Source organism: Arthrobacter sp. PM3 (genome assembly GCF_003352915.1).
Lineage (GTDB): Bacteria > Actinomycetota > Actinomycetes > Actinomycetales > Micrococcaceae > Arthrobacter.
The window spans coordinates 1549342-1595636 of record NZ_CP022314.1; the positions used below are offsets into that span (position 1 = coordinate 1549342).

45 protein-coding genes, 4 tRNA genes, 1 other RNA gene and 1 pseudogene (1 of these 51 running past the window's edge) are annotated in these 46295 nt (G+C 68.0%); 22 read left to right on the forward strand and 29 right to left on the reverse strand.

Features of this window, described 5'->3' with window-relative positions:
* The 5 genes from clpX to CFN17_RS07150 form a co-directional block, all read right to left on the reverse strand.
* A protein-coding gene (gene clpX / locus CFN17_RS07130) for an ATP-dependent Clp protease ATP-binding subunit ClpX (RefSeq protein ID WP_208750736.1) crosses the window boundary here: on the reverse strand, positions 1-819 show its 5' portion. The gene continues 471 nt to the left of window position 1, outside the view; the window shows 819 of its 1290 coding nt (coding positions 1-819); it begins with the start codon at positions 817-819; the stop codon falls past the left edge of the window.
* A gap of 131 nt (positions 820-950) precedes the next feature.
* Positions 951-1610 (reverse strand): ATP-dependent Clp protease proteolytic subunit, encoded by a 660-nt coding sequence (locus CFN17_RS07135; RefSeq protein WP_208751384.1) that lies wholly within the window; start codon positions 1608-1610, stop codon positions 951-953.
* A 38-nt stretch (positions 1611-1648) separates the two neighbouring features.
* Positions 1649-2263: an ATP-dependent Clp protease proteolytic subunit gene (locus tag CFN17_RS07140; protein WP_208751385.1), complete on the reverse strand. Its 615-nt coding sequence runs from the start codon at positions 2261-2263 to the stop codon at positions 1649-1651.
* A gap of 266 nt (positions 2264-2529) precedes the next feature.
* Positions 2530-3924 carry a trigger factor gene (tig, locus tag CFN17_RS07145; RefSeq protein WP_208750737.1) on the reverse strand — a complete coding sequence of 465 codons (1395 nt, stop codon included), beginning with the start codon at positions 3922-3924 and terminating at the stop codon, positions 2530-2532.
* A 68-nt stretch (positions 3925-3992) separates the two neighbouring features.
* A tRNA-Pro gene (locus tag CFN17_RS07150) sits at positions 3993-4067 on the reverse strand.
* Between the two features lie 157 nt (positions 4068-4224).
* Between CFN17_RS07150 and CFN17_RS07155 the strand changes: the two genes are divergently transcribed.
* Positions 4225-4298, forward strand: a tRNA-Gly gene (locus tag CFN17_RS07155).
* 92 nt (positions 4299-4390) lie between these two features.
* Here the strand turns inward: CFN17_RS07155 and CFN17_RS07160 are convergent.
* The 3 genes from CFN17_RS07160 to CFN17_RS07170 all read right to left on the reverse strand — a co-directional run bounded on the left by CFN17_RS07160 (position 4391) and on the right by CFN17_RS07170 (position 6982).
* Positions 4391-5344 (reverse strand): Fpg/Nei family DNA glycosylase, encoded by a 954-nt coding sequence (locus tag CFN17_RS07160; RefSeq protein WP_208750738.1) that lies wholly within the window; start codon positions 5342-5344, stop codon positions 4391-4393.
* Positions 5344-5835 (reverse strand): ribose-5-phosphate isomerase, encoded by a 492-nt coding sequence (locus tag CFN17_RS07165; RefSeq protein WP_208750739.1) that lies wholly within the window; start codon positions 5833-5835, stop codon positions 5344-5346. Before CFN17_RS07165 ends, CFN17_RS07160 begins: the two co-directional genes overlap by 1 nt.
* A 148-nt stretch (positions 5836-5983) precedes the next feature.
* Positions 5984-6982: a hypothetical protein gene (locus tag CFN17_RS07170; RefSeq protein WP_208750740.1), complete on the reverse strand. Its 999-nt coding sequence runs from the start codon at positions 6980-6982 to the stop codon at positions 5984-5986.
* Positions 6983-7178: 196 nt separating this feature from the next.
* On the opposite strand from CFN17_RS07170, the gene pepN reads away from it, so the two are divergent.
* Entirely contained in the window at positions 7179-9731 is a 2553-nt protein-coding gene (pepN, locus tag CFN17_RS07175) for an aminopeptidase N (RefSeq protein WP_208750741.1), read from the forward strand.
* A 92-nt stretch (positions 9732-9823) separates the two neighbouring features.
* Complete coding sequence (locus tag CFN17_RS07180; RefSeq protein WP_208750742.1) at positions 9824-10327, forward strand: OsmC family protein; 504 nt, start codon at positions 9824-9826, stop codon at positions 10325-10327.
* A 44-nt stretch (positions 10328-10371) separates the two neighbouring features.
* Here CFN17_RS07180 and CFN17_RS07185 read toward each other — a convergent pair whose 3' ends face one another.
* The gene (locus CFN17_RS07185) at positions 10372-11385 is read right to left on the reverse strand and encodes an epimerase (protein WP_208750743.1); all 1014 of its coding nucleotides are present in this window, start codon (positions 11383-11385) and stop codon (positions 10372-10374) included.
* A gap of 137 nt (positions 11386-11522) precedes the next feature.
* On the opposite strand from CFN17_RS07185, the gene CFN17_RS07190 reads away from it, so the two are divergent.
* From CFN17_RS07190 to CFN17_RS07200, 3 genes are all read left to right on the forward strand, one after another.
* Positions 11523-12182 carry a mechanosensitive ion channel family protein gene (locus CFN17_RS07190; RefSeq protein ID WP_208750744.1) on the forward strand — a complete coding sequence of 220 codons (660 nt, stop codon included), beginning with the start codon at positions 11523-11525 and terminating at the stop codon, positions 12180-12182.
* Positions 12183-12186: 4 nt separating this feature from the next.
* The gene (locus CFN17_RS07195; RefSeq protein WP_261792399.1) at positions 12187-12645 is read left to right on the forward strand and encodes a globin; all 459 of its coding nucleotides are present in this window, start codon (positions 12187-12189) and stop codon (positions 12643-12645) included.
* A gap of 246 nt (positions 12646-12891) precedes the next feature.
* Positions 12892-13518 (forward strand): CG0192-related protein, encoded by a 627-nt coding sequence (locus tag CFN17_RS07200; RefSeq protein WP_208750745.1) that lies wholly within the window; start codon positions 12892-12894, stop codon positions 13516-13518.
* A 27-nt stretch (positions 13519-13545) separates the two neighbouring features.
* On the opposite strand, the gene CFN17_RS07205 is transcribed toward CFN17_RS07200, so the two are convergent.
* Positions 13546-14205 (reverse strand): hypothetical protein, encoded by a 660-nt coding sequence (locus CFN17_RS07205; protein WP_208750746.1) that lies wholly within the window; start codon positions 14203-14205, stop codon positions 13546-13548.
* Between the two features lie 139 nt (positions 14206-14344).
* On the opposite strand from CFN17_RS07205, the gene CFN17_RS07210 reads away from it, so the two are divergent.
* Entirely contained in the window at positions 14345-15295 is a 951-nt protein-coding gene (locus CFN17_RS07210) for an acyl-CoA thioesterase II (RefSeq protein WP_208750747.1), read from the forward strand.
* A gap of 121 nt (positions 15296-15416) precedes the next feature.
* On the opposite strand, the gene ettA is transcribed toward CFN17_RS07210, so the two are convergent.
* The 4 genes from ettA to CFN17_RS07230 all read right to left on the reverse strand — a co-directional run bounded on the left by ettA (position 15417) and on the right by CFN17_RS07230 (position 19611).
* Positions 15417-17099 (reverse strand): energy-dependent translational throttle protein EttA, encoded by a 1683-nt coding sequence (gene ettA / locus CFN17_RS07215; protein WP_208750748.1) that lies wholly within the window; start codon positions 17097-17099, stop codon positions 15417-15419.
* Positions 17100-17252: 153 nt separating this feature from the next.
* Entirely contained in the window at positions 17253-17534 is a 282-nt protein-coding gene (locus tag CFN17_RS07220; protein ID WP_261792400.1) for a DUF6993 domain-containing protein, read from the reverse strand.
* A gap of 418 nt (positions 17535-17952) precedes the next feature.
* Entirely contained in the window at positions 17953-18501 is a 549-nt protein-coding gene (locus CFN17_RS07225; protein ID WP_208750749.1) for a single-stranded DNA-binding protein, read from the reverse strand.
* A 207-nt stretch (positions 18502-18708) separates the two neighbouring features.
* Positions 18709-19611, reverse strand: a complete 903-nt coding sequence (locus tag CFN17_RS07230; RefSeq protein WP_208750750.1) for a LysR family transcriptional regulator — start codon at positions 19609-19611, stop codon at positions 18709-18711.
* Between the two features lie 83 nt (positions 19612-19694).
* Here CFN17_RS07230 and CFN17_RS07235 point away from each other — a divergent pair, with 83 nt between their 5' ends.
* Positions 19695-20606 (forward strand): DMT family transporter, encoded by a 912-nt coding sequence (locus tag CFN17_RS07235; RefSeq protein ID WP_208750751.1) that lies wholly within the window; start codon positions 19695-19697, stop codon positions 20604-20606.
* A 69-nt stretch (positions 20607-20675) separates the two neighbouring features.
* A tRNA-Arg gene (locus CFN17_RS07240) sits at positions 20676-20748 on the forward strand.
* Between the two features lie 47 nt (positions 20749-20795).
* Here CFN17_RS07240 and CFN17_RS07245 read toward each other — a convergent pair.
* Positions 20796-21812 (reverse strand): magnesium and cobalt transport protein CorA, encoded by a 1017-nt coding sequence (locus tag CFN17_RS07245; RefSeq protein WP_208750752.1) that lies wholly within the window; start codon positions 21810-21812, stop codon positions 20796-20798.
* Positions 21813-21911: 99 nt separating this feature from the next.
* Between CFN17_RS07245 and CFN17_RS07250 the strand changes: the two genes are divergently transcribed.
* Positions 21912-22559: a GNAT family N-acetyltransferase gene (locus tag CFN17_RS07250; protein ID WP_208750753.1), complete on the forward strand. Its 648-nt coding sequence runs from the start codon at positions 21912-21914 to the stop codon at positions 22557-22559.
* On the opposite strand, the gene map is transcribed toward CFN17_RS07250, so the two are convergent.
* A complete protein-coding gene (map, locus tag CFN17_RS07255) occupies positions 22522-23289 on the reverse strand; it encodes a type I methionyl aminopeptidase (protein ID WP_208750754.1) in 768 nt (255 codons plus the stop codon). The genes CFN17_RS07250 and map overlap by 38 nt on opposite strands.
* A 77-nt stretch (positions 23290-23366) precedes the next feature.
* On the opposite strand from map, the gene CFN17_RS07260 reads away from it, so the two are divergent.
* Positions 23367-24053: a DNA alkylation repair protein gene (locus tag CFN17_RS07260; RefSeq protein ID WP_208750755.1), complete on the forward strand. Its 687-nt coding sequence runs from the start codon at positions 23367-23369 to the stop codon at positions 24051-24053.
* Between the two features lie 6 nt (positions 24054-24059).
* Here the strand turns inward: CFN17_RS07260 and mptB are convergent, their stop codons facing one another.
* Positions 24060-25715 carry a polyprenol phosphomannose-dependent alpha 1,6 mannosyltransferase MptB gene (mptB, locus tag CFN17_RS07265; protein WP_208750756.1) on the reverse strand — a complete coding sequence of 552 codons (1656 nt, stop codon included), beginning with the start codon at positions 25713-25715 and terminating at the stop codon, positions 24060-24062.
* Positions 25716-25884: 169 nt separating this feature from the next.
* Between mptB and orn the strand changes: the two genes are divergently transcribed.
* From orn to def, 4 genes are all read left to right on the forward strand, one after another.
* On the forward strand, positions 25885-26517 hold the full coding sequence (gene orn / locus CFN17_RS07270; RefSeq protein ID WP_208750757.1) for an oligoribonuclease: 633 nt from the start codon (positions 25885-25887) through the stop codon (positions 26515-26517).
* Between the two features lie 154 nt (positions 26518-26671).
* Positions 26672-26744: transfer RNA gene (locus CFN17_RS07275), tRNA-His, on the forward strand.
* 166 nt (positions 26745-26910) lie between these two features.
* Complete coding sequence (locus tag CFN17_RS07280) at positions 26911-28065, forward strand: acyl-CoA dehydrogenase family protein (protein WP_208750758.1); 1155 nt, start codon at positions 26911-26913, stop codon at positions 28063-28065.
* Between the two features lie 38 nt (positions 28066-28103).
* The gene (def, locus tag CFN17_RS07285) at positions 28104-28676 is read left to right on the forward strand and encodes a peptide deformylase (RefSeq protein ID WP_208750759.1); all 573 of its coding nucleotides are present in this window, start codon (positions 28104-28106) and stop codon (positions 28674-28676) included.
* A gap of 9 nt (positions 28677-28685) precedes the next feature.
* On the opposite strand, the gene CFN17_RS07290 is transcribed toward def, so the two are convergent.
* Positions 28686-29390, reverse strand: coding sequence for an alpha/beta fold hydrolase (locus CFN17_RS07290; protein WP_208750760.1), 705 nt, complete (start codon positions 29388-29390; stop codon positions 28686-28688).
* Positions 29391-29447: 57 nt separating this feature from the next.
* Complete coding sequence (ppk2, locus tag CFN17_RS07295; RefSeq protein WP_208750761.1) at positions 29448-30341, reverse strand: polyphosphate kinase 2; 894 nt, start codon at positions 30339-30341, stop codon at positions 29448-29450.
* Positions 30342-30468: 127 nt separating this feature from the next.
* Here ppk2 and CFN17_RS07300 point away from each other — a divergent pair, with 127 nt between their 5' ends.
* The gene (locus CFN17_RS07300; RefSeq protein WP_222612664.1) at positions 30469-31437 is read left to right on the forward strand and encodes a 1-phosphofructokinase family hexose kinase; all 969 of its coding nucleotides are present in this window, start codon (positions 30469-30471) and stop codon (positions 31435-31437) included.
* 38 nt (positions 31438-31475) lie between these two features.
* Here the strand turns inward: CFN17_RS07300 and CFN17_RS07305 are convergent, their stop codons facing one another.
* The 5 genes from CFN17_RS07305 to rnpB form a co-directional block, all read right to left on the reverse strand.
* Positions 31476-32273: an HNH endonuclease family protein gene (locus CFN17_RS07305; protein ID WP_208750762.1), complete on the reverse strand. Its 798-nt coding sequence runs from the start codon at positions 32271-32273 to the stop codon at positions 31476-31478.
* Between the two features lie 109 nt (positions 32274-32382).
* Complete coding sequence (locus CFN17_RS07310; RefSeq protein WP_208750763.1) at positions 32383-32595, reverse strand: hypothetical protein; 213 nt, start codon at positions 32593-32595, stop codon at positions 32383-32385.
* 65 nt (positions 32596-32660) lie between these two features.
* Positions 32661-34151: a glyceraldehyde-3-phosphate dehydrogenase gene (locus CFN17_RS07315; RefSeq protein WP_208750764.1), complete on the reverse strand. Its 1491-nt coding sequence runs from the start codon at positions 34149-34151 to the stop codon at positions 32661-32663.
* A gap of 230 nt (positions 34152-34381) precedes the next feature.
* Entirely contained in the window at positions 34382-36052 is a 1671-nt protein-coding gene (locus CFN17_RS07320) for a GMC family oxidoreductase (protein ID WP_208750765.1), read from the reverse strand.
* 128 nt (positions 36053-36180) lie between these two features.
* Positions 36181-36574: RNase P RNA component class A (rnpB, locus tag CFN17_RS07325), an RNA gene on the reverse strand.
* 111 nt (positions 36575-36685) lie between these two features.
* Between rnpB and CFN17_RS07330 the strand changes: the two genes are divergently transcribed.
* Positions 36686-37609 carry a slipin family protein gene (locus tag CFN17_RS07330; protein WP_208750766.1) on the forward strand — a complete coding sequence of 308 codons (924 nt, stop codon included), beginning with the start codon at positions 36686-36688 and terminating at the stop codon, positions 37607-37609.
* 51 nt (positions 37610-37660) lie between these two features.
* Positions 37661-38425 (forward strand): YaaA family protein, encoded by a 765-nt coding sequence (locus CFN17_RS07335; RefSeq protein ID WP_208750767.1) that lies wholly within the window; start codon positions 37661-37663, stop codon positions 38423-38425.
* A gap of 15 nt (positions 38426-38440) precedes the next feature.
* On the opposite strand, the gene CFN17_RS07340 is transcribed toward CFN17_RS07335, so the two are convergent.
* Positions 38441-39178, reverse strand: coding sequence for a zinc ribbon domain-containing protein (locus tag CFN17_RS07340; RefSeq protein ID WP_208750768.1), 738 nt, complete (start codon positions 39176-39178; stop codon positions 38441-38443).
* A gap of 61 nt (positions 39179-39239) precedes the next feature.
* On the reverse strand, positions 39240-40187 hold the full coding sequence (locus tag CFN17_RS07345) for a Nif3-like dinuclear metal center hexameric protein (RefSeq protein ID WP_208750769.1): 948 nt from the start codon (positions 40185-40187) through the stop codon (positions 39240-39242).
* Positions 40188-40287: 100 nt separating this feature from the next.
* On the opposite strand from CFN17_RS07345, the gene msrA reads away from it, so the two are divergent.
* From msrA to epsC, 3 genes are all read left to right on the forward strand, one after another.
* Positions 40288-40812 (forward strand): peptide-methionine (S)-S-oxide reductase MsrA, encoded by a 525-nt coding sequence (gene msrA / locus CFN17_RS07350; protein ID WP_208750770.1) that lies wholly within the window; start codon positions 40288-40290, stop codon positions 40810-40812.
* A gap of 65 nt (positions 40813-40877) precedes the next feature.
* On the forward strand, positions 40878-41813 hold the full coding sequence (gene cysK, locus CFN17_RS07355; RefSeq protein WP_208750771.1) for a cysteine synthase A: 936 nt from the start codon (positions 40878-40880) through the stop codon (positions 41811-41813).
* Between the two features lie 37 nt (positions 41814-41850).
* Complete coding sequence (gene epsC / locus CFN17_RS07360; RefSeq protein ID WP_208750772.1) at positions 41851-42435, forward strand: serine O-acetyltransferase EpsC; 585 nt, start codon at positions 41851-41853, stop codon at positions 42433-42435.
* A gap of 195 nt (positions 42436-42630) precedes the next feature.
* Here epsC and gndA read toward each other — a convergent pair whose 3' ends face one another.
* Complete coding sequence (gndA, locus tag CFN17_RS07365; protein ID WP_208750773.1) at positions 42631-44067, reverse strand: NADP-dependent phosphogluconate dehydrogenase; 1437 nt, start codon at positions 44065-44067, stop codon at positions 42631-42633.
* Positions 44068-44331: 264 nt separating this feature from the next.
* On the opposite strand from gndA, the gene CFN17_RS07370 reads away from it, so the two are divergent.
* Complete coding sequence (locus CFN17_RS07370; RefSeq protein WP_208750774.1) at positions 44332-45060, forward strand: FadR/GntR family transcriptional regulator; 729 nt, start codon at positions 44332-44334, stop codon at positions 45058-45060.
* Between the two features lie 58 nt (positions 45061-45118).
* Here the strand turns inward: CFN17_RS07370 and CFN17_RS07375 are convergent, their stop codons facing one another.
* Positions 45119-46195, reverse strand: coding sequence for an L-idonate 5-dehydrogenase (locus CFN17_RS07375; protein WP_208750775.1), 1077 nt, complete (start codon positions 46193-46195; stop codon positions 45119-45121).
* A pseudogene (locus CFN17_RS19910) lies at positions 46195-46295 on the reverse strand (gluconate 5-dehydrogenase); the annotation flags it as partial. The pseudogene CFN17_RS19910 and the gene CFN17_RS07375, both read right to left, overlap by 1 nt.

Sequence of the window (46295 nt, forward strand, 5' to 3'; positions counted from 1 at the left end):
CTTGCGCCCGGACCGTGAACCGATGATTTCCTCGAGGCCGGCGAAAGCACCGGCGACGATGAACAGCACGTTCGTGGTGTCGATCTGGATGAATTCCTGGTGCGGGTGCTTGCGTCCGCCCTGCGGCGGGACGGAGGCGACCGTGCCCTCGAGAATCTTCAGGAGCGCCTGCTGCACGCCCTCGCCCGAGACGTCGCGGGTGATCGACGGGTTCTCGCTCTTGCGCGAGATCTTGTCGATCTCATCGATGTAGATGATGCCCTGCTCGGCCTTCTTGACGTCATAGTCCGCGGCCTGGATGAGTTTCAGGAGGATGTTTTCGACGTCCTCGCCGACGTAGCCGGCCTCGGTCAGGGCCGTGGCGTCGGCGACCGCGAACGGGACGTTCAGACGGCGCGCCAGGGTCTGGGCCAGGTAGGTCTTGCCGCAGCCGGTGGGGCCGATCAGGAGGATGTTGGACTTGGCGATCTCGACGTCGTCGTGGTGAACGCCGTCGGCGAGGCTGCCGCTCTTGGGCGCGTGCCCGGCCTGGATCCGCTTGTAGTGGTTGTAGACGGCGACGGCGAGCGAGCGCTTGGCCGGTTCCTGCCCGATCACGTATTCCTGCAGGAAGTCGAAAATCTCGCGGGGCTTGGGCAGTTCGAAACTGCCGAGGTCGGCTACTTCGGCGAGTTCCTCTTCGATGATCTCGTTGCAGAGTTCGATGCACTCGTCGCAGATGTAGACGCCGGGCCCGGCAATGAGCTTGCGGACCTGCTTCTGGCTCTTTCCACAGAAAGAACACTTCAGCAGATCCGTGCTCTCGCCAATCCGAGCCATGTGTGAACCCCTTTAGTAGCTTGCTGCTGGCTGTGACATGTTCCACTCTAGGTCACTTTGGGCCCGATGGGTGGAAAGCGGACGCCGGTGCGGCCATGTGAAGGTGCCGCACCGGCGTCGCCTGGTGCTGGTTAGCGGGTGATGGCCTGGGGCTTGATCTTGCGGGAATCCAGGACCTGGTCGATGAGGCCGTAGTTCATGGCCTCGGCGGCGGTGAGGATCTTGTCCCGCTCGATGTCGTTGTTGACCTGCTCCGGCGTCCGGCCGGAGTGGCGGGCCAGCGTGTCTTCGAGCCAGGAGCGCATCCGCATGACTTCGGCGGCCTGGATCTCGAGGTCCGAGGCCTGGCCGCCCTGGCCGCCCGAGAGCGAGGGCTGGTGGATCAGGACCCGCGCGTTCGGCAGGGCCAGGCGCTTGCCCGGGGTGCCGGCGGCCAGGAGCACAGCGGCGGCGCTGGCCGCCTGGCCCAGGCAGACGGTCTGGATCTCGGGCCGGATGTACGTCATGGTGTCGTAGATCGCGGTCATGGCGGTGAAGGAGCCGCCCGGGGAGTTGATGTAGAGGGTGATGTCGCGGTCCGGGTCGGTGGACTCGAGCACCAGCAACTGCGCCATGATGTCATCGGCCGAGGCGTCGTCGACCTGGACGCCGAGGAAGATGATGCGGTCCTCGAACAGCTTGGTGTACGGGTCCTGGCGCTTGAAGCCGTAGGGCGTGCGCTCTTCGAACTGCGGCAGGACGTAGCGGCTGCTCGGCATGTGGCCGGCGGTCGATCCGAAGTTGTAGTTCATGTTCATTGCTCCTGAAGTCATTTCTCGCTACCTGCCCGTCAGTTCCCGGCCGTGGAACCGTTGGCGTTCGTTCCGCCGCCGCCGGCCACGGATCCGGCGTGCGCGGCGATCTTGTCAAAGAAGCCGTATTCCAGGGCTTCCGTTGCTGTGAACCACTTGTCGCGGTCGTTGTCCTTGAGGATGGTTTCCACGGTCTGTCCGGTCTGGTCCGCGGTCAGCTCGGCCATGACCTTCTTCATGTGCAGGATCAGCTCGGCCTGGATCTTGATGTCCGAGGCCGTGCCGCCGATGCCCCCGGAGGGCTGGTGCATGAGGATGCGGGCATTGGGGGTGGCGTAGCGCTTGCCCTTGGTGCCGGAGGAGAGCAGGAACTGGCCCATGGACGCGGCCAGGCCGGTTGCCACGGTGACCACATCGTTAGGGATGAACTGCATGGTGTCGTAGATGGCCATGCCCGCGGTTACGGAGCCGCCGGGCGAGTTGATGTAGAGGTAAATGTCCTTCTCGGGGTTTTCCGCCGAGAGCAGCAGCAGCTGTGAGCAGATCGCGTTGGCGTTGTCGTCGCGGACCTCGGAGCCGAGCCAGATGATGCGCTCTTTCAGCAGGCGGTTGTAAATGTAGTTATCCTGGGCTGCCGGGTCGACCGTGGCCATCCGGGGTGCCCCTGCTTGCTGTGACATATGTACTTACCTCTCACTGGCGACGGTGATCTCACTGAACGACATCACTGAACTTTCCTACATGGACACTAACGGTTTTCCGGGCCCGTTTGTGCGCGGGCGCGGGGCTGTTCGCTGTCGGCGCACGATTGCCGGAACGCCCCTGGCGGCGAAGACAGAAGCCGGGACAGAAGGCCAGGACACGTGGTTTAAAACAAGCGGCCCCCGGATCGGTGATCCAGGGGCCGTTCGCGATATTGCTAGAACTTCACTGCTGCCGGGTCATCGCTCGGCGTGGCGTCGGCAGCTGCTTCCTCGGAAGCTTCGTCCTCGACGGCCTCGGCGGGGGCCGGAGCGGCCTCGTCGCCGGGGCGGACGAACTCGCTCAGGTCAACCTTGTTGCCCTCGGAGTCGGTGACCTCAGCCTGGCCCAGGACGACGGCCAGTGCCTTGCGGCGGCGGACCTCGGAGACCATCATGGGCACCTGGCCGCTCTGGTCGATGATCTGCGCGAACTGGTTGGGGTCCATGCCGTACTGGCTGGCGGTGGTGACGATGTAGTCGATCAGCTCGTTCTGGCTGACATTGACTTCTTCCTTTTCGGCGATGGCGTCAAGGATGATCTCGTTCTGGAAGGCACGCTCGGTGTTGGCCTTGACCTCGGCGCGGTGCTCCTCGGTGTCGTGCTCGCCTTCACCGTGGGCGTTCTCGGCGCTGAAGTGCTGCTCGAGCTGCTCTTCGACGATCGATGCCGGAACGGGAACCTCGACGAGCTCAACGAGCTTGTCCAGGACCTTGTCGCGGGCCTCGACGCCCTGCTCCACCACCTTGGACTCGGCGGCCTGCTTGGCGAGGTCCTCGCGGAGCTCGGCCAGGGTGTCGAACTCGCTGGCGAGCTGGGCGAAGTCGTCGTCGGCGACGGGGAGCTCGCGCTCCTTGACGGCCTTGACGGTGACCTTCACCTGGGCGGATTCGCCGGCGTGCTCGCCGCCCACCAGGGTGGTGTCGAAGATGGCGTCTTCGTCGGCGCTGAGGCCGGTAACGGCCTCGTCGAGGCCTTCGAGCATGGTGCCCGCGCCCACCTGGTAGGACAGGCCGGCGGCGGAGTCGACCTCGGCGCCGTCGATCGAGGCGGCGATATCGATGGTCAGGAAGTCCTTGTCGGCGGCCGGGCGGTCCACGGTCTTCAGGGTGCCGAAGCGGCCGCGGAGCTCGTCCAGGGCCTTGTCGACGTCGGCGTCGGAAGACTCGGCCGCGGCAACCTCGACCTTGATGCCGGCGTAGTCGGGCAGCTCGATCTCGGGACGGATGTCCACCTCGGCGTGGAACTTGAGCTCGCCGTCGGTGGCGGACGGGTCCGGAACCTCGGTGATTTCAACCTCGGGACGGCTCAGCGGGCGGATGCCCGTTTCCTGCACGGCAGCCTGGTACCAGCCGTTGAGCCCTTCGTTGATGGCCGTCTCCAGGACGTAGCCGCGGCCGACGCGCTGGTCAATGAGCTTGGAGGGAACCTTGCCCTTGCGGAAACCGGGGACCTGGATCTGCGAAGCAACGCTCTTGTATGCCTCTGCGATGCTGGGCTTCAATTCCTCAAAGGGGACCTCAACATTGAGCTTGACCCGCGTGGGGGTGAGGTTCTCGACAGCGCTCTTCACAGTCTAAGTACTCCTGGTGTGGGGGGAATAGGGTTCTGCAGTGCCACGGGCTGGCAGTGCTTGCAGAGTCGGGGTGACAGGATTTGAACCTGCGACTTCCTGCTCCCAAAGCAGGCGCTCTAGCCAAGCTGAGCTACACCCCGTAAGTGCACAGAACAGTCTACGGTCATACCGCGCTGATTTGCACATTTGACACCGGGGCCCTGCATTAGGTTTAGTTGTATCCGGCTTGAACAGCCGACCGGAAGTTTTGCTCGAATTCAGCTTGCTAAATTCACGTTGAAATCAGGCACATCTCCTGGGGACGTAGCTTAATGGTAAAGCCTCAGTCTTCCAAACTGATTACGCGGGTTCGATTCCCGTCGTCCCCTCCACGCACGCCGTGAGGCATGTAAAGAATGTGAAGAAAAAAGCCCCTCCCCGGAGGGGCTTTTTTCGTCCTCATCCTGGACTGCTTCTCCGCCGGTCAGGCCTGCTGGCATTGCGGGCACCAGTACAGCTTCCGGGCGCCCAGCTCCGTAAGCGCCACCGCGGTTCCGCAATCGCGGCAGTCCTGGCCGTGCCGGCGGTAGACGAAGTGGGACCTGCCGGGGTCCGGCAGGCCTGCCGCCGGTCCGTCGGCGGGCGTCACCGCGGGTTCGTCGCGGACGGCACCCCAGTACTGCGGGGGCGTCGTAATGATCCGGCCGTCCCGGACGCCGTCGGACATCAGGGCCGCGGTATCGTCCCAAAGCCGGCGGGCAGCGTCCGATGACAGTGCCGTCCCGGGCAGCCACGGGTTGATGCGCTGCCTGAACAGCAGTTCGGCCCGGTAGACATTCCCGACGCCGGCAATCACCTTCTGGTCCATGAGCAGGGCAGCGACGGGTGTGCGTTTGCCGGTGACGACGGCGGCGAAGGTGTCCCGGTCGCCCGGCAGGTTGCGCAGCGGGTCCGGGCCCAGCCGGGCCAGGACGCCCGCGGCCTCCGGCCCGGTAATGGCCTCGCACGTCGTGGCGCCGCGCAGGTCCGCCCAGCCGTGCGCGCCAACGAGCCGGACGCGGACGGCGCCGACCGGCGCCGGCGGCCCTGCGTACGCAGGCGATGCAGCGGCGTCGGCCCCGGCGTCCGCGCCGGCGTCGTAAACCTCCCGCTCCCCCACTTTCCGGGGCGCCCCGATGCTGGAGGCGCCGCGGAACGCGGCATCCCCGCCGAAATCCCAGGCGCCGTAGAGGCCCAGATGGACGTGCAGGACCACGCCGTGGTCGAACTCAAGGAAGAGATGCTTCCCGTGAGCTGTCGCGGCCGTCATGACGTGGCCGTCCAACAAGGCGGCGCCGGGCGCGAACCGCCCCTGCGGACTTGAGACGCTCAGCCTCTCCGCCGCAAAAACGTCACCGAACTGGCGTGCCAGCCGGTGGACGGAGTGCCCTTCCGGCACTAGACGACAACCTCGCCGGTGCGCTCGTAGGTGGCGATTTTGCCGATCCGGCGGACGTGGCGCTCGTCGTTGCTGAACGGCTCGGCCAGGAAGGCCTCGATGATGGCGGTAGCCTCCTCCACACTGTGCTGGCGGCCTCCGACAGCCACCACGTTGGCGTCGTTGTGTTCGCGGGCGAGCTGCGCAGTGGACAGGTTCCAGGCCAGGGCGGCGCGCACGCCCTTGACCTTGTTGGCTGCGATCTGTTCGCCGTTGCCGGAGCCGCCCAGAACGATGCCCAGGGCGTGGGTTCCCGCTTCCTGGTCGGCGACGACGGCGAGTGCGGCGTTGATGCAGAACGAGGGGTAGTCGTCGAGGGCGTCGTAGACCTTGGGCCCGTGGTCCACCACCTCGTAGCCCTTGGCGCTGAGGTGGCTGACGAGGTGGGCGCTGAGCTCCATTCCGGCGTGGTCGGTGGCAATGTGCACGCGGGGGAAGTCAGAAGTGGTCACGGCGGGTCCGTTCGGTTGCGGCGCCGGGCGGCGGCCGGGGGCGGGTGGGGGCTGGTCCAAGCCTACTAGGCCGGGCCCCCGGGGGCCGTGCCGCGGGGCGTCCGTGTGACGTGCGGGTCCGGCGTGTTACTACGGTGTCCGGCCGCTCTTACTGCTGTGTTCCGCCGTTCCGGCGGGCCCGGGCCGCCACCCGGGACAGTGTGCGGGCAATATTGTCTGCCGAGACGGCGCTGCCGCCGCTGACCGCGAGCCGGCGCCCGTCCGAGCGGTCGACCACCACCGCGGGGCCGCTGCTGACCAGCAGCGTCGTGGTGTTCCCGTGGATCCGGTAGCCCCAACCGCCGAAGTCCGCCGCCCTGACCTCCCGGGGAGTGGCGGCGTCGATGGCCGCGGCCGGGACGTCCATGACGCGGACAAATCCTGCGGCGAAGACCCGCAGCCCGGTGCGGTCAACCCGGATCCGGGCGAAGAGGAACGCCGCCGCCACGAGCGCCGCGGCCACCAGCAGCCCGGCCAGCCAGGGGACGGAAATACTCAGGAGCGCGGCGGGCAAGAGAGTGGCGATGCCCAGCATGACGAAGATTGAACTGCGGGCGTGGACCCAGAGGCCGACGCGGTCCCTGGCCAGTTCCGGGTCCTGTTCGCGTTCCAGTGCCTGTTGCATGGCGAGGTCGTCGTCAACGGACCAGCGCTCGTCAGCCTTGAAGACAAATCCCATCACGACGCCCAGGCCAACGGCCAGGCCGCTTCCCAGGGCCAGGACAGAGACGTCCACGTGGGACGCCCGCGCGTCGGGCAGTCCGATCTGGCCGACCAGGACGGCGGCGAGGACCGTGGTGATGAACAGGCTCAGGGAGAACCCGGCACCCATCATGATGCGGCGCATCATCGCGGGACGGGACAGCGGCACGGCCTGCAGCAGCACGGCCCAGCCGATCACCACGATCAGGGCTGCCCCGGCGCCCGTCACGGCGGCGAACGGCGCGAAGTCCGCGGCCCCGGCGTCGGTCCAACGGACGGCCAGCGGTTCGGGCAGTTCCGGGCGGACCAGCAGGGCGCACACCACGAATCCGGCCGCCAGCATGAGCGGGAACCCGATGGCGAAGCGCAACGCCCTGGTGTCGGCTGAGTCCCTGAACTTTCCCATACTCCCAACGCTACCCCCGACGCGCCCGCACCTTCGGCGGGCCGGGATCCGCGCCTCCGGCGGGGTTGCCGCGGGAAACTCTGTGGCCGGCTCCCTTGCCTCAGCGCGCTGACGTGAAAGAATAATTTCACAGTATCGCCGGCGGCTGCGGCCGGACGGCAGTATCCATCGTCTTCTGGAGGCCCCTTTGCCCGGTATGAACCTGACCCGCACCGAAGCCCGCGAGCGCGCCGCCCTGATCGACGTCGAGTCCTATGAGGTCAGCCTCGACCTGACCCGCGGCGAGAACGTCTTCGGGTCCACCACGGCCGTGAAGTTCTCGGCCAAGCCGGGGTCGTCGACCTTCATCGACGCTGTCACCCACGCCGTGCACAGCGTGAGCCTCAACGGGCGTGAACTGGATCCGGCGGAGGTTTCCGACGGTGTCCGGATCCAGCTCCCGGACCTGGCGGCCGAGAACCACCTGCTCGTGGTCGCGGAGGCCCCCTACATGAACACCGGAGAAGGCCTGCACCGGTTCGTGGACCCGGTGGACAACGAGGTCTATCTCTACACACAGTTCGAGGTGCCCGATTCGCGCCGCATGTTTGCCGTGTTCGAACAGCCCGACCTGAAGGCGAGCTTCACGTTCACCGTGACGGCGCCCTCGCACTGGGACGTCGTCTCCAACTCCCCCACCCCGGTGCCGGTGGAGACCATTCCCGGTGAAGACGGCGGCGCCCGCTCGGTCTGGGAGTTCACGCCCACCCCGCGGCTGTCCTCTTATGTCACGGCCTTGATCGCCGGGCCGTACCAGTCGGTCCGCAGCGAGGTCACCTCCGCGCAGGGCCGCGTGACCCCGCTGGGCATCTTCGCCCGCAAGTCCCTCATGCAGTACCTGGACGCGGACAACATCTTCGAACTCACCAGGCAGGGCTTCGAGTTCTTCGAGGCTCAGTTCGGCTGCCCGTACCCGTTCGAGAAGTACGACCAGCTGTTCGTGCCGGAGTTCAACGCCGGCGCCATGGAGAACGCCGGGGCCGTCACAATCCTGGAAGGCTATGTCTTCCGCGGCAAGGTCACCGACGCCCAGGTGGAGCGGCGCGCCATCACCGTGCTGCACGAACTCGCGCACATGTGGTTCGGCGACCTCGTCACGATGCGCTGGTGGAATGACCTCTGGCTCAACGAGTCCTTCGCCGAGTACATGTCCCACCTGGCCGCAGTGGAGAACACCGAGTTCGACCACGCCTGGACCACCTTCGCCTCCGTGGAGAAATCCTGGGCCTACCGGCAGGACCAGCTGCCCACCACGCACCCGATCTTCGCCGAGATCAACGACCTCCAGGACGTCGAGGTGAACTTCGACGGCATCACCTACGCCAAGGGCGCGTCGGTGCTGCGCCAGCTCGTCGCCTGGGTGGGTCCGGAGGAATTCATGTCCGGGGTCCGGGAGTACTTCAGCAAGCACGCCTGGCAGAACACCGAGCTCAGCGACCTCATGGCCGAACTGGAGAAGGCCAGCGGCCGTGACCTGGGCCAGTGGGGCCGGTTGTGGCTGGAGACCGCCGGCGTCAACACCCTGACCCCGGACATCGCCGCGGCCGCTGACGGCACCATCGGCTCCTTCGCGATCGTGCAGTCGGCCACCGGGAGTGAACCGACGCTCCGGCCGCACCGGCTCGCCGTTGGCTTCTACAACCTCAATGACGCCGGCAAGCTCGAGCGCGTGCACCGCGAGGAGCTCGATGTCGACGGCGAACGCACCGAGGTTCCGGCCCTCGCCGGCCTGGCCCGGCCGGACCTCGTCCTGCTCAACGACGACGACCTCGCCTACGCGAAGGTCCGGCTCGACCCGACGTCCCTCGCCACGGCGACGGCCCACCTGAAGGACTTCAGCCGGAGCCTGCCGCGCACGCTGGTCTGGGGCTCGGCCTGGGATGCGGCGCGCGACGGCGACAGCCCGGCCCGCGGCTATGTCGACCTGATCCTGGCCAACATTGCCGAGGAATCCGACTCCTCCGTGATCCTGGTCCAGTTGCGCCAGCTGGCCACCACCCTGACCTTCTACGTGGCCGAAGAGCACAAGGAGGCCACCGCCGTGGCCGCGGCCGACACCCTCTGGGACCTCGCCTCGGCCGTGCCGCCCGGCTCGGACGCGCAGCTGCAGTTCGTGAAGTCCTACGCCCTGCTGGCCCGCAGCGCCGGGCAGCTGGATACAATTTCCGGCCTGCTGGACGGCTCGCTCACCCTCGACGGGCTGAGCGTGGACCAGGACCTGCGGTGGGAGCTGCTGGCCTCCCTCGTCGTAGGCGGACGCGCCGGGCAGGAGCGGATCGACGAGGAGCTGGCACAGGACAACACGGCCAACGGACAAAACGCGGCAGCCCTGGCGAAGGCGGCCATCCCCACCCCCGAGGCGAAGGCCGAGGCCTGGGAATCCATTGTGGTCAAGGGCGAGCTCTCCAACGCCCTGCAGGGCTCCGCGGTGACCGGCTTCACCCGGGTCCTGGACACGTCCCTGCTGGAACCGTACGCCGAGAAGTACTTCGAAGCCGTCCCGGGGATCGTGGCCAGCCGCACCCACGCCCTGGCCCAGCAGATCGTCGTCGGGCTCTACCCGGCCCAGCTGACCACGCAGGCCACCGTGGACCGGACCGACGCGTTCCTGGCCGCCCTGCCGGAGGACAGCGCGGCGCTGCGCCGCATGATGCTGGAAAACCGCGACGGCGTGGTCCGCGCCCTGCGCGCCCGCCAGGCCGACATCTAGGGCCGGCGGACCACAGGCGAGCCCTGCGCAGGACCCCGGCACCGCGCGGCGGTGCCGGGGTCCTGCCGATTCCGCGCTACTAGACTGGCCGCATGAGCCTCGATGAGCACCGCTACGCGCTGACTGTCCGGTGGACCGGGAACCTTGGGGACGGGACGGCGTCGTACCGAGGCTATTCACGGGACCACGACGTCGAAATCCCCGGCCTTCCGGTGCTGCCGGGCTCGGCCGATCCGACGTTCCGCGGGGACCGGAGCCGGTACAACCCCGAGCAGCTGCTCCTGGCGGCGCTGTCCCAGTGCCACATGCTCTCCTTCCTGCACGTGGCCGTGAAGCACGGCGTGGTGGTGACGGCGTACGAGGACCAGGCCGAGGGGCTCATGCGGACCAACCGGGACGGCAGCGGCCAGTTCGAATCCGTCACACTCAAGCCGCGGGTGTCCCTGGCCGCACCGGCCGCTCCTGACCTACTCGAGGAGCTTCACGCCGAGGCCAACAAGGTCTGCTTCATCGCCCGCAGCGTCAACTTTCCGGTGCTGCACGAGCCCACGGCCGTGGTCGCGCCCGGGACGGCCGACCCTGCCCCGTCGGACTGACGCTGCCCTCTTGGATTGATGCTGCCCTCTTGGATTGATGCTGCTCAGGCGGACTGCGCCCGGTAGGCAGCCAGGGTCGACCGTTCCTTCTCCGGGCTCAGTCCCGCCTTGCGTTCCCGGGCCAGGCCGCGCTTGCGCTCGTCACTGAGGGTGTCGCGCAGCGTCTGTGCCCAGGGCCGGAGCCGGAGGCCGGCCGCCAGCGCTGCATCGTTGCTCCGGGCCGCGAAGCCCTCGTGGCCCGGCGGCAGCCACAGCGGCAGCGAGTCGGGGCCGGCCCAGTAGTTCACGCCCTGCCCTGCCAGCCAGCCACCCGGGGCCGCGGTCACCTCCGCCGTCCGGCCCGTGAGGCGCAGGCATTCGTCCAGGTACGCGGCAAACGGCACGGCCTCGCCGACGGCGTTCAGGGCGCCCGTGACGCCCTTCTCCGCCGCGGCCACGATCCAGGCCGCGAGGTCCCGCACGTCGATGACCTGGGTGGAGTCCCCGGGGATGTCCGGGACCAGGACCGGATCATCGTCCCGGGCGAATCGGGCAGGCCAATAGCCGTACCGGTCCGAGCCGTCACCCGGCCCGCCGATCAGCCCCGCGCGGCAAAGGTGCGCCTTGTCCGGCGCGAGTCCCGTCGCCCACTGTTCGATCGCGGACTTGGCCTCGCCGTAGTTCTCCGGCGTCAGGGCGGTGCCCGGTGCCAGTGGAGGCAGGACCGGAGCGTCCTCCCCGGCGCCGGGAACCGAGTGATCCGCATAGACCGAGCAACTGGACACGACAGTCCAGTGCCTGGCCGTTGGCGCAAGGACATCGAGTGCCTCGCGGCCCTGTTCCGGATCCCGGGTGACGTCGATGACGGCGTCCCAGCCGCCCGGGCCCCGGCTGCCTGCCGCCACGGCCGCATAGGCGGCGTGTCCCCTGGTCCGGTCCGACTGCACCCATGTGGCTCCGCGGGGCGGGGCGGCAACGCTTCCGCGGGCCAGGCAGGTGACGTCGTGCCCGGCGGCCAGGGCTTGCCCGGCGATTTCGGAAGACAGGAAGGCCGTACCGCCAAGAACCAGGATGCGCATGGGTGCCACGGTACGGCGCTAATGTTGAAAGGGAACAGAGCGTTATGCGGCCGGCGAACGCCAACGCGCAGGCCGAACAGCAGCCCGGCAGCGATTAACAACCCGCAGGGACCAGGAGCAAGGAGCCAGCCCCACCGATGTACAGCATGACAACAGCCGATCCCATCACTCTTTCGGAAATTTCGACGGTCAATTTCCCGGGGGTCCTTATCAGCATCGGCGTCGGCGTTGCGGTGTGGCTCGTGGCGTCCTTCGTGATTTCCGGGATCACCAAGCGTGTCGCCCAGGGCAGCACCTTCTTCAAGAAGCGGCACTTCCGCTGGGTGACCCCGGCGCTCCGGGCGCTGGACCACGAGCGCCGGGTCCAGCGGGCCAACACGATCGGTGCCCTCCTCAGGAGCGTGGTGGGCGTCCTGGTGGCCGCACTGACCATCATGTATGTGCTCAAGAACCTGAATGTGGACATCGCACCGCTGCTGACCAGCGTGGGTATTCTCGGTATCGCCATCGGCTTCGGCGCCCAGCAGCTGATCCGCGACTTCCTGGCCGGCATCTTCATCACCCTCGAGGACCAGTACGGGATCGGCGACGTGATCGAGACCTCCGAGGTGGTGGGCGTCGTCGAGTCCATGAACCTGCGGATCACCCGGGTCCGCGCCGAGGACGGCGCCATCTGGTACTTGCGCAACGGCGAAATCCTGCGCGTGGGCAACCGGTCGCAGGGCACCTACATCCCGCCGGAGGAGCCGCCGGCGGATGAGCCCGACACCGCACCCCAGCAGCAGGCCGGAGAATAGAGCCATGACCATTCCCAGCGCCGGCGAACCCCGGCAGCCCCGCCAGCTCCTGCAGAACGATCCGTTCAGCCAGCCAGGCTACACCGACAACTTCTACGACGCCGTCGGCGGACACGAGACTTTCGTGAAGCTCATCGACGTGTTTTACGACGGCGTGGCGACTGACCCGCTGCTGCGTCCCATGTATCCGGAGGAGGATCTCGGCCCGGCCAAGCGGCGCTTCCTGATGTTCCTGGAACAGTACTGGGGCGGCCCGACGACGTACGGCGAGGAGCGCGGGCACCCCCGGCTGCGGATGCGCCACATGCCGTTCCGTGTGACGCCGGAGGCGAAGGACCGGTGGCTGCACCACATGCGCGCCGCCGTGGACGCCCTGGACCTGCCGCCGTTGTACGAGGGAACGCTCTGGGACTACATGGAACGGGCCGCGCTCTCGATGGTCAACAGCCCGTCGGACGCCTAGGCCCGGACAGGGAAAGACCCCGGAGGCACTTGGGGGAATGTCTCCGGGGTCTTTCTGCCTAAATAATACCCAGCCGGGTATGGGGGTGCAAGTTCGGTTTTGCGCCCAGGCTGGAGGCCAACCGGCGCACCTTTTTCGTCGCCGGGACGACGGCGGGGCGGTGGGCATCCTGAAGCTCGTGGTCCTTGAACGGATGGCTTTCCGGGGCCCACAGTGGGCACTTCGGGCGGGTCTAAGCTGGCGGTCATGGCGATCATTCATCAGGCGACCCTCACCCCGACGAAAATGGAACTCCTCGAACGCTGGCTGCCCGGCCGGCCTTGGCTCCCGGACTCGGGATCGGCGCCGGAGAAGGTGGGCCACTTCCGCTTCGACGATCCCGGCGGCGAGGTCGGCTTGGAGACGATCCTGGTGCGCTCCGGCGGCGCCGTCTTCCAGGTCCCGCTAAGCTACCGCGGCGCTCCCCTGGTCGGCGCCGACGGCTTCCTTGTCGGGACGTTGGAACATTCGGTGCTGGGAACGCGCTGGGTCTACGACGCCTGCGCGGACCCCTGCTACGTCCGTGCCCTGGCCGGGGCGGTCCTGGCCGGCCAGCCCCAGGCGAAGCACTATCTGCAGGTCGACGGCGCCGAGAAGGTGCTTCCCGAATCCGTACTCGTACACAGCACGGAAGCGGCAGCGGCGGCCGTGCCCGACGTCGAGGACGTCACGGTCGAGGAGACCCGGGAGGGATCGGTGATCCGGTCCGGGGAACTGAGAATCGTGGTGCGGCGGCGGCTTGACGCGGCGGAGGAACCGGCCGCGCGGGCCCTCATCGGGACCTGGGAGGGCCAGGAAACGCCGGTCACGCTCGCCGTCGTGACCGCCGCCTGAGCGCGGCGGGCGGGGAAACCCGTTCTGCTAGAGTCCGGAGCCGGTCCGGACTAGCACGTGGCCGCGGTCGCCGCTGAGGCGGAACCAGCGCCCGGCCCGGAATAGCCGCTGCTCGCCGTCGGCCAGGAAACCCAGGGTGAGCCCGGCGAAAGCGGCGCCGGCCGGGAGCCCGCCGGCCTCGGGCAGTTCACGGCCCCATACCGTCGCCCGGGCGTTGTTGACGATCAGGGCGCCGGGCTTGTCCGGGATGATCGCGGAGATCTCGCGGATGCCGGCTTCCGCAGCGGCGCGCAGGACAGTGTCATGGAGGGCGCCAAGCGGTTCCCAGCCTGTCCGCGGTGCCCCGATTCCGGCCCAGGACTCACTGACGGTCATCGGCGGGACGGGAAGTTCGACGTCGTGCTCGCCCGCCCGGGCCAGGCGGTCCAGCACGGCGGAGAGCGGCACGGTCACGTCGGTGTCCGCCGGCTGCGCCAGCGCCATGGTGCGCAGCCCCAGAATGGTGGGCGTCGATTCGCCGAGGAGCCGCGGGCGCAGGACACAAACATAGGCCGCCAGCACCGGCCCCGTGGCCTGGAGCCGGATGGCACCGTCCTCAACGGACTTGGCCCGTGTGGCGAAGGTACGCAGATCGGCGAGGTCGCGGGGATCGGTGAAGTGCAGGGGCTGGGTTAGGACATCAGACACACCACCGACTTTACCGGCTGCGCTTCTATGGAGCCGCGCCCGCCTCCACGGAGCCCGGCTTTTTGACGTCGCGGTTTTGGCGCCGCCTTTGCCAGTGTTGCCTTTTTGACAGAGTCACGGCGCCGTCTAGAGTCAGACCATGACTGAAGCCGACGCCGGACTGCAGGGCCTGCCGGCCCAGGACCCCACTGCACTGCTCATCCAACTCCTCAACCTTGGCGAGCTCGAAGGCGCGCGCACGGACGAGGACATCTTCATGGGCCCCTCGCAGCGGCAGCCGCGGCAGCGCGTCTTCGGCGGTCAGGTGCTGGCGCAGTCCCTGATTGCCGGCAGCCGCACGGTCGAACCGGAGCGCAGCGTGCACTCCATGCACGGCTATTTCCTCCGGCCGGGCGACGCCAACAAACCGATCACCTTTGGCGTGCAGCGTCTGCGCGATGGCCGGTCCTTCTCGGCGCGCCGGGTCCACGCCTACCAGGAGGGCATGCCCATCCTGTCGATGATCGCCTCGTTCCAGGCCGAGGACAAAGGCATCGACCACCAGTCGGAAATGCCCGCCGGGATCCCGGACCCCGAGTCGCTGCCCAGCACCGCGGACCTGCTGGGCAAAATCGACCACCCTGTGGCCCGGCACTGGGCCTATGAACGGCCCTTCGACATCCGCCATGTCGACCCCGCCCTGTACGTTTCGGCCGAGGGACGCAAGGAAGCCCGCAACGCGGTCTGGATGAAGACCTTCGGCCCGATGCCCGACGACGCCGGCCTGCACCGGGCCGCCCTGGCCTATGCGAGCGACTACACCCTGCTGGAGTCGATCCTCCGCAGGCACGGGATGAGCTGGATTACGCCCGGAATGTCCGTGGCGAGCCTGGATCACGCCATGTGGTGGCACCGGCCGGTCCGGGTGGACGAATGGCTCCTGTACGTCCAGGAATCCCCCAGCGCCCAGGGTGCCCGGGGCCTGGCCACCGGCAGGATCTTCAGCCGCGACGGCCGGCACGTGGCCACGGTGGCGCAGGAAGGCATGATCCGCGTCCCCAGCGACCAGGCGGACAAGTCCGCAGGGGCCGTCCAGTCCGCTGTCCTGTAGAGGACCGTCCTGCAGCACCCCGCCGCCATTCCTGCCGGGCCGGGAAATGCGCTGGATATGCAAAAAGCCGGCCCCCTCGGGGGCCGGCTTTTTGCCGTGCGGACTTAGTCGCGGGTCTGTCCTAGTCGCGGGTGAGGCGGCGGTGCGTCACGCGGTGCGGCTTGGCCGCGTCCGGGCCCAGTCGCTCCACCTTGTTCTCTTCGTAGGACTCGAAGTTGCCTTCGAACCAGTACCACTTGGACGGGTTTTCCTCGTCGCCTTCGTAGGCCAGGATGTGCGTGGCCACCCGGTCAAGGAACCAGCGGTCGTGCGAGACGACGACGGCGCAGCCCGGGAACTCGAGCAGCGCGTTTTCGAGGCTGCTGAGGGTTTCGACGTCGAGGTCGTTGGTGGGCTCGTCGAGGAGCAGCAGGTTGCCGCCCTGCTTGAGGGTCAGCGCCAGGTTGAGGCGGTTGCGTTCACCACCGGAGAGGACGCCGGCCTTCTTCTGCTGGTCCGGGCCCTTGAAGCCGAATGCGGCCACGTAGGCGCGGGACGGCATTTCGACGTGGCCGACCTGGATGTAGTCGAGCCCGTCGGACACAACCTCCCACAGCGTCTTGTTGGGGTCGATCCCGCCGCGGCTCTGGTCGGCGTAGGAGATCTTGACGGAATCGCCGATCTTCAGCTCGCCGCCGTCGAGCGGTTCCAGGCCCACGATGGTCTTGAACAGAGTGGACTTGCCGACGCCGTTCGGGCCGATGACGCCAACGATGCCGTTACGGGGCAGCGAGAAGGACAGGCCGTCGATCAGCGTGCGGTCGTCGAAGCCCTTCTGGAGGTCCTTGGCTTCGAGCACGAGTCCGCCAAGACGCGGTCCCGGCGGGATCTGGATCTCCTCGAAGTCGAGCTTGCGGGTGCGGTCTGCCTCAGCGGCCATTTCCTCGTAGCGGGCCAGGCGGGCCTTGGACTTGGTCTGGCGGCCCTTGGCGTTGGAGCGGACCCACTCGAGTTCCTCGCTGAGGCGCTTGGCCTGCTTGGCGTCCTTCTTGCCTTGGATTTCCAGCCGGGCGCGCTTCTTCTCCAGGTACGTGGAGTAGTTGCCCTCGTAGGGGTAGAGGTGGCCGCGGTCCACTTCGGCGATCCATTCGGCCACGTGGTCCAGGAAGTAGCGGTCGTGGGTGACGGCGAGGACGGCACCGGCATAGGTGGACAGGTGTTGCTCAAGCCACAGCACGCTCTCGGCGTCGAGGTGGTTGGTGGGCTCGTCGAGCAGGAGCAGGTCCGGCTTCTGGAGCAGGAGCTTGCAGAGGGCGACGCGGCGGCGCTCACCGCCGGAGAGCAGGGTGACATCGGCGTCGGCCGGCGGGCAGCGCAGCGCGTCCATGGCCTGTTCCAGCTGGGAATCGATGTCCCAGGCGTCGGCTGCGTCGATCGCTTCCTGCAGCTGGCCCATTTCCTCGAGGAGGGCATCGTAGTCAGCGTCGGGGCTGGCCATTTCCTCGGAGATTTCGTTGAAGCGCTGGATCTTGCCGTAGATTTCGCCGACGCCTTCCTGGACGTTGCCCAGGACGGTCTTGTCCTCGTTCAGCGGCGGCTCCTGCAGCAGGATGCCCACCGTGTAGCCGGGGCTGAGCCGGGCCTCACCGTTGGAGGGGGTGTCCAGGCCCGCCATGATCTTGAGAATGGTGGACTTACCGGCACCATTCGGGCCGACAACGCCAATCTTGGCCCCCGGGAAGAAGGACATGCTCACGTCATCGAGGATGAGTTTTTCGCCGACAGCCTTACGGGCCTTGGTCATTGTGTAGATAAATTCCGCCATGCCTACAAATCTAGTGGTTCGGCCGGGATAACTCACATTCCGGACGGCCCGGATCCGCCCGTTTACGACGCCGGGCGGCGCCGGTCAGCTCCAGCCGGGGCGTGGCACGGCCGCCCTGTCTCAGTCCCGGTTCAGTCCCCACTCACTCCCCGCTCAGTCCTGGACGCCGACGAGGCAGCCGCCGGAGGCCAGGGCAGGCAGCACACTGACGGCGACACTGCCGCGGCGGATCTGGGCCACGATGCAGCTTCCGCCGTCGCGGACCGCGGCTTCGACGGCGTCGGCGGCCAGACCGGTGGGCGTCCGGGCCGCCGTCACTTCGACGTCGGCTGCGGGTATTCCGGTGCCGGTCAAAGCCGCGCGGACGTCATCGGTGCGGGGCTCGCCGCCGGCTCGCGCGGCACCGTCCAGGACCGCCACGACCTTGGATTTCATGTCCGCGACGGCGGTCCCGGCAGCGCCGGTGCGTCCGGAGTCGTTTCGTGAGGTACCCGTGAGCGGGGCGTCAGTGCGCGGGATCTCAGTGCCCGTGGTGTCAGCCGGCGATGTCGGGGCCGGTAGGGTTTGGGCCGGGTCGGGGACCGAACACGCGGGGACTGCCAGCAGGAGCATCACCGTGGCCAATACCACCGCTGCCCGGCCCGGCGAGCGGCCATGCGGGCGGCCATGCGAGCGACCATCCGAACAACGGAGCGTACGGCGGCCGGGAGGGTTTACCGCGACCGCGACTGCTGCGGCCATACCGGGCTCGTCAAGAGTCGCGGGTCCGTCGGCGTTCCTGGCGTGCTTCACCCGGTCATTGTGCCATCTGGCGGCCCCCGCCTGCCGCCGCTGCCCGCGCAGTGTCAGGGGTTTAGGCTGCGGCGGCTTTGAGTTCGCCTGTTTCCTGGTCCACCTCCGTTTCCTCGCCTGTCTCGTCATCGACATACGTCACAGGGGCGTCGAAGCCGTCGCCGCCGGCCCCCGACTCCGGAGGCGCGTCGCCGCCTTCGCCGTGGCCGGGCGCGTCCGGGGCGCCGGGCGTTGCGGCCCCCTGTTTTCCGGCTCCGGCCGTGCGCGTGAAGTTGGCGGATCCCCACATGAGGTCGTGGCCGACGGAATCGGCGTCGATTTCCGCGTCGTGGTAGACCCTGCCGTCTTTCTCCCAGCTCCGCATCTTCAGCCGGCCGACAACGATGACCCGCTGGCCCTTCTTGACGCTGCAGCCGATGTTGCCGGCCAGCTGCCGGTAGCCCTGGACGGTGAACCAGTTGGTGTTGCCATCGACCCAGGTGCTGGAGGTCCGGTCGTAGCGGCGGTAGGTGGACCCAAGCCGAAAGGACGCCGTGGCCACACCCCCGGGGGTGGTCGAGCTTCTGATCTCCGTGGCGACGAAGCCCCGGACCGTAATGTTGTCGCTCATTCTCATGTCCTGTCTCGAAGTGTCATGCCCTGCCGGGCAGTTCCAGCATCCTGCCCCCGGCGCCGGACCGGGAGGCCCAGTCGGCGCTATGTGGACAACGGCGCTTTGTGGACAACTGGACTATGTGGACGACAGGGATATGTGGACGACAGGGATATGTGAATAATTCGGGGCACTCGGACGCGAGAAGGCGGACTCGTTCGAGGCTCAGGGAGCCATGACCGCGGCCCTGCTCCTGACATGCCGCAGGACCGCGGCGAGGGCCGGCCAGTTGCTGTTACCGTGCCGCGTGCGCGCAAAGGCACGGAGGCGGACGCCGGGCCGGGCGAGCGGGACGAGGGCTACGCCGCGCCGGGGTTGGCGGTCCGAGGGCAGCAGGCCGATCCCCATTCCCGCGAGGATGAGGTCCTCGACCAGCTCGAGGCTGTCCGCCTGGTGCCTGATCCGCGGCTCAAAGTCAGCCATCGACGAGATCAGCCGCAGGACGTCCTCGTCCGCCCGGTTTCGCGAGTTGCCGATCCAGTCATGGTCCCGGAAGGCCGCGAAGACTTCGGGAGCGTCGGCGGGAAGGTGTCCACTGGCGCCCTCCGGGACGCCGAGGCTCCACGCCGTGCTCCACAGCGGGAACGAGTCAAAAGCAGCGCCGGTGCCGTCCGGCGCGAGGTTGTAGTCATACGTCAGGGCCAGGTCCACGGTGTCGGACGCAAGGAGGGCAAGGGCCTCGACCGGTTCGTGCTCCCGAACCTCGACTTTCACGTCCGGATGGCTGGAGGCCAGGTCACCGACAATCGGCATGATGATTTTGCGGACGGCGGTGACGAATCCGGCCACGCGGACCGTTCCGGCGGGTTCGGCGTCGGCGTCCAGCTCAGCGGTGGCGGCGGCGACAGCGCCGAGTATAGTCACCGCGTGGTTGGCCAGGCGGCGGCCTGCGGGGGTCAGACGCACGCCACGCCCTGCAGGTTCCAGCAACGGCGTGCCGGTTTCCCGGGCCAAGGCCGCGATTTGCTGGGAGACGGTCGACGTCGTCGTTCCCAGAGTATCGGCGACATGGCGCATTGAGCCCTGGCGGGCCAGTTCAAGCAGGATTTCAAGCCGGCGGGTCTCCATCCCCCTATTGTCCATGTTTAGTGGACGTTTTATGGATGATTATCACGTGGACGTAGACGATCTACCGGCGGTCTACTGGAGCCATGGCGAGAATTTCCCCCGGTACATCCAACACGGCACGCACTGGAACCTCGATGGCTGCCGCGGCAATGTGCTGTGTGCAGCTGGGCCTGGCCGCCTCCGTGTCGCTGACGGACCGTCTGGGCCCTGGGGGCGTCGCATGGCTGCGGCTGGCCTGGGCTGCCCTGATTCTCGTCGTCCTGATGCGCCCGTGGCGCGCACGGTTTACGCGGTCGGGCCTGGTCACCTGCACGTTGCTGGGGCTCGTCACCGCAGGCATGACATTGCTGTTCATGGCCGCAACCGTCAGGATCCCGTTGGGCACCGCCAGCGCCCTCGAGTTCCTGGGGCCGTTGTCCGTGGCCGTCGTCCGGGGACGCAGGGCCGGGCGGTGGTGGGCGCTGGTAGCGGCAGCCGGTGTCGCTGCGCTGACCGAACCGTGGCACGGCGGCACGGACCCGGTCGGGGTCCTCCTCGCCCTGGGTGCAGCCGCCGGCTGGGCTGCCTACATCCTCCTGACGCAGCGGGCCGGTGATGAACTGGGCGGCCTGCAGGCGCTGGCGGTCTCGATTCCCGTCGCCGCGGCGGCGACGACCATTGCCGTGGGACCGGCGGTATTTGGCCGGCTCGACTGGCAGATGCTGCTCGCGGGAGCCGGCCTGGCACTGCTGATGCCTGTCATCCCGTTCAGCCTGGAACTGATGGCCCTGCGCCGCCTCAAGGCCTCGGTCTTCGGGACGCTCATGAGCCTGGAACCGGCCATCGCCGTCCTCATTGGTTTCGTAATCCTGGGCCAGGTGCCCGGGCCTGGCGGCATTGCGGGGATAGCGCTGGTCGTGGCGGCAGGCATCGGCGGCACCCGCCAGGCGGACGGTTCTCCACATAAGGCAGTGGTGCCGGAAACCACGGAGCCATCGCTGGCAGCGCCCCAATGACCGTCACCGGGTGTCCGGCACTGTAAACTTTTTGAGGCGTCCCCGGCAGCAGCCGGCGGGCACCAGCGTGCCCCAGTAGCTCAGGGGATAGAGCAGCGGCCTTCTAATCCGCCGGTCGGGGGTTCGATTCCCTCCTGGGGCGCAGGCCGGCGCCGGGCTGCGGATTGTCCGCAGCCCGGCGCCGCAGCGTCAGATCCACTTGTTGTGCTTGAACGCCAGGAACAGGACGGCGCCCATCCCGACCATGAGCCCGAGCGCCATGGGATAGCCGAAGATCCAGTCGAGCTCGGGCATGGCCCGGAAGTTCATCCCATAGATCGAGGCGATCAGCGTCGGGGCGAAGAGGATCGCAGCCCACGACGAGATCCGCTTGACCTGCTCGTTCTGGGCGAAGCTGGACTCCGTCAGCAGCCGCATCTCGTCGTTTTGCCGCTGGGCCACGAGGGCTGCATTAACGGCGAGCGCATTTTGCAGCAGGGCCCGGAAAGCCGTCACCCGCTCCCCCAGCCTCAGCGCGTGGTCAAGGACGTCGCGGAAATGGTCCTGCAGTTCCGGGTCCGGCACCCCGTCCGGGCCCCCGGCCATGAGCGTCTGCAAAATTCCGGCGAGCGGAGCCGTGGCGCGCTGGAACGTGATGACCTGGCGGGAGAGTTCATAAATCCTGCGCGACACGCCGGGATCCGCGGCGAACAGGTCATCCTCGATCTCATCGATGTCGTTTTCCAGCCCGGCGGCGACCGGCTCATACTCGTCCACCACCTGGTCCACGATCGCGTACAGCACCGCGTCGGGTCCAAGTGCCAGGAATTCCGGCTCGGACTCCATGCGCCGGCGCACGCGGGCCAGGTCGGGCGACTCCGCCCGGCGGACCGTGACCACAAAGTCCGGTCCGGCAAACACGTGGATCTCGCCGAACTCCACCTTTTCGACGTCGTCGAGGTACCGGGCGGGACGCAGCACCAGGAACAACGTGTCGCCGTAGTGCTCCAGCTTCGCCCGCTGGTGGCCGGCGAGCGCGTCCTCCACAGCCAGATGGCTCAGGTCGAATTCCTCGGCCACCGAACGGAGCTCGTTCGCGTCCGGCCGGTAGAGCCCGATCCAGGCCATGCCTTGGCGCTGCCGCAGGAGAAAATACGTCTCCTCGAGGTCTTCCGGGTCAGCGGTCCGCCGGCCGTCCACGTAGACGGCGTTGTCAATAATGGTCACGGCCGCGCCTCCTCATCAAGGCATTCCCTTGGCTGTGACGTTATACCGTGCCCGGGCCGGTGCCAACCGTCAGCCCGCCTCGGCCGCTAGCCTGTTTCCATGGGTGAAGCAGAACTCCCGGGGCCGGAAACCATCACCACCGCCGCGGCGCAGTGGCCCGACGTCGAACGCCTCTTCGGCGCACGCGGCGAACCGTCGCGCTGCTGGTGCCGTTTCTTCGCCCTCACCGGCAGGCAGTGGTCCGAGTCGACCCCGGAACAGCGCAAAGGCCAGTTGCGGCACAAGTTCGACGGCGGCGCCCCGGCTCCGGGGGTGCTGGCCTTCCGCGACGGGATCCCGGTGGGCTGGTGCGCCGTCGAGCCCCGCGGGTGCTACCCGAGAATCCTGCGTTCAAAGGTGTTCACAGCGGCGGGCCCCGAAGTGGCCGGGGATCACGGCGCGAATGACGTGTGGTCCGTGACTTGTTTTGTCGTCGCCCCCGGCCATCGGCGGCAGGGCGTTGCCCGGGCGCTGCTGGATGCCGCCGTCGGACACGCCCTGGCCCATGGCGCGACGGCAGTGGAGGGCTATCCGGTGGATCCCGGGCAGCGGCCCAAGGTCGGCCCGGCGGACCTCTATCACGGCACCCTGGGGCTCTTCCGGGCGGCCGGCTTCTCGGTGGTCAGCGACGCGGTGCCCGGACGCGCCGTCGTGCGCCTGACTGGCCGGCTCACGGCAGCGTCAGGATCACGGGCCCCTCGGCGGTGATCGCCACCGTGTGCTCGCTGTGCGCGGCGCGGCGCCCGTTGGCGGAGCGGAGGGTCCACTGGTCCTCGTCGTGGTAGTAGTCGTCCTTGCGGCCGAGGATGAGCATCGGCTCGATCGCGATGACCAGGCCCTCGGTCAGTTTGATGCCCCGGCCCGGCCGGCCGTCGTTTGGCACGTGCGGCTCGGCGTGCATGGTCCGGCCGATCCCGTGGCCGCCGTGGTCGGCAAGGAGCCCGTAGCCTGCCCGGCGCGCGGCGCCGCCGATCGCGTAGGCGAGATCCCCCATCTTGTTCCCGACCCGTGCAGCGTCGATCCCCCGGGCCAGGGCGGCGTCCGTGGCGTCGATGAGCGCCTGGTCCACCGGGTCCGCCGTCCCCACGATGAAGCTGACCGCGGCATCGCCGCACCAGCCGTCCAGGAACGCGCCGCAGTCCACGCTCAGCAGGTCCCCGTCCTGCAGCCGGTACCCGTTCGGGATGCCATGGACGACGGCGTCGTTCACGCTCGTGCAGATCACGCCCGGAAACGGGACCGAGGCCCACCGCGGCCGGTAGTTCAGGAACGCCGGGGTGGCGCCGGCGTCGGCGATGGATGCGGCGGCGACCTCGTCCAGTTCCTTGAGCGAGACGCCGACGGCGGCGGCGCCCCGGACCCGGCCCAGCGTGGCGGCGACCACGCGGCCCGCCTCGCGCATCAGGGCGATCTCCCCGGGACTCTTGATCATGGACATGGGTTTCCTTCCGACGCGGCACCGCGGCTAGCTGGCTTAAACTCTAAAGCCCCCCGCGGGATGTCTACAGTGGCTTCATGGCCACCACTGAACTGCTCGATGCGATCCGCAGCCGGCTGCAGGCCGCGGCCGATCCCGGCCGCGCTGCCGGGGCGCAGGCCTACATGAAATCGCAGATGCCGTTCCTGGGCGTGCGGGTCCCGGAGGTCCGCAGGATCGTCAGGGCCGCGGCCGCGGAGTACCCGCCGGCCGGCGTGGCGGAGCTGCAGTCCGTGGTCCTCGCACTGTGGCGGACAGCCGTCTGCCGGGAGGAACGCTACGCAGCGATCGAGCTCACGGGGCTCAGGCTCGCGGCCCGGGACCTGGGGATGCTGGCCCTGTACGAGGAAATCATCCGCAGCGGTGCCTGGTGGGACCTGGTGGACGGCGTGGCCCACCGGCTCGGCGGCCTGTTGCAGGCCCACCGGGCGGAGCTGACGGTGGTCCTGGGCCGTTGGAGCATGGACAGCGATTTCTGGATCCGCCGCGCTTCCATCACGGCGCAGCTGGGGGCGAAGACCGCCACGGACACGGCCCTCCTGGCGTCCGTGATCGAGGCCAACCTGGCCGACCGGGAGTTCTTCATCCGCAAGGCGATCGGGTGGGCGCTGCGCCAGTACGCAAGGACGGACCCGGACTGGGTCCGGGCGTTCGTGCAGCGGCACCGGGAGGAGCTCAGCCCGCTTTCCCGCAAGGAGGCGCTGAAGAACCTTCCGGCCGAATGAGGGGGACTAGATGATCGGCCGGGTGGTGACCGGCTCGTCCGATTTGCTGAACAGCAGCTTGGTCTTCGGGTCCAGGAAGATCAGGTAGAGCGCAAACAGCAGCGCGATGATGGCTGCGGCGTTGCGGGCCAGCGCCAGGGCCAGGCCAAGGTCCGCGGTCTGCAGGTAGGGGAAGACGTCCAGCTGGTCCGAGATCGCGTACACCATGAAGAAGGACACGATGAAGTACAGCGCCTTGACCTGCCAGTCGTCACGGATGCCCGTGACCGCGAACAGCGGAATGAGCCAGACGATGTACCAGGACTGGATCATCGGGGACAGAAGCACGACGGCGGCGAACGCCAGGGTGAGGCGGCGCATCAGGCGGTCGTAGTCGCCGCGGAAAATCTGCCAGGCGACAATCCCGACCGCGAGGAGCTTGCCGGCGTCGAATGCCCATTTGGCCAGGCCCCAGCCGTCGAGTCCGAACGAGTTGGAGATCGAGGCGACGATCAGGCCGACCAGGCCCACGGGCGCGTACCAGATCCAGATGCTGCCCGGGGCGGACAAGCCGTTGATCCAGCCGAAGCCGAATCCGTTGACCCGGCTCATCGCCCACAGCAGGGCCAGGCTGATGCCGGCCGTCAGGCCCCAGAAGAGGAACTTGCGCGGCCAGCTGGCGTTCTTGCCGGCCCAGAGCAGGCCGATGAACGGCAGGAAGACCACCGTGATGGGCTTGACCGCAATGGACAACGTGACCAGCACGATCCCGAGAATGACCCGGCGCGTGGCGCAGAAGTACAGGCCGGCCAGGGCCAGCCCGATCATGAGCGAGTCGTTGTGCACGCTGGCGATGAAGTTGGTCAGGAACAGCGGGTTGGCGGCCGTCAGCCACAGGGCCCGGTTCGGGTTCACGCCGTGGAGTTCGGCCAGTTTCGGCACGTAGATCACGCAGAGGACGACGCCCACCAGGGCGGCCACCCGGAACAGCATGATGCTGCCCTCCGGGTGCACGTTGGTGGCCCAGACCACGAACTGCTCGATCCACAGGAACAGCTGGCCGTACGGAACCGGGGCTTCGGTCCACATCTTGTCCGCGCCGAGCTGGAAGTAGTTGGACAGCGCCGAGATGCCGTTTTCGTAGGGGTTGAATCCCTCCACCATGAGCCGGCCCTGCCCGATGTAGGCGTAGACGTCCCGGCTGAACAGCGGCACGGAAAACATCAGCGGCAGGCCCCACGCCACCGTCGCCTGGAGCGTGGCCTTGCGGGCGCCGTCTCCCCAGACCCGGACACGCTGGCCCAGCCGCAGCCAGGCGCGGACCAGCAGCATGCCGCCGAAGGCAAGCAGGACGATTGACAGGGCAACGCCGATGGCTTCGGTCCGCATCCAGATGAACAGCGGGACGCGGCGGAGCCCGGACACGGGGGCCAGCCAGCCGACGCCGATCGAACCGATCATCATGAACAGCGACCCCAGAAAACCGGCAAGGATCGGGGACCGGGGATTGTCGACGTCGCCCAGGGCGTCAGCCCCGGCGGGGCTGGACACAGCGGGGCTGGACACGGCCGGGCTGGACACAGCCGGGCGGGACGAGGTTGGGTTTGACACAGTCGGGCGGGTGGCGGCCGGGCGGGACGTACCGGCAGCCGTTTCCCCCGCCGCAGGCACAGGCGCCGTCATGTCAGGATCGTCCTATCTGTTGCGGGTCACATGTCCGCCCACAACAGGCCGGATTTTCCGGCCAGGGGCGTCGCGTTTAACAAATACGCCGCCGAAAATCCTCGACGGCCGCGTACCCGAAATCCTAGCACCGGACGGCTCCCCGGCGTCGGAACGGTAGGCTGGGCAGGTGCCTATAACTAACGAACGCATCGTCTGGATCGACTGCGAAATGACCGGCCTGGACACCGAGCACGACGCCCTCATCGAGGTGGCCGCACTGGTGACCGATTCGGAGCTCAACATCCTGGGTGACGGCGTCGACGTCGTCATCAAGCCCGACGACGCCGCGCTTGCCCAGATGAACGACTTTGTCCGCGACATGCACACCCGGTCCGGCCTCCTGGCCGAACTCCCGCAGGGCAAGACCATGGCCGAAGCCCAGGCCGCCGTGCTCGAGTACATCCGCAAATGGGTGCCGGACCCCAAAAAGGCCCCGCTCGGCGGCAACTCCGTGGGCACGGACCGCGTGTTCCTGGTCCGGGACATGCCCGAGGTTGTGGAGCACCTGCACTACCGGGTGATCGACGTCAGCACCATCAAGGAACTCTCCCGCCGCTGGTTTGCCCGCGCCTACTTCCAGTCCCCCGCCAAGATGGGCGGCCACCGGGCACTGGGCGACATCAAGGACTCAATCGACGAACTCCGGTACTACCGCGAGGCGGTGTTCGTCCCCGCCCCGGGTCCGGACAGCGCCACGGCGCAGCAGATCGCCAAGCGCGTCATGGGCGCCGACACCGCCGGGCCGTCCGCCGCGGAGTGACCGCACCGGGGCGGGCGGATGTAATCTGCACCACGTTTCGCGGAAATTTTGGCGAATTTCGCAAAAGTGGCAAAAGCAACCCCGAACAACAGGTAAGCTATTTGTCGTTGCCTTTCCAGCCCGCCGGTTCGCCGGGGGCCTGATAGGACGCATGGTGGGCGTAGCTCAGTTGGCAGAGCGCCTGGTTGTGGTCCAGGAGGTCGCGGGTTCAACCCCCGTCGCTCACCCTCATGAAGGACGGCAGTGATTGTCCGACCTTTTCCAAAGGCCGCACCGGTTATCCGGTGCGGCCTTTGGTGTCTGTGCAGGTTGTCGCTGCGCAGGCTTTGGCTGTACCGAGTTGTTGGCCCTCACGCGCCGTCGTCCCAGGACTTGTCATTGGAAGGAACCGCAATGCAGCGCAAGCTCTTTGAAGAAGACCACGAGATGTTCCGGGAGATGGCCGCCGAGTTCAACGCCCGCGCCGTGGCTCCCCACTACGCCCAGTGGGACAAGGACCACATGATGTCCCGGGACCTGTGGACGGCAGCCGGCGAGCAGGGCCTGCTGGGCCTGGCCGTGCCGGAAGAGTTCGGCGGCATGGGCATGACCGACTACCGCTTCCGCGCGGTGCTCGACGAGGAATTCGCCAAGAGCAACCACCTGGCCGCGGGCCTGGCGTTCCACCTCCATGACGACCTCGTCCTCCCCCACCTGCTGGCCTACGGCTCCGATGACCTCAAGGCCCGCTGGCTTCCGGCCATGGTCTCCGGCGAAACCGTCACCTCGATCGCGTGGACCGAACCGGGCGCCGGCTCGGACCTGCGCGGCATCCGCACCAAAGCCGTGCGCGACGGCGACGACTGGCTGATCAGCGGCCAGAAGACGTTCATCGGCAACGGCATCTCCGGCGACGCCTCCCTGGTCCTGGCCCGCACCGACGGCGGCAGCGGACGCGGAAACCAGGACTCCTTCTCGCTGTTCATGGTCCGCAAGGGCGAGGGCTACACCGCGGGCAACCAGCTGGACAAGATGGGCCTCAAGGCCTCGGACACCGCCGAGCTGTTCTTCGACAACGTCCGTGTCCCGCACGCGGACCTGGTGGGCGAGGAAGGCAAGGGCCTGCAGTACGCAGCCGAGCAGCTCCCCCAGGGCCGCCTGGCGATCGCCGTGGCGAGCTCCGCCGTCGTGCGTTCTGTTTACGAGGCGACCGTCCGTTACACGAAGGACCGCAACGCGTTCGGCGAGCGGATCATCGACTTCCAGAACAGCCGCTTCGAACTCGCCGACATCCTCACCGAGGTCGAGGTCACCGAAACGTATGTTGACCAGGCCATCCTGGCCTTCAACGCCGGTGAACTCGACGCCGCCGCCGCGGCCCGCGCCAAGCTGTGGGCCTCCGAGCGGGCCAAGTCCGTCACCGACCGCTGCCTGCAGCTGCACGGCGGCTACGGCTACATCCTGGAATACCCGGTGGCGCAGGCCTACCTGGCTGCCCGGCTGCTGACCATCTTCGGCGGCACCAACGAAATCATGCGCGACGTCGTGGGCCGCACGATCGCCGGCTGACCGCCCCTCTCTCCCAGCATTAGAGGAACCTTACTGACATGACTGTCCTGCCCATCACGATCTGGGGCGAGCCCGTGCTGCACCGCCGGGCCGCGGAAGTCGAAGTTTTCGACGACGAACTCCGCACCCTGATCGCCGACATGTTCGAGACCAACGACGCCGCCAACGGCGTCGGCCTGGCCGCCCCCCAGGTGGGGGTCGGCAAGCGGATTTTCGTGTACAAGTACGCCAACGACGACGGCGCCCCGCCCACCGGCGTCGTGGTCAACCCGGTGCTGACGCTCTCCAAAGTCTCCGGGGCCCTGCCGGACCCCGACGAGGAAGAGGAAGGCTGTCTGTCCTTCCCCGGCGGCCAGTACCCGCTCAAGCGGGCCGAATGGGCCCGGGTCCGGGGCTTCGACGGTGACGGCAACCCGGTGGAGTTCGAGGCGACCGGGTGGTTTGCCCGCGTCATCCAGCACGAGTACGACCACCTCGACGGCAAGCTGTACGTCAACCGGCTGATCGACCGCTATTCCCGCAAGGCCATGAAACAGGCCAAGAAGAACGGCTGGGGTGTCCCCGGCCTGACCTGGTTGCCTGGCGTGGACCCGGACCCGTTCGGCCACTGACTTCAGGGTTCAGGCAGTGCGGTCCACCGCGGCCAGAATGGCGGCGCCGAGTTCGGCCGGCCGGGTGAACTGCGGCCAGTGCCCGGTGGGCAGGTCCACGTAGTCGACGTCGCGGATCCGGCCGAGCTCCGCCACAAACGGGTGGCCTTCGGCGATCATCCGGGTCAGCATCGACGTCGGGAACTCGCAGGCGATGACCGTGGCCGGGACGTCGAAGCGGCGTTCATCGCGGAGCTGCTGCCGGTCCTGGGCCACGGCGCGCGGCTGCGGTATCGCGCGGTCTCGGAACATGGCGCGCAGCTCGTCGGTGAGGTCGGTCAGGTCCGCGTCCTCGAACAGTTCCCAGGGCGGCAGCGGGATGTCGTCGCCGTCGGCCGGGAGCTCGTCGTTGATCACGCCGCCGTCGCCGAGCGGGCCGCTGTCCACGTAGACGGCCCGGGCGACCCGGTCGGGGCGCGCGTCCGCGGCGCCGTGGATGATCGCGCCGCCGCCGGAGTGCCCGACCAGCACCACCGGCGCTTCGAGGGAGTCGATCTTGGCCACGACGGCGTCAATGTGCGTCTGCAGCCCGATGCCCGACCGCGGTGCGTCCACCGATTCCAGGCCGGGCAGCGTCAGCGGGTGCACCGTGTGCCCCGCCGCCACCAGTGGCGGCGTCACCTCCGCCCACGACGACGCATCCAGCCAGAATCCGGGAACCAGAATGATATCCATGCCGGTACCCTACCCGCCCCGGCCGCCCGCCGGCATCCGGTCGGCCGGAGTGTCCGGTCAGTCGTCCGGGGGCACTCCCAGGCTGGCCGCGTGGTCCGGAACGTAGCGGAAGAGTTCCCGCGGCGGCCGGGTGTAGTTGACGGCGCGGGGCCGTTCCGGCAGCGTGACAGGGTCCGTACGCACTTCGGTGTAGTCGATGCTGGAGAGCAGATGGGCGATCAGGTTGATCCGGGCCCGCCGCTTGTCCTCGGCTTCCACCACGAACCACGGTGACTCCGCGGTATCGGTCTGCACGAACATTTCGTCCTTGGCCCGGGAATAGTCCTCCCACCGCAGGATCGCTTCCCGGTCCATGGGCGAGAGCTTCCACTGCCGCATCGGATCATCCAGCCGGGACCTGAACCGCCGCTCCTGCTCGGCATGGCTGATCGAAAACCAGTACTTGAACATCAGGATGCCGTCCTGGATCAGCAGGCGCTCAAAGACCGGGCACTGCGCCAGGAACCGTTTGTGTTCCGCGGGGGTGCAGAAGCCCATCACGTGTTCGACGCCGGCCCGGTTGTACCAGGAACGGTCCATGAGGACGATCTCCCCGGCCGCGGGCAGGTGCTGAATGTAGCGCTGGAAATACCATTCGCCGCGCTGCCTCTCGGTGGGGGCCGGGAGGGCGACGATCCGGGCGAAGCGGGGATTCAGGTACTCGGTCACCCGTTTGATGGCGCTCCCTTTTCCGGCGGCGTCCCGGCCCTCGAAGATCACCAGCACCCGGGCGCCGGTACTGCGGACCCATTCCTGCAGGGCCACGAGTTCGGCCTGGAGGCGCAGGAGTTCAGACTCGTAGAGCCCGGCGTCGAGCCGCGCCCTTTTGCGCCCCGAGCCGCCGGGCCCCTTCTTGTGGCCGGCCTTGTGAGCGTCGCGTCCCTTGCCCGGGCTGCCGTCGTCATGCACCATGTTCCCTGTTCCCGTGCCCCTCCGTGGCGGGTTACCCTGCCGCGCTCATTGTCCGCCGGGCGGCGGAACGGCTACAAGGGCCATCCAGCCCGGGAATCATGCCGGGCGGAACTCCTATGCTGGGGCCATGGGATCCCCCGCACCAACGGCGATGCTGCCAATCCTCACGCTCACCGTAAACCCTGCCCTGGACGTCAGCACGGTCACCGCCGAAGTCATCGGCGAACACAAGCTCCGGTGCCATGCCGGCCGTTTGGACCCGGGTGGCGGCGGTGTCAACGTGTCCCGCGTGGTGCACCGGCTCGGAGGGCAGACGATCGCCGCCTACACCGCCGGCGGCCCCACCGGCGAAGCATACCGGCGGCTGGTCGAAGCCGAACGCATCCCCACGCTGGTGGTGCCGATCAGCGGGAGCACGCGCCAGAACTTCACGGTCGATGAGACGGGCACCGGCAAGCAGTTCCGTTTTGTTCTTGAGGGTCCCGAACTCAGCGAGCCGGAGTGGCGCGGGTGCCTGGCAGCAGTCGCGGAATCCGCACCCGCCGGCGGCTACGTGGTGGCGAGCGGGAGCCTGCCCAAGGGCGTCCCGGACGACTTCTATGCACGCGTCGCCCGCCTCGCGAACGAGCGCGGGGCGCGCTGCGTCGTTGACGCCTCCGGCGCGTCTCTTACCGCGGCGCTGGCCGAAGGTGTTTTCCTGGTCAAACCAAGCCGCCGGGAACTCGGCGCGCACTTCGGCACCAATCTGGACAGCGAGGAGAGCCAGGTAGAGGCCGCACGCTCGCTCGTGGCGGACGGGGCCGCGCAGCACGTCGCCCTGACCCTCGGCGGCGAAGGGGCGGTGCTCGCGTCCGGGTCCGGCGTCCTCCGGCTGGCGGTGCCGCAGGTGCAGGTCCGCAGCACAGTCGGAGCCGGCGACAGCTTTCTGGCTGCCTTCGTGCTCCGGATGGCCCAGGGCCGCAGCCTCGAGGACGCGTTTCGCGCCGCGGTCGCCGCCGGAACCGCCACGGTGACGACGACGGCCACGGAGTTGTGCGGCCGGGCCGACGTCGAACGTCTTGAGTCAGAACTCGCCGCCCAGCCCTGCTCGCCGTAGCGGCCGTAAGCCGCAGCGGCCACAGGCGGTGCAGCCGGCTACCGGGCCACGATGGTCTGTTGCCCCGGGCAGGACGCGAGGATCCGTTTCATCGCCTCCTTCTCGGCGGCCGCGACCCACAGCCGGTAGGCGGCCTTGACCGAAATCTGGCGCGCGACGTAGTGGCAGCGGAAGGCCTTGTTCGGCGGCAGCCAGGTGGCGGCGTCGCCAGCGCCCTTGTCCTGGTTGGCGGCACCGTCCACCGCAATGAGGTTGAGGGGATCGTTGGCGAGGTGTTCGCGCTGTTGGGCGGTCAGCCGCTGGGCGCCCTTCTGCCAGGCGTCGCCGAGCGCCACGACGTGGTCGATCTGCACGGCCGTGCTGGTTTCGGGGCCCCGCCGGAACGTGACCCCGTGGCCGGTGTACGGTTCCCGGAAGGTTCCGCCGGCCACCTGGCACGGCGCCCCGTCCACGAAAGTTGCGGCCTCCAGGTCCCGGCGGAGGATGTCGTTGCGGGTGTCGCAGCCGTTGCCGTCGACGTCGAGCCAGGCCTGGCCGAACGCGCTGCGGTCATAGTTGTCCTTGGCCGCCCTGCCTCTCACCGCGAGCGTGTCGAGCACGGCCGCGGCGCTTGCATGCGGGACGGCCTGGACCGCATCCACCGGGTTCATCCATCCGCGGGCCAGCACCGGGGCTTCGCTGGGCCCAGGGATTTGGGGCTCCGCGACGGAGAACTGCCCGGCCGTGAAGAACCAGGTGAGGAAGCCGAGACCGGCCAGGCAGGCCGCGGCCAGAAGGAGCCAGGCCTGCCGGGAGCGGCGCCGGGCACGCCGGAAGTCCGTCCAGGTGACGGTCATGGGAGCGGCCTGCGGGGGTGAGGTTGCTGCACGCCCTGAGCCTACGCCGGCGCGGCGGCGTCCCGGGGTTTGTCCACAGTGTTGGGGACTGGTGGCGGTGCGCCGTGATCTACTGGTCCCGGGTGACCCGTCTGAGGTCTTCGTTGGCCAGGTCCAGCAGCTCCTGGAGCTGGCTCACCCGGTCGTCGTTGACGTCGCCGGCGTGGCGTTTGGCGACGGCGTCGTCCAGGAGCCGTTTGGCTTCCTTGGCGTTGCTGCGTGCCACGTCCAGCGCGTGTTCGAGGGTGGTCTCGTGTTCATCAAGAGCCGGGTTCTGTTCCATGGCTCCATTGTGGTTCCCTTTCCCGGCCGATTCCAGTGCATCGGCCGGGAAAGAGCGAACGCGCCTTAGACCTGGGCCGGCAGGCCCGCGGCCTCCAGGACGGCGGCCGCGTCTTTGGCAGGGAACGACGGCGGGTTGACGCCGGCCATTTCCTCCATGACGCGGACCACCTGGCAGCTGTAGCCGAATTCGTTGTCGTACCAGACGTAGACCACAAGGTTCTTGTCGTTGGAGATCGTGGCCAGGCCGTCAACGATGCCTGCGCGGCGGGAGCCGACGAAGTCGGTGGAGACAACCTCGGGCGAATCGATGTAGTCGATCTGCTTGCGGAAGTCGGAGTGCAGCGACAGTTCCCGCAGATAGTCGTTGACTTCGTCCTTGGTGGTGCCGTTCTCCAGGTTCAGGTTCAGGATGGCCAGCGACACGTCCGGGGTGGGAACGCGGATGGAGCTGCCGGTGAGCTTGCCGAGCAGTTCGGGCAGCGCCTTGGCCACGGCCTTCGCGGCACCGGTCTCGGTGATCACCATGTTCAGGGCGGCGGAGCGGCCGCGGCGGTCACCCTTGTGGAAGTTGTCGATCAGGTTCTGGTCGTTGGTGAAGGAGTGGACCGTCTCCACGTGGCCGTGCACCACGCCGTAGCGGTCGTTGAGGGCCTTCAGGACCGGGGTGATCGCGTTGGTGGTGCAGGAGGCGGCGGAAACGATCGTGTCGGAGTCCGTGATGTCGCGGTGGTTGATGCCGTGCACGATGTTCTTCAGCTCGCCCTTGCCCGGGGCGGTCAGCAGCACACGGGCCACGCCGGTGCTCCGCAGGTGCTGGGACAGGCCCTCGGCGTCACGCCAGCGTCCGGTGTTGTCCACCACCAGGGCGTCGTGGATGCCGTACGCGGTGTAGTCGATGGTGGCGGGGTTATCCGAGTAGATGACCTGGATCTGCACGCCGTTGGCGGTGATGGTGTTGGCATCCTCGTCGATCCGGATGGTGCCTTCGAACGAACCGTGCACGGAGTCGCGGCGCAGCAGGCTGGCACGCTTGGAGAGGTCGTTGTCCGACCCGCGGCGCACCACGATGGCGCGCAGGCGCAGGCCGTGGCCGCCGCCGGCCTTTTCGATCAGGAGGCGGGCCAGGAGCCGGCCGATGCGGCCGAAGCCGTAGAGGACGACGTCGGTGCTGGTCCGGTCATCGCCGCCGCGCTTGCCGACGACCTCGGCGAGTTCCTCGCGCAGGAATTCATCCAGGCTGACGCCCTCGCCCTCGGCGCGGTACTTCTCAGTCAGCCGGGCAATGTCGATGGCTGCAGCGCCGAGCTCCAGCTTGGTCAGCGCCTCCAGCAGCGGAGCCGTTTCCTCGAGGCGCAGCTCCTCCTTGCTCATCCGGCGGGCAAAGCGGTGGGCCTTGAGGATGTTCATGGTGGACTTGTTGATCAGGCTCCGGCCGTGGATGGAGGTCACCACGTTGTTTTCCCGGTACAGCCGGCCGATCAGGGGGATCATCGCCTCGGCGAGCGCCTCGCGGCCCATCCACGTATCAAGACAAGAATCTGACGTCTGGCTCACAGAACTACCTTCCTAGAATCCACCCCCTACGTCCTCGTAGGGGGAAGTCGGCCGCCGGAGGGTGTCCGGTACCTGGGCGTCACCGGGGATTCGGTCCACCCCGGGCGCCTGCCTGAGCGCAAAGAAAAGCCGCCGGCTGCGAACGCAGACCCGGCGGCGGAACTTCTACGTTCACCGTCAATTCTACGGGCGGACCGGCAGCCTCCGGCGCCCGGAGGGCGTGAAATGACTCACACGCCGTCGGGGGCCAGGGAGGAACCGGCTAAGCCGCTCAGTCCGGGCGCCAGCTTGCCGGCGTCTTCCAGGATCATGTCCACGGCTTTTTCCGCGATCATGATGGTGGGCGCCTGGGTGTTGGCGCTGATCAGGCGGGGCATGATCGAGGAGTCGACCACCCGCAGGCCCTCCAGCCCATGAACCTTCAACCGCGGTGAGACGACGGAATCGTCCGTGGTGCCCATGGCGCAGGTGCCGACCGGGTGGTACGAGGTCCGGCCGTAGGAGCGCACAAAGTTCACGTACTCGTCGCGGGTTGCCACCCGCGAGCCGTCGCCGATGTGCTCCCTCTTGGTGAACGCTGCCATCGCTGGCTGCTCCATGATCTGACGGCTCTGCTGCACGCCGGCGATCGTCATCTCGAGGTCATAATCGTCGGCGAGGAAATTCGGGTCGATGAGCGGGATCTGCTCGGGGTCCGCCGAGGCGGCCCGCACCGTCCCCCGGCTTCGCGGGCGCAGGAAGTAGGAGTTCAGCGTCATCCCGAAGCCGGGCTGCAGCGACGTGATGCCCGGCTCCGACCGTGCGGCGGGCAGGAAGTGGAACTGCAGGTCCGGCGTCGCCTCGTCCTTGTTGGCGTAACTGAAACCGCCGGCCTCGACAAGGTTGGACGCGAACGGTCCCGAGCGGAAGGCCACATACTCGAGCCCGGCCATGACGGTCGCCGGGCGCACGCGGTTGAACCGGTCCAGGCTGTGGTCGTCAGTGAGTTCGTAGATGATGTCCAGATCCAGGTGGTCCTGGAGGTTCTTCCCCACACCCGGCAGCGCATGGATGACGTCGATGCCGGCGGCCGCGAGGTCCGCGGGGTCGCCAATGCCGGAGAGCTGTAGCAGCTTCGGGGATCCAAAGGCGCCGCTGGCGACGATGACCTCCCGGCGTGCGCTGTAGGTGCGCGCCACGCCGTCTTCGATCGCCTGGACGCCCACGGCGCGGCCGTTCTTGATCACCACCTTGGCTACGGTGACGTTCACACGCACCGTCAGATTGCGCCGCTTGCGCGCGGGCTTCAGGTAGGCGACGGCTGCGCTGCACCGGCGGCCGTTCTTCGTGGTGGTCTGGTAGAAGCCGACGCCGTGCTGCTCGGCGCCGTTGAAGTCGTTGTTGTAGGGCAGCCCGAACTCCTGGCCGGCCTGCACGAACGCGGCCGAGAGCGTGTGCGGACGGCGGAGGTCCGAGACGCCGAGCGGACCCTGGGTTCCGTGACGGGGTCCGGAGAGTCTTGAATTGCACTCCGAGCGGACGAAATACTTGGCCACCTCAGCGGCGGACCAGCCCTCGCACCCGTAGTCCGCGACCCACCCGTCGTAGTCCGCGTCCACGCCCCGCGTGAAGACCTGGGAGTTGATGGAGCCGCCGCCGCCGAGCCCGCGGCCCTGCGGTAGCGGGATGCTGCGGCCGTTGCTGTGCCTTTGCGGAACGCTGCTGTACGCCCATTGATAAGGGCCTCCCTTTAATCTCGGGAAGCCCGCTGGCATGTGGATGAACGGGTGGCGATCGGATCTTCCTGCCTCAAGCAGGAGCACGCGCACCGAAGGGTCCTCGGTAAGTCTGCCGGCCAGGACGCTGCCGCCTGTGCCACCCCCGGCGATCACATAGTCGTATGCTGCATCGTCCGGCACCATGACTCCTCAACCATCGCTCAATGCACCGTTACCTGAAGCGTTCATTGAAGTGTGAGTTTTCGCCCGGGTGAAGTCAACCATGCCCCAAGGTTTTCCCAAGGTCCCGTACAGCCCGGCGGCCAAGTGTGTGGATGGGTTGACCGATACGCCGGGTTCTGTGCTCCCGCGCTGTTGCCGGCGCGGGAGTAGCGGCCATCCATCTACGAACGCCGTTGCCGGCGCCCTCCAGCGGCCTACCCGGGCACTCGGGCGAGCAGCCCTCAAACGTGCCCTGTCTGGCCTTGCTCCGGGTGGGGTTTACCTAGCCTTCCCGGTCACCCGGGAAGCTGGTGGTCTCTTACACCACCGTTTCACCCTTACCTGCCCTGCGGCCTGTGCAGGCACACGCCGCACGCAGGCGGTCTGTTCTCTGTGGCACTGGCCTGCGGGTTACCCCGAGTGGGCGTTACCCACCACCCTGCTCTGCGGAGCCCGGACGTTCCTCGAGCCACTTGCGTGACGCGCGGCCGCCTGGTCAACCCATCCGCTGTTCATTCTACGTCCCTCCCGGCCGCCCCGCCCCACCGGGGCCTTTTGCCGCGCCCGGTGGCAGAATTGGAGGAGGGTTTTCTGCTAGTCAAGGAAGCGATCCCGATGAACTGGACTGCCATCATCATCTGGCTGCTCGCAATCATCCTGGTGCTGATTGTCGCCCGGCTGTCGATCAAAATTGTCCGCCAGTACGAACAGGGCGTGCTCTTCCGGCTGGGGCGCGTGGTGGCAGTGCGGATGCCAGGCCTGCGGTTCATCATTCCGGTGGTGGACCGGCTCCAGCTGGTCAGTCTGCGGATCGTGACGATGCCGATCCAGTCGCAGGGCATCATTACCCAGGACAACGTCAGCGTCGACATTTCGGCCGTGGCCTACTACCGGGTGATCGACGCCGTGAAGTCGGTGGTGGCGATCGAGGACGTGGCGGCAGCCATCAACCAGATTGCCCAGACCACCTTGCGGAAGGTGGTCGGCCGGCACAGCCTGGACCAGACTCTGTCCGAGACCGAACGCATCAATGGCGACATCCGGGAAATCCTGGATGCCCTGACCCTGGAGTGGGGTGTCGAGGTGACCCTGGTCGAGCTCAAGGACATCCAGCTCCCGGACAGCATGAAGCGGGCCATGGCCCGGCAGGCCGAGGCCGAGCGGGAGAAGCGGGCCAAGATCATCTCCGCCGAGGGAGAGTCCATCGCGGCCGTGGCCCTCGGCCAGGCATCCGACACCATGATGGCGCACCCTGTGGCCCTGCAGCTGCGGAATCTGCAGTCACTGGTCGAGATCGGGGTCGACAAGAATTCGACGGTCGTCTTCCCGGCTCCCCTGATGAGCACCATCGCCGAACTCGGCGCCTTCCTGGCCCGCGAGAACCAGGCGGCCAGCTCAGGCGCGCCGGCAGCGGAGCCGGCTGCGTCGCAGACCGCCGCCCTGTCAACCCCGCTGGCAACGCCGCAGGCCGCGGCACCGGCAGAGCCCCCGACGGTGACACCGGATGTGACACCGGATCCTCCGGCCAGGGCCGCCTGACCCAGCAGCGGGGCCCGACCGGGCTCCGGCGGGCGCCGGTAAGATCGTACGGTGCTAATTCTGCTGCCGCCCTCCGAGGGCAAGACTCCCGCGACCGGCGGGGACGCCGCCGACTGGACGGCCCTGAGCTTTCCCGCCCTCAACAGCGCCCGGGCCAAGGTCCTTGACGCGCTGGGCACCGTCAGCGCCCACGAGGATGCCCTGGCGCTACTGCGCGTCGGCGCATCGTTGAGCGCCGACGTCGAACGCAACACGCGCCTGCACGCCGAACCTGCCGCCCCGGCCCATCAGGTGTATTCCGGGGTGCTCTATGACGCCCTCGGCTACAGCACCCTGACGGCCGCGCAGCGGAAGAAGGCCGACGAGTCGGTCCTGGTGATTTCCGCGCTGTGGGGTGCCATCGGCTTCGCGGACCGGGTGCCGGCCTACCGGCTGTCGATGGGGACCGCACTGCCCGACGTCGGACGGCTTGCCTCGTTCTGGAAGCCCCTGCTCGACGATGCGCTGGCGGCGGCCACGGAAGGCCACCTGCTGGTGGACTGCCGGTCCAGCACCTACGCCGCGGCCTGGGCTCCCCCGGCGGAGCGGACCGTGGCCGTGAACGTCTTCACCGAGGCCGGCGGGGTGCGGAAGGTGGTCAGCCACTTTGCCAAGCACACCCGGGGCGAGCTGGCGCGGCATCTGCTCAGCCGCAGGGGCAAGGCGCCGCAGACTCCCGCGCAACTGAGACAAGCCGCAGCCGAAAAGTGGGCGGCAGAACTCGTTGAGGGCACGGCCCGCAAGCCGCACACCTTGAACATCATCCTGCCCAGCTAGCCAGCAGCACGGTGGCTAGGCCCACTCGGCGGAGCGGACCAGGATGCAGCCGGAGTCCGGGCAGAAGACGATGTCGTCCTCCGCGGCGGCCTTGATCTCGGCGAGGTCGCCCGGGCTGAGCTGCATCCCGGACCCTTCAGAGGTGCCGTGGAAGAGCCGCGCCGCGCCGACGCCGCGTTTGGCCAGGGTCTTCTCGTAGACGGCGAGCATTCCCGCGTCCAGTCCGCCGGCGAACTCGGCCCGCTGGCCGCGCACCACGGTGGCTTCCGCGGCGATCTCGGCCAGCTGTGCGTCCAGTTCGGCGCGGATCGCGCCGAAGGAGCCCTGGATGTCATCGACGATCTTCTGCTGCGCGGCCTGGCGGGCGCGCAGCGAGTCCAGCCGTTCCAGGACTTCGAGTTCGACGTCCTCGAGGTCCGAGCGGCGTTTGTTGAGGGAGACGAGGTCCCGCTGCAGGGCGACGAGGTCCTTGGACAGGCCGGTGCCACTGTTGAGTTTGGCTTCGTCGCGCTCGATCCGTGACGCCACCTGCTCGACGTCCGCCTCGGCACGCTTGAGTTCGAGTTCGGCGTCATGGACGGCCATCCTGGCGGCGCCGAGTTCACCGTTGGCGACGCCGAGGGCCGCTTCCAGGTCAGTGATCCGGGAGTCGGCCTCCAGGCTTCGGCGGCGGTTGGAGAGGGATTTGAGCTTGGCGTCCAGTGCCTGCAATTCGAGCAACTTCAACTGTTCCGCCGGTGCTGCCTTCGCCACTATTACCTCCGCTTGTTCCCTTCCGGCCGGAGCCGGGCACCGTGCCGGCGCTTCCTAGACTCTAGTCCCCGCCCGGAGTCAGAATGAAGTCCCACGGGTCGCTGTTGGTGGTGCTGACCCGGATTTCGACGTCGTGGCCCTGGTCGGTGAGCACGTTGCCGAGGGCTTCGGCGGCTGCGGGCAGCCACAGCCACTCGCTGGCGAAGTGCGAGACGTCGATCAGGTACGGCCGGTCGTTGACCGCCGCTTCCCGCGCTTCCGACGCCGGGTGGTGGCGCAGGTCCGCCGTCAGGTAGACGTCGGCGTTGCTGGCCCGCACCTCGCCGAAGAGGGAGTCGCCGGCGCCGCCGCAGACGGCCACCCGCCGGACCAGCCCGGCCCGGTCACCGGATACCCGCACACCGCCGGCGACCGAGGGCAGGATGCCGAATACGCGGGCCGCGAAGTCGCCCAGGGTCAGGACCTCCTCGAGGTCGCCGACCCGGCCGATGCCTTCCTCGGGGAGCCCGTTTGCGGCGGGGGTCAGCGGGGTCACGTTCTGCAGGCCCAGGGCGTCCGCCAGCACGTCCGAGACGCCGCCGACGGCGGAATCCCCGTTGGTGTGCACGGTCATCAGTGCGGTGCCGGATTCGATGAGGCGGTGGACGGCCTTGCCCTTGGCCGTGTTGGCGGCGACGGAGGTGACACCCTTGAGCAGCAGCGGGTGGTGCGTGATGAGCAGTTCGGCGCCGAAGTCGATGGCTTCCTCAATCACCTCGGCGGTCGGGTCCACGGCAAACATGATCCTGTGCACCTCGGCGTCGGTGTGCCCCGCCACCAGGCCCACCTCGTCCCAGTCCTCGGCGAGCGATTCGGGCCAGAGTTCCTCCACCGCCAGCTGGACCGTTCCCAGCGTCGCTGTGCGAAGGTCCGCGGTGCCGGAGGCGTCCCCGTTGCCGGGACCGCCGTCGGCCGCGGCAGCGGCGGCGCCGCCGGACTCAGCTGAAACATCGGTGTTCACAGGTTCCATACCCACATTCTTACCCTATCCGCCGTCGTCCCCGTCACGTGTAAGAGTCTCGTAAGGTGGCTTGGGGAATCATCGGCGGCGTCGAACCATTGAACAGATCATGAGAACTTTTGTCCTCGGCGGAGGCTGCTTCTGGTGCCTCGACGCCGTCTACCAGAAAACCAAGGGTGTCAGCGCGGTGGTGTCCGGCTACACCGGAGGCCATGACCGCAACCCCGACTATTACTCGGTGTGCTCCGGAACCACCGGCCACGCCGAAGTGGTGGCGGTGACGTTCGACGAGGACGTCATTCCCGCCGACGTCATCCTGGACATGTTCCTCGCCCTCCACGACCCCACCACGCTGAACCGGCAGGGGTACGACGTCGGCACCCAGTACCGGTCCTCGATGTTCTACGAGACCACCGAGGAAAAGATCCTCTTCGAAGAGGCGATCGAACGGAACCAGGCCCTGTGGCGGCACCCGATCGTGACCGAGGTCAGCCGGCTGCCGAAGTTCCACGTGGCCGAGGATTTCCACCAGAACTACTTCGCGAAATACCCCGAACAGGGGTACTGCCAGGTGATCATCAACCCGAAGCTGGCCAAGGCGAGGAAATATTACTCTGCGTGGCTTAATGCTTAGCTAGGGTCTGCACGCGCTCGTTAGGCTGACCTCAGTTATCCCTCTTCAAAGACAGGCATACATACATGGCACCGATCTATGACGATGTAACCCAGTTGGTCGGCGGGACCCCGCTGGTCCGGCTCAACCGGCTGACCGAAGGCCTTGACGCCACCGTGGCCGTCAAGCTGGAGTTCTACAACCCGGCCAACAGCGTCAAGGACCGGATCGGCGTCGCCATCATCGACGCTGCCGAAAAGTCCGGAGCCCTCAAGCCCGGCGGCACCATTGTCGAAGGCACCTCCGGCAACACCGGAATCGCCCTGGCGATGGTCGGCGCGGCCCGCGGCTACAAGGTCATCCTGACCATGCCGGAAACCATGTCCACCGAGCGCCGGGTCATGCTGCGCGCCTACGGCGCCGAGATCGTCCTGACGCCCGGCTCCGAAGGCATGCGCGGCGCCGTGGAGAAGGCCCAGGAAATCGTGGCCAACACGGAGAACTCCATCTGGGCCCGGCAGTTCGCCAATGAGGCCAACCCGGAGGTCCACCGCCGGACCACGGCCGAAGAAGTCTGGGCGGACACCGACGGCAAGGTGGACATCTTTGTCGCCGGCGTCGGCACCGGCGGCACCGTCACCGGCGTCGGACAGGTCCTCAAGGAGCGCAACCCGGACGTCCAGATCGTCGCGGTCGAGCCGAAGGACTCCCCCATCCTCAACGGCGGCGCCCCGGGCCCGCACAAGATCCAGGGCCTCGGCGCGAACTTCGTCCCCGACATCCTGGACACCAACGTCTACGACGAGGTCATCGACGCCACGCTGGAGGACTCCGTCCGGGTCGCACGGGATCTTGGCATCAAGGAAGGCATCCTGGGCGGCATCTCCTCCGGCGCGATCGTCTGGGCCGCCCTGGAACTCGCCAAGCGTCCGGAGAACGCCGGTAAACTCATTGTTGCAGTGGTCTGCGACTTCGGTGAGCGCTACATCTCCACCGTGCTGTACGACGACATCCGCGGCTAAGTCCGGCCGCTGATCCACGATTGCCAGAAAGGTCTTTGTGAGCTTCTTCGCAAGACTGAAGGAAGACCTCGACGCCGCCCGGTCGCATGACCCGGCGGCGCGGGGTTCTTTTGAAAACTTCTTTGCCTACTCCGGCCTGCACGCCATCTGGTTCCACCGCCTGACGCACCGGCTGTGGCAGAACCCGGCCCTAAGGTTCCCGGCGCGTCTCATCTCGCAGCTGGCCCGGTTCCTCACCGGCATCGAGATCCACCCCGGCGCCACGATCGGCCGGCGGTTCTTCATCGATCACGGCATGGGCGTCGTGATCGGCGAGACCGCCGAGATCGGCGAGGACGTCATGATCTACCACGGCGTCACCCTCGGCGGCCGCTCGCTCGCGAAAATCAAACGGCACCCCACCATCGGGGACCGTGTTGTGATCGGCGCCGGCGCCAAAGTCCTGGGACCCATCACCATCGGCCGCGACAGCGCGATTGGCGCCAACGCCGTGGTGGTCAAGGACGCTCCGGCCGAGTCGATCGTCACCGGCGTCCCGGCCACCTGGCGGCACCGCGACGCGCAGCGCGAGACCAAACCCGCCGTCGACCCGGCCGAATACCTGATCGACTACCATATCTAGGTTTCCGGCCGGCTGAACGCTGCCGGCCGTCCGGCTAGCCCGGGAACCGCTTGTAGAGGTTAATGATCCTGCCGGCAAGGGCAGCCCGCATGGCGGGGGTCCTGAACTGCGTCGTGCGCGGCCGGAAACACGAACGGCCGGCGCCTGTCCAGAGTAACTGGAAAGGGCCGGCCGTCCGGTCTGAAACGGTGCGGGCTAGTGGGTGTCGACTGCCGCGATCTCGGACTTGTCCTCGCCCCAGAGGGTGTGGAACGTGCCTTCGGCGTCAACGCGGCCGTAGGTGTGCGCGCCGAAGAGGTCGCGCTGGCCCTGGATCAGGGCAGCGGCGACACGCTCGCGGCGCAGGCCGTCGTAGTAGGCCAGCGAGGAAGAGAACACCGGCACCGGGATGCCGAGCTGGACAGCCGTCGCGACGACGCGGCGCCAGGCCGGAAGTGCCTCGCCGATCGCCTTGGTGAAGGCCGGGGCAAACAGCAGGTTGGCCGGCTTCTCGTCGGCGGCGTACGCCTTGGTGATGTCCTTGAGCAGTTCGGCCCGGATGATGCAGCCGGCACGCCAGAGGGAGGCGATCTCGTCCAGCTTCAGGTCCCAGCCGTATTCCTTGGCCGCGGAAGTGAGCATGTCCAGCCCCTGGGCGTAGGAGACCAGCTTGGAGGCGTAGAGGGCCTGGCGGACGTCCTCGACGAAGCTGTCCGGGACCTCGACGGCGATTTCCTCGCCGGCCAGCAGTTCCTGGCCGAGCTTGCGCTGGGCGGACTGGGAGGACAGGGCGCGGGCGAACACGGATTCGGCGATGCCCGAGACCGGCGAACCGAGTTCGAGTGCGGAGATAACCGTCCAGCGGCCGGTGCCCTTCTGGCCTGCGGCGTCCACCACGACGTCGACGAACGGCTTGCCGGTCTTGGCGTCCACGTGGCCGAGGACCTCGGCGGAAATTTCAATCAGGAACGAGGACAGCTCGCCCTTGTTCCACTCTTCGAAGATCTTGGCCTGGTCGGCCGGCTCGATTCCGGCGCCGGAGCGCAGGAGGTCGAAGGCCTCGCCGATGACCTGCATGTCGGCGTATTCGATCCCGTTGTGGACCATCTTCACGAAGTGGCCGGCGCCGTCGGTGCCGATCCAGGCGCAACACGGTTCGCCGTCGACCTTCGCCGAGATCTTCTCCAGCAGCGGGCCGAGGGCCTTGTAGGACTCCTTGGAGCCACCGGGCATGATGGACGGGCCGTTCAGGGCGCCTTCTTCACCGCCGGAGACGCCGACGCCCACGAAGTGCAGGTCCTTCTTGGCCAGGGCGGCTTCGCGGCGGCGGGTGTCCTCGTAGTGCGAGTTGCCGGCGTCGATGATGATGTCGCCGGGCTCCAGCAGCGGCTCGAGCTGCTCGATCACGGAGTCCACCGGCTTGCCGGCCTTGACCATGATCAGGACGCGGCGCGGCTTCTCCAGCGAATCAACGAGCTCCTGCAGCGTCTCGGTGCGGACGAAGTCGCCCTCGTCACCGTGCTTGGCGAGCAGGGCGTCTGTCTTTTCCACGGACCGGTTGTGCAAGGCGACAGTGAAGCCGTTCCGGGCCAGGTTGCGTGCGAGGTTGGCCCCCATCACGGCAAGGCCGGTGACACCGATGTGTGCTGACATCAAAACTCCAATTCATTTGTGTACACCACGTACGTACGGCGGTCCCGATACGACGTTCGTGTAGGACTCGGGCAGGTTGTGCCGCATGGGGCGGAACCCGCTGTTGAGATTCAGTGGCTGTCTATAAACCATATGTATTCCCGTGGGTTGCGGGAAAGCCGCGCCCACGGAGCGGAACACTTGCGCGTCACAAACAGTCTATGATCCCGCGCTGCCGTGCCGCCGGTCGGCCCGGACGACGCCCGCCGCACTATGCTTACGACTATGTCAACCAGTCTCCACCATCGTGCCATTGAGCACCTCGGGACAAAGATTGTGGCCGGCGAGCTTCCGCCCGGACATGTCATGCTCGCCGAGCACCTCGAGGACGAACTCAAGGTTTCCCGCTCAGTGGTCCGGGAGGCCGTCCGGGTCCTCCAGTCCCTGGGCCTGGTCGAGACCATCAAGCGCGTCGGCATCCGGGTGCTGCCGCCCAGCCGGTGGAACCCCTTCGACCCGCTTGTGATCCGCTGGCGCCTGGCCGGTGAGGGCCGCGGCGCGCAGCTGCGGTCCCTGGCCGAGCTGCGCACCGCCGTCGAACCGGTCGCCGCGGAACTCGCGGCCGCCAACGCCCCCGAGGAACTCCGCCAGGAGCTCGTGACGGTCTCGCATGACATGCGGGACGCCGGGCGCGCCGGCGATGTCCCCCGGTTCCTGGAGCTGGACATCCTGTTCCACTCCCTGCTGCTCTCCGGCTCCGGCAACGAGATGTTCGCCAACATGGTGGGCCAGGTGACCGAAACCCTGACCGGCCGCACCGCCCACGGCCTGATGCCGGACCACCCGCGGGAGACGGCGCTGCAGTGGCACGTGGACGTCGCCGAGGCCATCGCCGCCGGGGACGCCCCCGCCGCGCGCGAGGCCTCGAACCGGATCATGCGGGAGACCATCTCGGAGATGGAGCCGAACTGGAAAAACCAGCCGCGGGTGTTCGTCCCGGTCCAGCGGTCCTAGGAGCCCCAATACTTCCAGGAACGCCGTCATGCTGACACCCCGGCCGCGGGCTGTCATCTCACTCCGGCTTGGGCCGGAAGTCGAGCAGGACTTTTCCGGAGGTGGCGGCGTCGCGGGCGGTGGCGAAGGCCGCCAGGCCGTCCTCGAGCCGGTAGGTGTGGGTGATGACGGGGTCCGCGGCGAGGGTGCCGTCGGCGAGGGCGGTGATGACGTGATCGATTTCGTCGTTGAACCGGAACGAGCCGATCAGGTCCAGTTCCCGGGTGATGGCCAGGGAGATCAGGACCGGCTGCGGGCCGGTGGGCAGCAGCCCGACCATGATGACCTTCCCGCCGCGCACCGCGCCGCGGACCGCGGAGGCCAGGCCGTGGTGGCTGCCGGAGGACTCGATCACGACGTCGGCCTCGACCGCCTCGATCGCCGCGGTGTCCGTCCCGTGCAGGAGATCGTCCGCGCCCACGGCCCGGGCGATCTCCAGCGGCTTCTCGTGCATGTCCACCGCCACGATCCGGGCCGCGCCGGCACGTTTCAGCACGGCCACGGCCAGCGCCCCGATCGGCCCGGACCCGATCACCAGCACCGTCTTCCCGGCCACGTCCCCGGCCCGGCCGACCGCGTGCCAGGCCACGGCCGTCGGCTCGGCCAGCGCCGCCCTCCGCAGCTCCAGCCCGGCGGGCAGGGCCCGGAGCATCCGGGCAGGGAGCACCGCGTACCGGCTGAACGCCCCGTCCGTGTGCGGGAACCGGGCCGCGGACCCCAGATACGTACACCCCGGGGACAGGTTCGGCCGCTCCGCCGGGAACCGCCCCGGCCCGTCCCCGGGGGTGGCCGGGTGCACCGCGACCGGCGTGCCCGCCGCGGGGCCGGTCCCGTCCGCCGCGGCCCGCACCACGGTCCCGACAATCTCATGCCCGAGCACCATCGGCGCCTTCAGCACCGACTCCCCCGCCGCCCCGTGCAGCCAGTAATGCAGGTCCGACCCGCAGATCCCGCCGAACGCGACCTCCACCACCGCCTCGTCCGGGCCCGGGACCGGCACCGGGACCTGTTCGATCCGCAGATCCCCCGCCCCATGGGCCACCACCGCCGGCCCCGCCACCGGCACCACCGCCGGAAGAATTGTTGCGCCCGTCATCAGACCACCACCGTCATGCCGCCGTCGACGAAGATCGTCTGCCCGTTGACGAAGTCCGAGCCCGCCGAGGCCAGCCACACCGCCGGCCCGGCCAGGTCCT

What these genes read in the sequence shown, in the direction of transcription:
- CFN17_RS07370 (WP_208750774.1), top strand. Translation starts at nt 44,332, where the DNA reads ATGTCAACCAGTCTCCACCATCGTGCCATTGAGCACCTCGGGACAAAG.
- def (WP_208750759.1), top strand. Translation starts at nt 28,104, where the DNA reads ATGACTGTCCTGCCCATCACGATCTGGGGCGAGCCCGTGCTGCACCGC.
- ettA (WP_208750748.1), bottom strand. Translation starts at nt 17,099, where the DNA reads ATGGCGGAATTTATCTACACAATGACCAAGGCCCGTAAGGCTGTCGGC.
- CFN17_RS07330 (WP_208750766.1), top strand. Translation starts at nt 36,686, where the DNA reads ATGAACTGGACTGCCATCATCATCTGGCTGCTCGCAATCATCCTGGTG.
- CFN17_RS07250 (WP_208750753.1), top strand. Translation starts at nt 21,912, where the DNA reads ATGGGTGAAGCAGAACTCCCGGGGCCGGAAACCATCACCACCGCCGCG.
- CFN17_RS07345 (WP_208750769.1), bottom strand. Translation starts at nt 40,187, where the DNA reads ATGGAACCTGTGAACACCGATGTTTCAGCTGAGTCCGGCGGCGCCGCC.
- CFN17_RS07225 (WP_208750749.1), bottom strand. Translation starts at nt 18,501, where the DNA reads ATGAGCGACAACATTACGGTCCGGGGCTTCGTCGCCACGGAGATCAGA.
- map (WP_208750754.1), bottom strand. Translation starts at nt 23,289, where the DNA reads ATGTCCATGATCAAGAGTCCCGGGGAGATCGCCCTGATGCGCGAGGCG.
- CFN17_RS07220 (WP_261792400.1), bottom strand. Translation starts at nt 17,534, where the DNA reads ATGAAATCCAAGGTCGTGGCGGTCCTGGACGGTGCCGCGCGAGCCGGC.
- CFN17_RS07185 (WP_208750743.1), bottom strand. Translation starts at nt 11,385, where the DNA reads ATGCGCATCCTGGTTCTTGGCGGTACGGCCTTCCTGTCTTCCGAAATC.
- CFN17_RS07310 (WP_208750763.1), bottom strand. Translation starts at nt 32,595, where the DNA reads ATGGAACAGAACCCGGCTCTTGATGAACACGAGACCACCCTCGAACAC.
- CFN17_RS07190 (WP_208750744.1), top strand. Translation starts at nt 11,523, where the DNA reads ATGTACAGCATGACAACAGCCGATCCCATCACTCTTTCGGAAATTTCG.
- CFN17_RS07135 (WP_208751384.1), bottom strand. Translation starts at nt 1,610, where the DNA reads ATGAACTACAACTTCGGATCGACCGCCGGCCACATGCCGAGCAGCCGC.
- mptB (WP_208750756.1), bottom strand. Translation starts at nt 25,715, where the DNA reads ATGACGGCGCCTGTGCCTGCGGCGGGGGAAACGGCTGCCGGTACGTCC.
- CFN17_RS07210 (WP_208750747.1), top strand. Translation starts at nt 14,345, where the DNA reads ATGACTGAAGCCGACGCCGGACTGCAGGGCCTGCCGGCCCAGGACCCC.
- CFN17_RS07260 (WP_208750755.1), top strand. Translation starts at nt 23,367, where the DNA reads ATGGCCACCACTGAACTGCTCGATGCGATCCGCAGCCGGCTGCAGGCC.
- CFN17_RS07230 (WP_208750750.1), bottom strand. Translation starts at nt 19,611, where the DNA reads ATGGAGACCCGCCGGCTTGAAATCCTGCTTGAACTGGCCCGCCAGGGC.
- pepN (WP_208750741.1), top strand. Translation starts at nt 7,179, where the DNA reads ATGAACCTGACCCGCACCGAAGCCCGCGAGCGCGCCGCCCTGATCGAC.
- CFN17_RS07200 (WP_208750745.1), top strand. Translation starts at nt 12,892, where the DNA reads ATGGCGATCATTCATCAGGCGACCCTCACCCCGACGAAAATGGAACTC.
- CFN17_RS07140 (WP_208751385.1), bottom strand. Translation starts at nt 2,263, where the DNA reads ATGGCCACGGTCGACCCGGCAGCCCAGGATAACTACATTTACAACCGC.
- CFN17_RS07305 (WP_208750762.1), bottom strand. Translation starts at nt 32,273, where the DNA reads ATGACCGTCACCTGGACGGACTTCCGGCGTGCCCGGCGCCGCTCCCGG.
- gndA (WP_208750773.1), bottom strand. Translation starts at nt 44,067, where the DNA reads ATGTCAGCACACATCGGTGTCACCGGCCTTGCCGTGATGGGGGCCAAC.
- cysK (WP_208750771.1), top strand. Translation starts at nt 40,878, where the DNA reads ATGGCACCGATCTATGACGATGTAACCCAGTTGGTCGGCGGGACCCCG.
- CFN17_RS07180 (WP_208750742.1), top strand. Translation starts at nt 9,824, where the DNA reads ATGAGCCTCGATGAGCACCGCTACGCGCTGACTGTCCGGTGGACCGGG.
- CFN17_RS07195 (WP_261792399.1), top strand. Translation starts at nt 12,187, where the DNA reads ATGACCATTCCCAGCGCCGGCGAACCCCGGCAGCCCCGCCAGCTCCTG.
- CFN17_RS07300 (WP_222612664.1), top strand. Translation starts at nt 30,469, where the DNA reads ATGGGATCCCCCGCACCAACGGCGATGCTGCCAATCCTCACGCTCACC.
- CFN17_RS07375 (WP_208750775.1), bottom strand. Translation starts at nt 46,195, where the DNA reads ATGACGGGCGCAACAATTCTTCCGGCGGTGGTGCCGGTGGCGGGGCCG.
- CFN17_RS07280 (WP_208750758.1), top strand. Translation starts at nt 26,911, where the DNA reads ATGCAGCGCAAGCTCTTTGAAGAAGACCACGAGATGTTCCGGGAGATG.
- CFN17_RS07235 (WP_208750751.1), top strand. Translation starts at nt 19,695, where the DNA reads ATGGCGAGAATTTCCCCCGGTACATCCAACACGGCACGCACTGGAACC.
- CFN17_RS07170 (WP_208750740.1), bottom strand. Translation starts at nt 6,982, where the DNA reads ATGGGAAAGTTCAGGGACTCAGCCGACACCAGGGCGTTGCGCTTCGCC.
- CFN17_RS07290 (WP_208750760.1), bottom strand. Translation starts at nt 29,390, where the DNA reads ATGGATATCATTCTGGTTCCCGGATTCTGGCTGGATGCGTCGTCGTGG.
- CFN17_RS07320 (WP_208750765.1), bottom strand. Translation starts at nt 36,052, where the DNA reads ATGGTGCCGGACGATGCAGCATACGACTATGTGATCGCCGGGGGTGGC.
- ppk2 (WP_208750761.1), bottom strand. Translation starts at nt 30,341, where the DNA reads ATGGTGCATGACGACGGCAGCCCGGGCAAGGGACGCGACGCTCACAAG.
- msrA (WP_208750770.1), top strand. Translation starts at nt 40,288, where the DNA reads ATGAGAACTTTTGTCCTCGGCGGAGGCTGCTTCTGGTGCCTCGACGCC.